The 57671-nt window shown below is 37.1% G+C and carries 61 protein-coding genes and 1 tRNA gene; 25 read left to right on the top strand and 37 right to left on the bottom strand.

Going from position 1 to position 57671, the window contains the following annotated elements:
- Positions 1–491: 491 nt before the first annotated feature.
- Positions 492–746 carry an aspartyl-phosphate phosphatase Spo0E family protein gene (locus tag KI375_RS22960; protein WP_212975725.1) on the bottom strand — a complete coding sequence of 85 codons (255 nt, stop codon included), beginning with the start codon at positions 744–746 and terminating at the stop codon, positions 492–494.
- A gap of 343 nt (positions 747–1089) precedes the next feature.
- Between KI375_RS22960 and KI375_RS22955 the strand changes: the two genes are divergently transcribed.
- Complete coding sequence (locus KI375_RS22955) at positions 1090–2166, top strand: acyltransferase family protein (protein ID WP_244852986.1); 1077 nt, start codon at positions 1090–1092, stop codon at positions 2164–2166.
- Positions 2167–2182: 16 nt separating this feature from the next.
- Here the strand turns inward: KI375_RS22955 and KI375_RS22950 are convergent, their stop codons facing one another.
- Positions 2183–3169, bottom strand: coding sequence for a diaminopimelate dehydrogenase (locus tag KI375_RS22950; RefSeq protein WP_212975724.1), 987 nt, complete (start codon positions 3167–3169; stop codon positions 2183–2185).
- An 82-nt stretch (positions 3170–3251) separates the two neighbouring features.
- Entirely contained in the window at positions 3252–4607 is a 1356-nt protein-coding gene (locus KI375_RS22945; protein WP_212975723.1) for a TrkH family potassium uptake protein, read from the bottom strand.
- A 179-nt stretch (positions 4608–4786) separates the two neighbouring features.
- Between KI375_RS22945 and KI375_RS22940 the strand changes: the two genes are divergently transcribed.
- The gene (locus tag KI375_RS22940; RefSeq protein ID WP_207452033.1) at positions 4787–4981 is read left to right on the top strand and encodes an alpha/beta-type small acid-soluble spore protein; all 195 of its coding nucleotides are present in this window, start codon (positions 4787–4789) and stop codon (positions 4979–4981) included.
- A gap of 324 nt (positions 4982–5305) precedes the next feature.
- Here the strand turns inward: KI375_RS22940 and KI375_RS22935 are convergent, their stop codons facing one another.
- The 9 genes from KI375_RS22935 to KI375_RS22895 form a co-directional block, all read right to left on the bottom strand.
- Positions 5306–8380, bottom strand: coding sequence for an efflux RND transporter permease subunit (locus KI375_RS22935; protein ID WP_212975722.1), 3075 nt, complete (start codon positions 8378–8380; stop codon positions 5306–5308).
- Positions 8381–8577: 197 nt separating this feature from the next.
- The gene (locus tag KI375_RS22930; RefSeq protein ID WP_212975721.1) at positions 8578–10161 is read right to left on the bottom strand and encodes a peptide chain release factor 3; all 1584 of its coding nucleotides are present in this window, start codon (positions 10159–10161) and stop codon (positions 8578–8580) included.
- Between the two features lie 412 nt (positions 10162–10573).
- On the bottom strand, positions 10574–11629 hold the full coding sequence (locus KI375_RS22925) for a M42 family metallopeptidase (RefSeq protein ID WP_212975720.1): 1056 nt from the start codon (positions 11627–11629) through the stop codon (positions 10574–10576).
- A 149-nt stretch (positions 11630–11778) separates the two neighbouring features.
- Positions 11779–12414, bottom strand: a complete 636-nt coding sequence (locus KI375_RS22920) for a hypothetical protein (RefSeq protein ID WP_212975719.1) — start codon at positions 12412–12414, stop codon at positions 11779–11781.
- 23 nt (positions 12415–12437) lie between these two features.
- A complete protein-coding gene (locus KI375_RS22915; RefSeq protein WP_244852984.1) occupies positions 12438–13364 on the bottom strand; it encodes an AEC family transporter in 927 nt (308 codons plus the stop codon).
- Positions 13365–13450: 86 nt separating this feature from the next.
- Positions 13451–14218: a (S)-benzoin forming benzil reductase gene (locus tag KI375_RS22910; protein ID WP_212975718.1), complete on the bottom strand. Its 768-nt coding sequence runs from the start codon at positions 14216–14218 to the stop codon at positions 13451–13453.
- 117 nt (positions 14219–14335) lie between these two features.
- Positions 14336–14491 (bottom strand): hypothetical protein, encoded by a 156-nt coding sequence (locus tag KI375_RS22905; protein WP_212975717.1) that lies wholly within the window; start codon positions 14489–14491, stop codon positions 14336–14338.
- 268 nt (positions 14492–14759) lie between these two features.
- Positions 14760–15368 carry an NAD(P)H:quinone oxidoreductase gene (gene wrbA, locus KI375_RS22900; RefSeq protein ID WP_212975716.1) on the bottom strand — a complete coding sequence of 203 codons (609 nt, stop codon included), beginning with the start codon at positions 15366–15368 and terminating at the stop codon, positions 14760–14762.
- A 482-nt stretch (positions 15369–15850) separates the two neighbouring features.
- Positions 15851–17263, bottom strand: a complete 1413-nt coding sequence (locus KI375_RS22895) for an FAD-dependent oxidoreductase (protein WP_212975715.1) — start codon at positions 17261–17263, stop codon at positions 15851–15853.
- A gap of 181 nt (positions 17264–17444) precedes the next feature.
- On the opposite strand from KI375_RS22895, the gene KI375_RS22890 reads away from it, so the two are divergent.
- Positions 17445–18263, top strand: coding sequence for a helix-turn-helix transcriptional regulator (locus KI375_RS22890; protein ID WP_212975714.1), 819 nt, complete (start codon positions 17445–17447; stop codon positions 18261–18263).
- A gap of 288 nt (positions 18264–18551) precedes the next feature.
- Here the strand turns inward: KI375_RS22890 and KI375_RS22885 are convergent, their stop codons facing one another.
- From KI375_RS22885 to KI375_RS22850, 9 genes are all read right to left on the bottom strand, one after another.
- Positions 18552–20144 (bottom strand): extracellular solute-binding protein, encoded by a 1593-nt coding sequence (locus tag KI375_RS22885; protein WP_212975713.1) that lies wholly within the window; start codon positions 20142–20144, stop codon positions 18552–18554.
- 78 nt (positions 20145–20222) lie between these two features.
- Positions 20223–21122, bottom strand: a complete 900-nt coding sequence (locus KI375_RS22880) for a carbohydrate ABC transporter permease (protein WP_212975712.1) — start codon at positions 21120–21122, stop codon at positions 20223–20225.
- 16 nt (positions 21123–21138) lie between these two features.
- Positions 21139–22104 (bottom strand): ABC transporter permease, encoded by a 966-nt coding sequence (locus KI375_RS22875; RefSeq protein ID WP_212975711.1) that lies wholly within the window; start codon positions 22102–22104, stop codon positions 21139–21141.
- A gap of 99 nt (positions 22105–22203) precedes the next feature.
- Entirely contained in the window at positions 22204–23034 is an 831-nt protein-coding gene (locus KI375_RS22870) for an MBL fold metallo-hydrolase (RefSeq protein WP_212975710.1), read from the bottom strand.
- Between the two features lie 62 nt (positions 23035–23096).
- Complete coding sequence (locus KI375_RS22865; RefSeq protein ID WP_212975709.1) at positions 23097–23690, bottom strand: histidine phosphatase family protein; 594 nt, start codon at positions 23688–23690, stop codon at positions 23097–23099.
- Between the two features lie 251 nt (positions 23691–23941).
- Entirely contained in the window at positions 23942–24691 is a 750-nt protein-coding gene (locus KI375_RS22860; protein ID WP_212975708.1) for a Cof-type HAD-IIB family hydrolase, read from the bottom strand.
- Between the two features lie 268 nt (positions 24692–24959).
- Positions 24960–25082 carry a hypothetical protein gene (locus tag KI375_RS27720; RefSeq protein ID WP_280528679.1) on the bottom strand — a complete coding sequence of 41 codons (123 nt, stop codon included), beginning with the start codon at positions 25080–25082 and terminating at the stop codon, positions 24960–24962.
- Between the two features lie 190 nt (positions 25083–25272).
- A complete protein-coding gene (locus KI375_RS22855; protein WP_212975707.1) occupies positions 25273–25527 on the bottom strand; it encodes a hypothetical protein in 255 nt (84 codons plus the stop codon).
- Between the two features lie 355 nt (positions 25528–25882).
- Positions 25883–25955: transfer RNA gene (locus tag KI375_RS22850), tRNA-Val, on the bottom strand.
- A 323-nt stretch (positions 25956–26278) separates the two neighbouring features.
- Between KI375_RS22850 and KI375_RS22845 the strand changes: the two genes are divergently transcribed.
- The gene (locus KI375_RS22845) at positions 26279–26857 is read left to right on the top strand and encodes a DUF6944 family repetitive protein (protein WP_212975706.1); all 579 of its coding nucleotides are present in this window, start codon (positions 26279–26281) and stop codon (positions 26855–26857) included.
- Positions 26858–26989: 132 nt separating this feature from the next.
- Here KI375_RS22845 and KI375_RS28140 read toward each other — a convergent pair whose 3' ends face one another.
- The gene (locus KI375_RS28140; protein WP_483861604.1) at positions 26990–27166 is read right to left on the bottom strand and encodes a DUF8096 family protein; all 177 of its coding nucleotides are present in this window, start codon (positions 27164–27166) and stop codon (positions 26990–26992) included.
- 192 nt (positions 27167–27358) lie between these two features.
- Between KI375_RS28140 and KI375_RS22840 the strand changes: the two genes are divergently transcribed.
- From KI375_RS22840 to KI375_RS22770, 15 genes are all read left to right on the top strand, one after another.
- Positions 27359–27595 carry a hypothetical protein gene (locus tag KI375_RS22840; protein ID WP_212975705.1) on the top strand — a complete coding sequence of 79 codons (237 nt, stop codon included), beginning with the start codon at positions 27359–27361 and terminating at the stop codon, positions 27593–27595.
- Between the two features lie 410 nt (positions 27596–28005).
- Positions 28006–29010 carry a phosphotransferase enzyme family protein gene (locus tag KI375_RS22835; RefSeq protein ID WP_212975704.1) on the top strand — a complete coding sequence of 335 codons (1005 nt, stop codon included), beginning with the start codon at positions 28006–28008 and terminating at the stop codon, positions 29008–29010.
- Between the two features lie 115 nt (positions 29011–29125).
- Positions 29126–29578, top strand: a complete 453-nt coding sequence (locus tag KI375_RS22830; RefSeq protein ID WP_212975703.1) for a GNAT family N-acetyltransferase — start codon at positions 29126–29128, stop codon at positions 29576–29578.
- A gap of 140 nt (positions 29579–29718) precedes the next feature.
- The gene (locus KI375_RS22825; RefSeq protein WP_212975702.1) at positions 29719–30183 is read left to right on the top strand and encodes an NUDIX domain-containing protein; all 465 of its coding nucleotides are present in this window, start codon (positions 29719–29721) and stop codon (positions 30181–30183) included.
- A 335-nt stretch (positions 30184–30518) separates the two neighbouring features.
- Positions 30519–31190, top strand: a complete 672-nt coding sequence (locus KI375_RS22820; protein ID WP_212975701.1) for an HAD family hydrolase — start codon at positions 30519–30521, stop codon at positions 31188–31190.
- 259 nt (positions 31191–31449) lie between these two features.
- On the top strand, positions 31450–32667 hold the full coding sequence (locus tag KI375_RS22815) for a Bcr/CflA family multidrug efflux MFS transporter (protein WP_374706895.1): 1218 nt from the start codon (positions 31450–31452) through the stop codon (positions 32665–32667).
- A 163-nt stretch (positions 32668–32830) separates the two neighbouring features.
- Positions 32831–33292 (top strand): alpha-helical endospore appendage domain-containing protein, encoded by a 462-nt coding sequence (locus tag KI375_RS22810; protein ID WP_212975700.1) that lies wholly within the window; start codon positions 32831–32833, stop codon positions 33290–33292.
- Positions 33264–33725 (top strand): hypothetical protein, encoded by a 462-nt coding sequence (locus KI375_RS22805; RefSeq protein ID WP_212975699.1) that lies wholly within the window; start codon positions 33264–33266, stop codon positions 33723–33725. Before KI375_RS22810 ends, KI375_RS22805 begins: the two co-directional genes overlap by 29 nt.
- A gap of 302 nt (positions 33726–34027) precedes the next feature.
- Positions 34028–34756, top strand: a complete 729-nt coding sequence (locus KI375_RS22800) for an amino acid ABC transporter ATP-binding protein (RefSeq protein WP_212975698.1) — start codon at positions 34028–34030, stop codon at positions 34754–34756.
- Positions 34757–34831: 75 nt separating this feature from the next.
- Complete coding sequence (locus tag KI375_RS22795) at positions 34832–35623, top strand: transporter substrate-binding domain-containing protein (protein ID WP_212975749.1); 792 nt, start codon at positions 34832–34834, stop codon at positions 35621–35623.
- 268 nt (positions 35624–35891) lie between these two features.
- On the top strand, positions 35892–36545 hold the full coding sequence (locus KI375_RS22790) for an amino acid ABC transporter permease (RefSeq protein WP_212975748.1): 654 nt from the start codon (positions 35892–35894) through the stop codon (positions 36543–36545).
- Between the two features lie 11 nt (positions 36546–36556).
- Complete coding sequence (locus KI375_RS22785) at positions 36557–37207, top strand: amino acid ABC transporter permease (RefSeq protein WP_212975697.1); 651 nt, start codon at positions 36557–36559, stop codon at positions 37205–37207.
- Between the two features lie 111 nt (positions 37208–37318).
- Positions 37319–38074 (top strand): alpha/beta hydrolase, encoded by a 756-nt coding sequence (locus KI375_RS22780; RefSeq protein WP_212975696.1) that lies wholly within the window; start codon positions 37319–37321, stop codon positions 38072–38074.
- 70 nt (positions 38075–38144) lie between these two features.
- Positions 38145–38654: a YjcG family protein gene (locus KI375_RS22775; protein ID WP_212975695.1), complete on the top strand. Its 510-nt coding sequence runs from the start codon at positions 38145–38147 to the stop codon at positions 38652–38654.
- Between the two features lie 10 nt (positions 38655–38664).
- Positions 38665–39102 carry a GNAT family N-acetyltransferase gene (locus tag KI375_RS22770; RefSeq protein WP_212975694.1) on the top strand — a complete coding sequence of 146 codons (438 nt, stop codon included), beginning with the start codon at positions 38665–38667 and terminating at the stop codon, positions 39100–39102.
- 39 nt (positions 39103–39141) lie between these two features.
- Here KI375_RS22770 and KI375_RS22765 read toward each other — a convergent pair whose 3' ends face one another.
- The 8 genes from KI375_RS22765 to KI375_RS22730 form a co-directional block, all read right to left on the bottom strand.
- On the bottom strand, positions 39142–39417 hold the full coding sequence (locus KI375_RS22765; RefSeq protein WP_212975693.1) for a hypothetical protein: 276 nt from the start codon (positions 39415–39417) through the stop codon (positions 39142–39144).
- Positions 39418–39531: 114 nt separating this feature from the next.
- Entirely contained in the window at positions 39532–39789 is a 258-nt protein-coding gene (gene spoVIF, locus KI375_RS22760; protein WP_212975692.1) for a sporulation-specific transcription regulator SpoVIF, read from the bottom strand.
- Positions 39790–39922: 133 nt separating this feature from the next.
- The gene (locus KI375_RS22755) at positions 39923–40069 is read right to left on the bottom strand and encodes a YjcZ family sporulation protein (protein WP_212975691.1); all 147 of its coding nucleotides are present in this window, start codon (positions 40067–40069) and stop codon (positions 39923–39925) included.
- Positions 40070–40475: 406 nt separating this feature from the next.
- Positions 40476–40832: a stage V sporulation protein AE gene (gene spoVAE, locus KI375_RS22750; RefSeq protein WP_207452065.1), complete on the bottom strand. Its 357-nt coding sequence runs from the start codon at positions 40830–40832 to the stop codon at positions 40476–40478.
- A 1205-nt stretch (positions 40833–42037) separates the two neighbouring features.
- Positions 42038–43054, bottom strand: coding sequence for a stage V sporulation protein AD (gene spoVAD / locus KI375_RS22745; RefSeq protein WP_212975690.1), 1017 nt, complete (start codon positions 43052–43054; stop codon positions 42038–42040).
- Positions 43054–43530 carry a stage V sporulation protein AC gene (spoVAC, locus tag KI375_RS22740; RefSeq protein WP_212975689.1) on the bottom strand — a complete coding sequence of 159 codons (477 nt, stop codon included), beginning with the start codon at positions 43528–43530 and terminating at the stop codon, positions 43054–43056. Before spoVAC ends, spoVAD begins: the two co-directional genes overlap by 1 nt.
- A gap of 1 nt (position 43531) precedes the next feature.
- Entirely contained in the window at positions 43532–44008 is a 477-nt protein-coding gene (locus KI375_RS22735) for a YhcN/YlaJ family sporulation lipoprotein (RefSeq protein ID WP_212975688.1), read from the bottom strand.
- 327 nt (positions 44009–44335) lie between these two features.
- Positions 44336–44695 carry a DUF1360 domain-containing protein gene (locus KI375_RS22730; RefSeq protein WP_212975687.1) on the bottom strand — a complete coding sequence of 120 codons (360 nt, stop codon included), beginning with the start codon at positions 44693–44695 and terminating at the stop codon, positions 44336–44338.
- A 115-nt stretch (positions 44696–44810) separates the two neighbouring features.
- On the opposite strand from KI375_RS22730, the gene KI375_RS22725 reads away from it, so the two are divergent.
- Complete coding sequence (locus KI375_RS22725; RefSeq protein ID WP_212975686.1) at positions 44811–45332, top strand: CotY/CotZ family spore coat protein; 522 nt, start codon at positions 44811–44813, stop codon at positions 45330–45332.
- Between the two features lie 248 nt (positions 45333–45580).
- On the opposite strand, the gene KI375_RS22720 is transcribed toward KI375_RS22725, so the two are convergent.
- From KI375_RS22720 to mgtE, 4 genes are all read right to left on the bottom strand, one after another.
- On the bottom strand, positions 45581–46105 hold the full coding sequence (locus KI375_RS22720) for a CotO family spore coat protein (protein ID WP_212975685.1): 525 nt from the start codon (positions 46103–46105) through the stop codon (positions 45581–45583).
- 110 nt (positions 46106–46215) lie between these two features.
- Positions 46216–46998 carry an enoyl-ACP reductase FabI gene (gene fabI / locus KI375_RS22715; RefSeq protein WP_207452070.1) on the bottom strand — a complete coding sequence of 261 codons (783 nt, stop codon included), beginning with the start codon at positions 46996–46998 and terminating at the stop codon, positions 46216–46218.
- Positions 46999–47243: 245 nt separating this feature from the next.
- On the bottom strand, positions 47244–49085 hold the full coding sequence (locus tag KI375_RS22710; RefSeq protein WP_207452071.1) for a monovalent cation:proton antiporter family protein: 1842 nt from the start codon (positions 49083–49085) through the stop codon (positions 47244–47246).
- A 405-nt stretch (positions 49086–49490) separates the two neighbouring features.
- Positions 49491–50858, bottom strand: coding sequence for a magnesium transporter (gene mgtE / locus KI375_RS22705; RefSeq protein WP_212975684.1), 1368 nt, complete (start codon positions 50856–50858; stop codon positions 49491–49493).
- 220 nt (positions 50859–51078) lie between these two features.
- Here mgtE and prpE point away from each other — a divergent pair, with 220 nt between their 5' ends.
- The gene (prpE, locus tag KI375_RS22700) at positions 51079–51816 is read left to right on the top strand and encodes a bis(5'-nucleosyl)-tetraphosphatase PrpE (RefSeq protein ID WP_212975683.1); all 738 of its coding nucleotides are present in this window, start codon (positions 51079–51081) and stop codon (positions 51814–51816) included.
- Between the two features lie 206 nt (positions 51817–52022).
- On the opposite strand, the gene KI375_RS22695 is transcribed toward prpE, so the two are convergent.
- From KI375_RS22695 to yjbM, 3 genes are read right to left on the bottom strand one after another with little or no spacing between them, the layout of a single operon-like run.
- Complete coding sequence (locus KI375_RS22695; RefSeq protein ID WP_212975682.1) at positions 52023–52922, bottom strand: RluA family pseudouridine synthase; 900 nt, start codon at positions 52920–52922, stop codon at positions 52023–52025.
- Between the two features lie 5 nt (positions 52923–52927).
- Positions 52928–53728, bottom strand: coding sequence for an NAD kinase (locus tag KI375_RS22690; RefSeq protein WP_207450916.1), 801 nt, complete (start codon positions 53726–53728; stop codon positions 52928–52930).
- An 18-nt stretch (positions 53729–53746) separates the two neighbouring features.
- The gene (yjbM, locus tag KI375_RS22685) at positions 53747–54397 is read right to left on the bottom strand and encodes a GTP diphosphokinase (protein WP_212975681.1); all 651 of its coding nucleotides are present in this window, start codon (positions 54395–54397) and stop codon (positions 53747–53749) included.
- Between the two features lie 308 nt (positions 54398–54705).
- Here yjbM and KI375_RS22680 point away from each other — a divergent pair, with 308 nt between their 5' ends.
- From KI375_RS22680 to KI375_RS22665, 4 genes are all read left to right on the top strand, one after another.
- Positions 54706–55305, top strand: a complete 600-nt coding sequence (locus tag KI375_RS22680; protein ID WP_212975680.1) for a CYTH domain-containing protein — start codon at positions 54706–54708, stop codon at positions 55303–55305.
- A gap of 5 nt (positions 55306–55310) precedes the next feature.
- Complete coding sequence (locus KI375_RS27715; protein ID WP_212975679.1) at positions 55311–55964, top strand: lytic transglycosylase domain-containing protein; 654 nt, start codon at positions 55311–55313, stop codon at positions 55962–55964.
- 325 nt (positions 55965–56289) lie between these two features.
- Positions 56290–56697, top strand: a complete 408-nt coding sequence (locus KI375_RS22670; RefSeq protein ID WP_207450911.1) for a globin domain-containing protein — start codon at positions 56290–56292, stop codon at positions 56695–56697.
- The gene (locus KI375_RS22665; RefSeq protein ID WP_306419859.1) at positions 56694–57533 is read left to right on the top strand and encodes a ClpXP adapter SpxH family protein; all 840 of its coding nucleotides are present in this window, start codon (positions 56694–56696) and stop codon (positions 57531–57533) included. Before KI375_RS22670 ends, KI375_RS22665 begins: the two co-directional genes overlap by 4 nt.
- The last annotated feature ends 138 nt before the right edge of the window (positions 57534–57671 follow it).

Genomic DNA, 57671 nt, shown 5'->3' with positions numbered 1-57671 from the left:
GAAAGGGTGCATTTTCCCTTTATAGGTTCAGGGTTATTTGACCTCGAGCCGATGGCGCCTGGAGCTGGACAACAACTGCAAGGTAAGCTACTTATCCATAAGCGACAATTTTATAGTTTCCTTAACAACAAAAGGGTCGGCCGAGGCTTGAGCAATCAAGATTCGCACTGTTACGTTTTTTGTATTTTCGTCACTTTCTCCAAATTTTTCCTTCTTAATCTTAATAGTAAAACTCCGCGATCCATCAAAATGGATCGCGGAGTTTTACATTCCCCTAAATCAATTGTATATGTGCTGTTTGTATAGACATCTTTATTTTAAAGAGGAGCAACCCTTTATCCCGCATTTCTGACAAGAACCTCAATAAAGTGAAACTTCAATCAGTGGGGGTCTTACGGCCAGTTAATGCGGGATAAATGCAGATCCATTTTATCTTCGATCCTATTGATCGTTCTATGATCGCTTCCAAATCTCTTATATGTAAGAACTGTCTATTTTGCTGTTTGAAGTTTTTGCTGTTTAACAAATTGATTATTTACGCTTTTTCTTGGAATTCTACTTTGATTGGAGTTTCTTGTCACTTGGTACGCTTGATAGTATTGATTCATCATTGAATCTAGTTCTTGGCTGCAAATTATTGTTTTTTCTGCGTTCAAGCCATATAACTCACCAAATAAATACATTTCTTTACGCTTTTCTTGAATTTGCGCTAATAACATTTTTTGATCTTTTGCGCTATAATACATACCCCGTTCTCCTCCAATTAATTTCCTCAAAACTCAACTATGACATTATCTCAACATTATTATTAAAAGTAAATAGATTCGCAAAAGTAGACATTTTTTTTAACCTTTATCATCAATTGTTCACATTTTCCTATAAAAACGCCTAGTTTTCACTGTCAAATAAACATAATTACGCAATTTTTTTATGTTAAATAAAAAAATAGTCAATTTTTGTCGCCTTATTTGTTCTAATAGAATGTATAGCATCCCTTTCCACTCATCATTACAAAAATTTCTTTTCTTTAACAGCTGTCATCTAAAATTTATTGAACCGTAATGTTATTCTAATAAAATGAAGGGTACAATGGTAATAACAATAGAAAAAGCGGTGAATGATATGGCAAATAGAGATTCTTATTTTGATAATGCAAGGTTTATTTTGATTTTTTTAGTGGTATTTGGCCATTTGATTCAATCTTATGTTGATGCGAATACATTCGTTGCGACACTTTATAAATTCATCTATGCCTTCCATATGCCAGCCTTTATCTTAATTTCAGGTTATTTTGCAAAAGGAATTTATCAAAAAGGCTATATTAAGAAAATAACAAAGAAACTAATTATCCCTTATCTGATTTTCCAGGGTATTTACTCTATTTTTTATTATTTTCAATTAGGGAAATCCTCATTGGAGCTTGATTTACTAAATCCTCATTGGTCACTATGGTTCCTACTAAGCTTGTTCTTCTGGCATTTGATGTTATTAGCATTCAATAAGTGGAAACCCCTATATGCAATAGCATGTGCGCTTATTATTGGCTTGGCTGTGGGCTATATTGATTGGGTTTCAAATTATTTAAGCTTGTCTAGAACATTTGTGTTTTTTCCTTTCTTTCTTATCGGCTTTTATTTAAAGAAAGAACATTTTCAAAAGATCGCTTCTTCTCAGGCAAAATTATGGGCTGCCATTCCGATTCTGGCTTATGTTATTCTACTGATCATCTTTCCTAATTTAAATGAAACATGGTTACTTGGCTCCAAACCTTATAGTCAACTACAGAACATAACCATTCTCGGCATCTTTACGAGAACAGGAGTCTATGCCTTAAATTTAATTATGGCAGGTTGCTTTTTCGCATTCGTACCTCGTAAAAGACTCTTTTTTACAAAATGGGGACGCAATACACTCTATGTTTACTTGCTGCACGGATTCATCATCCGCACATTTAGAGGAAGTAGTGTAGAAAATTATTTAGATCCCATGCAAAGCATGCTCATCTTAGTAATTGTTTCCTTTGGGGTAACCCTTCTCCTTTCAAGCAGATTAGTAACAACGATTGTCCAACCTTTTATTGAATTAAAATGGTCAAGATGGACACAATTTCTTAAAAATCTAAAGGAACCCAAAAATGATGCATATAAAAACACAACAACTGAGTAGTTGTTGTGTTTTTATATTACAATAGTTCTTTTCGTAAAGCCGCTGGAGATTTTGGGGATAAAAGCCCGATTGGAACATCAAATACTGTCTTAGCTCCGCTATCTCCCGTTTGATGCATTTTATAAGCTGCACGTGCATAAGCGACCAACACGCTGGCTGTGTATTCAGGGTTACTATCCAATTTCAAAGAGAATTCCATTATTTGTGAATGATCTTCTCCAGTATTTCCACTTCTAATTACGAAACCACCATGAGGCATCTTTGTGTGATTCGCCTGAAATTCTTCTTCAGTAATAAAATGAACCGTTGTATGATAATCGGCAAAATAATGAGGCATTGTTTTAATGACTTCCTCAATCTCCGCTGTATTGGCACCAGCTTTTGGTACTACATAACATTCGCGTAAATGTTTCTCATTCGTTGCCAAATCTGGATGTTCACCATTTCGAACACGATTCACCGCTTCCTCAATCGGTAGTGTGTATTGAACCGCTAATTTCACACCTTCTACACGACGAACAGCATCAGAATGCCCCTGACTTAATCCTTTTCCCCAGAATGTATATGTATCTCCAACTGGTAAAATGGCTTCTCCTAACAATCTATTCATCGAGAACATGCCAGGATCCCAACCAACGGAAATAATGCTCACTTTTTCTGATTTTTTCGCTACCTCGTCCATCTTTGCAAAGTACTCAGGGATTTTCGCATGTGTATCAAAACTGTCAATTGTATTAAATAAGGTAGATAGCTCAGGACCTTGTTCTGGTAAATCCGTTGCAGAGCCACCACATAGAATCATGACATCAATTTTATCTTGATACTGTTCTACATTTGTAATTGATTCGACTTTTACATTTGTACCAAGCGGCTTAACACTCGAGGGATCGCGTCTCGAAAAGACAGCAATAAGCTCTAAATCATCATTTACTTGAATAGATGCTTCGACACCTCTTCCTAAATTACCATAACCGACAATACCAATTTTAATTTTGTTATCCATAAAATTCCCTCCCGTGATTAAAATGCTACTAGTGCGTGTTCAAAGCTGTGTCATTTTCACCGGACTTTTTGAACATCTTCTACTAGCCAATAATAACTCTTTCTTTCGGATAATGAAAATCTGGCTCCTTTTCATTATTGGACATTGTTAGCAAAAACGACAGAATCCCAATCCTCCCGATAAACATCAGTAAGATCAATAATGATTTACCTATAATGGACAAATCTGCTGTAATACCCATAGAAGCTCCACAGGTACCAAATGCGGAAGCCACCTCAAAAATAATGGAAATTAAACTTTCATCCTCTGTCAGAGATAAAATAAAAATAGAGACTCCTGCTAAAATAACAGCTAGCATTAATACAACTAAAGATTTTATCACATCTTCGTGATGAATTTCTCGATTAAAGACTTTTATATTTGATCTTCCCCTTGCAAAGTGAAACAAAAATAATAAATTTAATGCAAATGTCGTGGTTCGTATTCCTCCCCCAACAGAGCTAGGTGAAGCACCAATAAACATAAGCGTTGACATAAATAAGGTTGTTGAAGGGGTTAGTTGATTTATATCCAGTGTTACCAGTCCTGCACTCCTCATCGAAGTGGATTGGAACAAAGAGTAAAAAAGAGCCTCATGCCAAGACTTCCCGACAAAAAAATGACTAAACTCAATTAACAAGATAATAATTGTACCTCCACCTAATAACAAGAAATAGGTAGTCGTTGTAATTTTAGTGAATAAGGTAAAACGAAAACGAATATTTTCTTCCTTATGTGTAAGGAAATTCTTCACTTCAATCCATACTGGAAAACCAATAGCTCCTAATACAATTAAAATCATCGTCACAAACTGAACAAAATAATCATCGGCGAAAGCAACTAGAGAATTGCCTGTTATATCAAAACCAGCATTGGTTGTTGCACTTATCGAAGCAAATAATCCTTGTAAATAGGCTTCCTGCCAAGAAGAATACTCTCTTAAAAAATATGTCCCTAATATCAACGCACCAATCAACTCAATAATTAAAATGATATAGACTATTTGTTTTAATAAAGCAACTAGCCCAGAAAGGTTTAATTGATTTTGGTCTGTTCTAATCAATTTTCTTTGTTTTAAGCCAACTTTCTTGCCAATGAATAACCAAAAAAAGGTACTGATCGACATAATGCCAATCCCACCAATTTGTAAAACGAGCATTAGAAGAAAAATGCCTTGGGTCGTAAACGTATCGACAATACTAACGGTTGTCAAACCTGTAACACTGACTGCACTTGCCGCTGTAAAAACAGCATCCATAAACGACCAATCCGCTCCAGGCTTCCGCGCAAAGGGCAAACTTAATGCAATCGCAGATAAAGCTACGGTAATAAAATAATAGGTAACCAGCATGCGAAATGGCGTAATTTTCGTTATCTTATTTTTCTTCAAGTGTTTCATTCAGTGTGTTCCTCCAGACCAAGCATTTCTCTATCATAAAACAAAAATTTATTCATGAAAAGATGGATTATCAAGTATCTTCCTTATAATACATATATAACAAATTCTATTGCAAATTTCCATGAATCCTTTGAAATATTTCGAACCATACTAAAGATAAACGCAAAGGAGGAGTTACAATGGCTAACCAAAGTAATAAATTATTAGTTCCTGGGGTTGAACAATACATGGATCAAATTAAATACGAAATTGCTCAAGAATTCGGTGTATCCCTTGGTTCAGATACTGTTTCAAGAGCAAACGGCTCAGTTGGTGGAGAAGTCACCAAGCGCCTAGTAAAACAAGCTCAAGCACAATTAAATGGCAAAAAATAAAGTGAAACTTCAATCAGTGGAGGTTTTCCCCATTGATTGGTAGTTGTATCAATCGGGTTTTATTGCCCGTTGATACAGGATAAAATAGAGAGGCTGGACATAACTAAAATGTTAAGCTCCAAAACGAACAATATATTACTTAGCGAAGGAAATATATGTAGACTCCTGCGCGGCAAGCCCCTGGAAGGCGAACCTAAGAAGGCTTGCCACTCGCCCGCAGAAAGCGAAGTATATTTCCAGAGCGAGTATATACACTAGTTCGTTTTTTCTTTGGTGAAAATATTCTTGTTCCAGCCTTTTTCTATTTTCCCACAAAAGTTATAGCTACTTTCTCCCGGCTTTTTTATTCATCTTTCTTGTTTCAGGATCAAATAAGCTATAGACAACAGGAATTACAAATAAAGTTAATAACGTACTGCTTAAAAGACCACCAATTACCGTAACTCCCATAGGCTGATTAATTTCTGTTCCTTCACCGATACCGATCGCAAGAGGAACAAGTCCAAGAATTGTTGTCAAAGCCGTCATGAAGATTGGTCTTGCCCTGTCCTTAACAGATTCCACAAGTGCCTCTATGCTTGGCATCCCTTGTTCTTTCTTTTGGTTAATGTAATCAACAAGCACGATCGCATTATTTACAACAATTCCAGCAAGTATAATAATCCCGATAAAAGCTGGTATACTCAAAGGCAGTCGAGTTACAAGCATAGAAATCGCAATTCCTATAACCATTAGTGGAACAGTAAACATAATCACAAAAGGATATTTAAATGATTCAAATTGGGCGGCCATCACAAAATAAATTAAGATGATCGCTAAAATTAAGGCCATTACCATATCTGCTTTCGAGTCTTGCAAAAGCTCTTGTTCTCCACTGTAACTTATCTGCGTTTCATCTGAGATGTTTAAAGCTGAAATCGACTTGTTTACTTCTTTTGTCACAGTCCCCAAATCTGTATTGGCACCATATTTCAATGTGAATTGCACGGCATCCTGTTGATTAATTCTTTGAATCTCAACAGGACCTTCGCCTTTTTCTATCTTTGCTAAGTCTTCAAGTTTTACATAAGAGCCATCTGACTTTCTAATTTGTAGATTTTTCAACTCGTCAAAATCCTTGCTGTCACTTTCATCAAGAGATACAAACACTTCATATACATCATCATGCTCTGAAATCATTTGTGTTGCTTGAACACCTCTGGTCATATCATGAACGATCGTTGCGATTTGAACTGGAGTGAGACCGAGCTCGAAGGCTTTATCTGGATCGATCTGAATTTGGACTTCTTCCATACTCTCCGCTGTACTTAACTCCAGTTCTCTGACATTGTCTAATTTCTCCAATGCCTTATGAATTTTTTTGGTGTTTTGATCGAGCCTGTCTTTGTTTGTATCATGGACATTAAATGTTAATGTCTGCGGTGCTAACCCCGAAGCTGCTTCTACATTAAAGGAAAGAGTGACAGTAGAATTGATTTGTTGTACTTCCTTTTCTATTTTTGGTTTTACACGATCGACAAATTCAAATAGTGATTGCGCTCGTTCTCCAAGTGGTTTTAGCTTTACATACATTTCTGCAGTATTCGCTTTTCCCTCCCTTTGAAAAGATGATTCCTGTGTCGCACCAATTAGGCTCACATATACTTCTACATCTTCTTCGCTCTTCAACTCATTCTCCACTTTACTCACGATTTCTTCCGTTTTCTTTAAAGCGGCACCGTTTTCCAGTTCAATATTGATACTGAAGAATCCTTCATCTGTAGGAGGTAAAAATTGCGTACCTAAAGTACTGATCCCGGCAATTCCGCCTACGAAGAGCAGGAAAGCGCTCAGTAATACGACAAAGCGATGTCTTAACGTCCAACGTATTGAACGATCTAACACATTCAATGATTTAGAGCGTCTTCTTTTTGCTTCATAATCTCCTTTCGGTGTTTTAAGCCACCTACTTGCTAACATTGGAATAACAGTTAAAGCAACAAATAGAGAGGCAAATAAACTGAAAGAGATTGTAAAAGCAAACTCTTTAAATAAATTCCCAAGAATTCCACTTATAAAAACAACCGGTAGAAACACTGCCACAGTGGTTAACGTCGATGCCGTTATCGCACCAGCTACTTCTTTTGCACCATCGCGTGCTGCTTGTTTGGAATCTTTCCCCATTGATAAATGACGATAAATATTTTCGATTACCACAATGGCATTATCTACCAACATTCCTACGCCTAGAGCAAGCCCGCCCAAAGTCATAATATTAAAGGCAAAATTAGCAAAATACATTAATACGAAGGTGACAATCACAGAATAAGGAATGGCCAGCCCAACAATAATGGGGCTTTTTATATTTCGTAAAAACAAGAATAAAACGACTATCGCCAACAGTCCGCCAATAATAAGAGAAGAAGCAATGTTCCCAATCGCCATTTTGATATAATCACCTTGATCAAATAATACATCTGATTGGACATGCTTAAATGGTTCTCTCTTTAATTGTTCGTTTAATTCTTGTAGAAATGCTTTCGATACATTGGCTGTATTCGCATCACTTTCTTGTAACACACTTAATAGCACAGATGATTGTTGATTAGCTCTCGTGATACTTGTGGATCTTTTTGGCTGCTTTTTTACTTCAGCCACATCTCTAATCAGAATCTTCTCCCCCGTGCGTGGCTCTTGTGTAACGGAGATATCTGCAATATCTTCTTCCGAATGCAGCATACTCAAAACTCTAGTAGATAATTCTTGTTCTTCAGTATGTATTGTATCACCTGGCATCGAGATTTGGTTTGCTTGGATAGCTTGGACAATGTCAGATTGAGCTAATCGATATTTTTTTAGTTTATCCTGATCCAATATGACTCGAATTTCATCCACCATTGTTCCAGATAGATTAACATTTGCGACACCTTCAACCTTCTTTAGCTCCTGAACTAAATCATTGGTTAATTCTTCTGTATTTTCATTTTCATTAGTTTGTAATGATAATTGGATAACAGGAAATTGCGCTGGGTCAAATTTCATGAATTTTGGTCTATCTGCATCCGTCGGAACTGGAGTCATATCAATCCTTTGCAGCACATCATTTTGGATAGCATCAATAGAAGTTGACCAAGAAAATTCAAGTAAAACTAGACTTGATCCTTCTTCTGAAACCGATCTGACATTTTTAATCCCAGGTAAGGTTGATAAATTCGCTTCAAGGGGTTTTGTTACCTTTTCGACCACTTCATCTGGACTTGCGCCTTGATAAGAGGTTACGACCACCGCAACTGGAGGATTAATATCAGGTATGAGTGTTAATGGAATTTTCAATAGAGAAACAATTCCAAGGATGATAACAAGCAGCATGGTGACAATGGTAAAAACGGGCCTTCTGATTGAAAATTGACTTAGATTCACTACGAAACCCCTTCCATTCTTTATCGATGCTTACATTATAGCAAGATTCTCTTTCATAAATAATAATAGCTTCCCTCCAACCTTGTTTTTTCCAAGAAAGGGACATAAGTGTGCTGCTTATTCGTTATCGATTATCTTTCCGAAAAACCCCCTATTCACAGCTTACAAGGCTACGAACAGGGGGGCTTCCTTACTGTTTATTCATGGTCGTCCATCGGATTACTTAATGTTATATCCGGATTTTTATCTTGGAACCACCGAAGTGCAAATTCATTTTCAAACAGGAATAGTGGATTGTCAGAACGATCTTTCACTAACATACTCCTACTGCTTGATAAGGATTCATCAATTTTATCGTTTTCAATCCATCTAGCAATTTTCGATCCCATCGATTCCATAATAACATCTGAATTATATTCATTCTTCATACGATGTTCAAATACTTCGAACTGTAATTGTCCGACTGCTCCAAGTATATAATCCTCACTCCGATATGTTCGATATAATTGGATAGCTCCCTCTTGCACCAGTTGCTGAATGCCTTTATGGTAACTCTTTTGTTTCATGACATTTTTTGGTGTCACACGTACAAAAAGCTCCGGTGTAAATTGGGGTAATTTCTCATATTGGATCTTTTGCTTTCCTGCAAATAAAGTATCACCAATTTGATAATTACCTGTATCATATAACCCAATAATATCTCCACTTACAGCCGTATTCACTGTACTACGATCATCTGCTAAAAATTGCGTTGACTGCGATAACTTAAGTGGTTTTTCAGTCCTCGCCAAGGATACATTCATTCCTCGTTCAAACGCCCCTGAACAAATTCTCAAAAAAGCAATTCTGTCTCGATGGGCAGGGTTCATATTGGCTTGGATTTTGAAAATAAATCCAGAAAATTGTTCTGCAGCCGGGTCAACAGGTCCCTCTATACTCTGACGCGGTTGAGGAGCAGGTGCGAAATCTAGATAGCTTTCAAGGAAAGTTTGAACACCAAAATTCGTTAAGGCACTCCCGAAAAATACAGGGGTTAACTTCCCTGATTGAATTTTTTCATTTGAAAATTCATTCCCTGCTTCGTCTAAAAGAAGGACTTCTTCTAAAACTTGCTGGTATAAAGAAGTCTCTTTAATCGGATGATCACCATTAATATCACCCGTTTCATCTAACGACAAAAATCGGTCTTGATCTTCAACACGAAATTGTTCAACTCGTTTATGGTAACGGTCGTAAATTCCGTAAAATTCTTTCCCCATCCCGATTGGCCAATTCATAGGATAAGATTCAATTCCTAATACCTCTTCTAGTTCAGCCAATAATTCTAAGGGTGTCCGTCCTTGCCGATCAAGCTTATTTATAAAAGTGAAAATAGGGATTCCACGCATTCTACAAACTTTAAATAGCTTTAAGGTTTGTTCCTCAATCCCTTTCGCGGAATCAATAATCATAACAGCACTGTCCACAGCCATTAATGTACGATACGTATCTTCACTAAAATCTTGGTGTCCAGGTGTATCAAGAATATTAATCCGTACATTGTCATAGTCAAATTGCATGACGGAAGAGGTAACAGAAATCCCCCGCTGTTTCTCAATCGCCATCCAATCTGATGTCGCGTATTTTCCTGTTTTCTTTCCCTTTACAGTTCCAGCATCACGGATGGCGCCACCAAAATATAAAAGTTTCTCGGTCATCGTCGTTTTCCCAGCATCCGGGTGAGAAATAATAGCAAAGGTTCTTCTTGATTCTATTTCGTCCTTCAAAGAATGTTTATTCATTATGATTTTCCTTCCAAAATTCAGTCTTGTATTATCATATTCCCTCAAGTGAAGAATTTCAAGAAGAAATGCGCAAATCGCCAGTTTAAAGGATGAACGGCTAGCCAGCGTTGATTTCCGTTAATCCGAACTCTTTCCCAGAGGCATATAGTGAACTTCCTCAGTCCTATAGGATGTAGATCACAAAGGCGGCGACGTACAAGGATGTATTAGTGCAGGCAAAGCAACAGGACATTGCGCTTTGAGTCTCCCGCCAGGACGGCGCGATTTAGCCTTTGATCTATAAAACGCTCCTGTGGGATTGCATCTGTTACGCTAATCCTACAGGAGTCGTCTGCCACTCCAATATCCTTGAGTTCATGGAAACTATCTTCCTTGTTCTAAATAGAATCCTTTGTTGCGTTTGTATTCTTTAAATGGTTGTCATCGAGGACAAAACATAAGCATATAGCAGTTTTTCCGTATTAATCAGAGAAGTTTCATGAGTACGTTCAAATGCGTGCGAAGCTTCGATACCAGGGCCAACTAAACCATGGACAATATCATGGCCTGAGTTAATTGCCGCCGAAGCATCTGATCCATAATAAGGATAAATATCTACTTTGTAATCAATCTTATGATCACGAGCTAGCTGAATAAGATGTTTTCTTAATCCGTAATGATAAGGCCCACTTGAATCTTTTGCACAGATCGAGACCGTGTATTCATCTGATGCCTGCCCTTCACCCAATGCACCCATATCGACCGCTAGATATTCAACTGTCTCCGGAGAAATACTTGCATTACCACCATAACCAATTTCCTCATTATTGGAAATTAAAAAATGAGTTGTATAAGGAAGTTCGATTTTATTCTCTTGAAGGAATCGAATCAATCGTAATAATATCGCTGTGCTGGCTTTATCATCCAAATGACGCGATTTAATATATCCACTATCTGTTACTTGTACTCGTGGTTCAAAGGAAACAAAGTCTCCCACTTGAATCCCAAGCTCCCTTGTTTCTTCCGCAGATTCAGTTCTCTCATCAATGCGAACTTCAATATTATCCTCGTTCCTTTTCGCCTCTCCAGCATCCTTATAGACATGAACAGAAGTTTGCTTCATTAGAATCGTACCAGAATAGGATTTCCCCGTTTCTGTCTCAATATTACAGTATTCGCCCTCTACTGAATTCCAACGAAAACCACCGATCATCGCTAATTTTAATCTTCCATTTGGCTTAATCTCCTTAACCATTGCACCCAGAGTATCAACATGTGCGGTCAACATGCGATGTTGATTAGTCTCCCGTCCAGAAAGAGTAACCAATAAGCCCCCCTTGCGATTGCGCTTCATTTCAAGCTGAAGTCCTTGTAAATATTGTTCACAGAAATCAATCACTTGTTTTGTGTTCCCAGACGGACTTGGGATAGAGACAAGCTCTTTAATAAGCAGACATGTTTCTTTACTATTTGGTTGAAAATTCATATCCATAATTCCTTTCGTATTAAAAATTTCACTGTCATAAATAATAGCACATCTTTTTCATTCTTCTATAAAAATTACACTGATATTCAAAAAAAGCTACTCTCTATAATTATTTATAAAAAGTAGCCTTTCTCTATCTTCTAACATATTTATTTTTCGTCGTCGAGAAAATATTCGATAAACCGAGCAATCATTTCCTTATTTTGAGCATTCACAGGGGTAAACAAAATTTTCTCCTCTTCATCATTCTGGATAAGGTCCTGGAAGATAGATTCTGACCCGATTTTTATTCCAGTTATGCTATTATCATCTCCAGCTAACAATTGCTCTTCTGGAAGAGTGAGCTCAGATACCTCATCCAATGATAATAATTGGCCACTCTGATTCATCTGATCAAAATAATCTTGATCCGCAAGAAAAAAGTCTATATCCCCAGCAGACAGCTGTGCGGCTAATTTTTGCATTTCCATTCCCGCTTGCATATCTTCGCTTTTTATTCTCAGTGTTTGGATAATGATATTAGAAGACTCCTGTTCTTCCTTTGTCAGAAGATCCTGTTGAATTTCATCCTTTACCTGTTGCACTTGTTCGGGATCTGCATAATCGGTCATTACTACGAAATTCAAAATATCTTCTTTTTTATTTGCAATACTATAGACGGTATAAGTAATTAGGATGATTAATACAATGAATCCTATAATGTAAAATTTATAATACTCCCATATATATTTTATTTTTTCATTGGTTGACATTTCCGACAAGATTTCTTTTAAAGGTCTTTTCATCTAGATCCCTTCTCTCTCTATGTTCAAAAAATACTTAGTGCAATATAAATAACCACCGTAAGAGTAAACGAACTTAACAATGTTGAACCTATGACGGTTTGGGCAGCAAACTCCGGTTCAGTATTATATTCTTGTGCGATGATGGAGCTATTAACCGATGTTGGCATAGCCGTTGAGATCAAGAGTGCTTGTGCAACCACTCCATCAATCCCTACCAACCATAATCCGACTAGTGCAATCGCCGGTCCGATCAGCAATCTGAAGAACATACTTACATACAAAGGTAAGTATGCAAATGAAACACGGATATGGGCAATTTGTGCTCCTAAAGTCAATAACGCAATCGCGATTAACGCATTCGATATGTAAGAAATAGGTGTCAATAAAAACTCGGGCAGCGAAATATGAAAGATATTCAGTAATATCCCTAAAGACATAGCATAAAACAAGGGCATTTTAAAATAATCTAAAATGGCTCTCCATTTCCCCATCGACATCGATTTCAATGAGACGACTCCATATGAAAATAGAAAAGTGTTTTGAAAAGCAACAACAATCACTTGAATCGACATCGCAAAAGGATCATGCTTAAAAACTAAATCATTCACAGGGATACCATAATTTGCCGAATTATAGAAAACTATACTATTCGTAAAAGTTAATTTCTTTGGTTTTTCCATCTTCGATAATTTGGCCACTAACGAACCTAAAATATACAACAGCGAGACAAAGACCAAACAAAAAAAGATCACACCAAAGAATATAGCGGGAGAAAACACACTTTCATAAAGCTTTATAAAGATAAGTGCTGGACTCAAATAATAAATGTTGATTTTCGCAAGCGTATACAAATCCAACTTAAATTTCCTCTGAAGAATAATCCCTATCATAATTAAGATAAAAACAGGCAAAATAATTTCTGTGAAAATAGTCGATAGATTGGATAACAAATAACCTTTCCTCCATTTTACATTGTATAAAAATAAATTTCGACAAAAATCTAAAATTTCCTGCTAAATTTGAAAATAATAGGATGCTATTCTGTTTCCAACTCTAGGTTGCGGATATCAGCTATTGGGTCCATTTGCAAAAACATTGGACTTTGGATTAATCTGATCAAGGACATAGCTGTTTGATCAGCTGTTTGCAGTAGATTATTTTCTTTATATCCCTTAAATTTATCCACTAGTTCAAAGTCCTCTGCCTTAACAGAGCGTATTTTCTCCTGCATACCTGTATCAATGATCCCTGGGGCGATCGAAATGATCTTTACTCCATTTTCTTTCTTTGCTTGTTCCTCTGATACAACCCTAGTAAAATGATCTAATCCCGCTTTACCAGCACAATAACAACTCCACCCATTATATGGCTGACGGCCAGCCCCAGATGAAATATTGATAATTCGTTTGATCACCGATCGATTTTCTACTCTTTTAATAAACATCGACGTGAGAATCATAGGCGCTGTTAAATTAACCGAAATGCTAGTAGCAATTGCTTCAGGTGAATGACTTTCCACTTTGCCAATCGGTTCAATCACTCCAGCATTATTAATTAATGTAATAGACTTACATTCCTCAGGTATCGCTTGGAAGATTTGCTCCATTAGGGCAGGAATCTCATCTGTCTGCGCTACATCTTGTTCTATGTAATGTAAGGGACAATTTTCTTTACGCGCCAACTCTTCTAATTCTATATTCTTTGTTCGGGAAATACAAAAAAGCAGATGATCCTTTTGGAGTAATTGCTTACTTAAAGCGAAACCAATTCCTTTTGAGGCACCTGTAATGATATAAATATCCAAGCACAACCCACTTCCCATCTATAATAATTTGTTCACAATCATGTTAAGTAAAAAAAAGAACCCGGCGTGTCGGGCTCTTAACCATCTTTTATCTGTTCTAATAGCAAAATAAACATTTTAATTGAGTTCTTTATTTATTTTGGAAAGAGGGAGCGTCACAATCTTCCCGCCTATTTGGACATGAACAGTATCTTTGAAAATAGCTTTGACAATCCCTTTCAACGAAATAGTTGAGTTTACTGTATATTTCCCAGGATCTGCGCTTGTCGTCATAATGCGAAACCTCCACAATATATTTTTAAATAATTTATAAACCTTGTAATTTACCAAAATCATCTCATTTAGGGTAGTTTGAACAATTACTTTTCTCCACTAAACAATTAAGATTTTATTTTATTATGACATGTAGATTTCATCAGTGTCAATGAATAAGATTACTTTTCGTGAAACATATTCATACATATTACGACAGAGTTTTCTTATCACTTTTTAAGCCTTTTAAAGCAAAAGAGCCGATCAAGGGATGATCGACTCCAAATTGTTATTTTCCTGCAATTACACGACTTGCAATATCAACAGTACGTTTTGCTTGATGTTTAACAGCTGCCTCTACATCTTCAATCATTTTTCCATCTTGACCTTGTGTAACACTTGTTCCATATGGATTTCCTCCAGCTGCAAATAAAACTGGGTCAGAGTAACCTGGAGGTACGATGATTGCTCCCCAATGCATCATAGATGTATAAAGTGATAGAATTGTTGCTTCTTGTCCACCATGTGGATTTTGAGCTGAAGACATTGCGCTGACAACCTTATTAACTGTTTTGCCAGATCCCCATAATCCACCTTGCATATCAATAAATTGTTTTACTTGAGCTGCAACATTTCCGAAACGTGTAGGAACACTAAAGATAATTGCATCTGCCCATTCAATAACTTCAGATGTCGCTTCAGGAACATCCTTCGTTGCTTCCACATGTGCTTTCCAAGCTGGATTAGATTCAATCGCTGCTGCCGGTGCTAATTCTGGTACTCTCACAACGCGTACCTCTGCTCCAACTTCCTTCGCACCTTCTTCAGCCCATTTTGCTAATTCATAATTTGTTCCTGTTGAACTATAATAGATAACTGCTAATTTAACGTTAGACATTATTCATTTCTCCTTTAATTTGTTTTTTGTAAGGACCAAAATCATGCTTCCTCTTCAGTAGCAAGTTACTTTTAGTAAGTTTAAAACCAAAAAATAAAACCATTGCTTTTAAAGGATGAACATCCCTCTTGGACTCTTACTGTTTTTGCTTTCTAAATTCAAAGTAAAAGAAGCTTAAATTCATCTATTGACTACGTTATCGTCAATATCTCTACTTCGATTATCTCGAATTCAAAGTAATTATAACGCCATCCCATTTTATTGTCAACTACTTATTTAAAACAATAAAAATTCGCTTTAAACCTTTATTGGCTTAAACTATTTAGTGGAACATCGAAAAATGATGCCGCATCCTGTGGGACACCACTAGAATCGCGGCACTGGTTCTAACGTTAGACTAGCCCAATTTTATGCTTTCCCATCTTTTAGAAAAGGATGTTCCTGATCGCAACAGAAACATCCTTTCGCGCATAAACCTATTCTTAAGAGAGCGTCACACTTTCCTCTAATGAGAGGATTGCCCCATTTTCACGCAACTTTTTCCTAATGATCTGAACATCCACTTCTTCTGGTAAAATATTTTGCTGTGCTGCTAATGCTGCCCCGATTCCGGTACCTTCCCCAACAGCCATACATGTTGCCATAACACGAGATGAGCCAAATACAACCGGGTCGACGCTAATACAGCGTCCACTGAGCATAAGGCGTTTGACATCTCTTGAAATCGTTGCTCCATATGTGATTCCATAAGGGTCTTTCAGCGATTTAATAATCGTTGAATCGCCTGCCCCACTATGAATATCGATAATATATGATCCCAGAGCGATTGTATCTTCAGGTATTTCTCCTTTTAACGCAGCATCTTCTTTAATCATTTGTTTCCCAATAATTCTACGTGACTCACGAACACCCATAAATGGAGCGATCGAAGATAAATAAATATCTTCAAAACCTGGGACATTTTCCTGTAACATTTCAATTAAAGGAAGAATATTTAAATGAGCATCTATTTCACCTTTACTTAAATCCTCCACCTTTGAACCATCGAAATTCAGAATACGCAGACTATTAATAGCGATGTATCCTTCTTTCGGCAAATTAATATAAATGATGGTATCACGATCAATCGGGCATTTTCCTTCTTCCCTCAGTTTAGAAATTGTATTTCTTAAACCAACAAAAACATGGTTGTTGCTGGCACGTAGAAAATCGGCTGTGTATCCAGGACGTATTTTCATTGATTCACCGTGTTTTAGTTCTTCAGGATGGTCTTCCAAATAATCCATAAACTTCTCTAGTTTAAAACCACCAATAGTAAACATTAAGGTCCCTGGTTGGATCTCTTGCTTTATTTCTCCTTTTGAATATTGCCCCTTTTCATACTCTGCACCTGACAAATAAGCAACATCTCCATCACCTGTAGCATCAATAAATACATCGGCAACTATCTCTATTTCGTCCCCTTTTCCCTTTACAATCACAGACTTCAATTCCCCATTTTCTACATTGGTGTCAATCACTTCGCAATGCAGTAATGGATGAACACCATATTGCTTTACCTTTTCAAAAATAACAATCCTCATTAAATTTGGATCAATGACAGTTGTTGAATTGTGTAATGGGCATTCCCTATGGCCGAATGAGCCTCCTAGCTCAATTAAGCGATCGACAATTTCTTGAGCTAATCCTTTAGTGGAGACACGTTTTTGAGCATCTAAAAATCCTAATAGCGGCAGACCTATTGTCATATTGCCACCTAAAAAACCTTGGCGATCTACTATAATCGTTTCTGCCCCTTCACGAGCAGCAGCAAGTGCAGCTCCTAATCCTCCTGATCCACCACCGAGAACAAGAACTTGAGTTTTTAACACTTTTCTTTCCGTACGATTTTCCATAATATCTAGTCCCTACTTTCTAATAAATATTTTTGATAATGCTTCCAGGTTAAATCAAGCAAGCTCAACTTGATATATCTTCTTCACTAATTTCATTGTATAAATAGAAATTGATTAATAACATAGAGTAATGTATCATTTACCATATACTTAATTTCATATATAAGGGGTTGGGTTTACCATGAACGGTGATTTGTGGAATCGTTCCCTAAGGCTGATTACGCATGCTTACTGGGAAAACAAAAAACAATTTAGTTTAGAGGTGGACACCTATCCTACATGGATTTTGTTTGCTGTTGAATCAGGAAGTTTTAACTATCAAATCGAAAATGAAAGCGGAACCATTTTAGAAGATGAATTTGTTTTCTGTCCTCCTGGTTGTGCCTTTCACCGTGAAGCTTTATCCCCTCTCGCCTTACATTTTGTTGGATTTGATTTTGATAAGCCATTAATTTCCGAAAATGATGCACTGCCCTGGTTCAAAGCACAGCCGAGTGATAAACACCGAGTTGCTTCTAATTTTTCGTATTTACGAATGCTTTATCTTGCGAGGGATCCACGTAGCATATTACGAAAACAACTGATGATTAATGATGTATGGCAGCTTGCCTGTAGTAGTTGGGACACTGTAGCCAATAAAGATGAGCTTGATGATTTGACTGATCTAAGTAATACGGATGATGAGTTAATGAAATGGTCAGTGAAATGGTTAATGGAAAGAGCTCATACCACTTTTAGTATCCGTGAATTATCCGATGCTGTTGGATTAAGTCCTGCTCAGTTTTCAAGAAGATTCAAGAAAGCCTTTCGGATGAACCCATCAGAATTAGTAAGAATTTTGCGGATCCGAAAAGCTGCAAAACTCCTACTGAATACAAATTTAACTTTAGATCAAATTGCAGAGAAATGTGGTTACGATAATGGTTTTTATTTAAGTCGGGTGTTTTCTCGCTATATGAATATTAACCCCTCCAACTATCGGCAACAAAACAAAATTTAATCATTTATAGCTGCATTCATTTGCTTATAGAACTATATTTTCAAAAAATGGGGCTGTCCCCAAAATCGAAAATCTCCAAAGAGGCTCCCTTGCCGCGGGCATCGCTTCAGCCTCCTCGCATTCGCTGTGGGGTCTTCAGCTGATGCTACTCCCGCAGGCGTGTCGCCGTTTTTGTAGATTTTCTTAGCGTTTGAAAAAAGAAGGAGGGATATTTCATTTCTCTCTTCTTTTCCGTTGCTGAAGACTTATTGGACAGCTCCGGTCAATCAAAACTTTTTATCCAAATGGCTATTTTGAATTCTCAATATACGTATCATAGGCTGTTTGATAGATATCTATAAAATCTTCTAATCCCATCTGATTTAAAGTATTTATATATTCATCCCAATCTTGATCGATCCCACCTTCTGTAATCCATTTTGCCGCCATCTGATCGGTATGATCTGTAATATCCGTATCGTATCGGCTTATTCCTTTATATTGTTCATTTGTAAATAGTACCTTTGGATAAACCCAATCTTCCATATAAGGTTTTCGCAGTTCATACCATTCTGGACTATCTGGATCTATATGACCTTCTTTTAAATTCGATGTATCCAATTGTTCTTGTTGTTCATTTGTAAAACCATATACAAAACTATTATATGGTGTTTCTTTCACCCGCCATTCTCCTGAACTATATCCTTCTGGAGCATCAATAATTTCATATTTATCATCTACTTTTTCAACTCGATTCGGCCCTTGACGAAGCATAAAGGACATTTCTGGTTCATAGGCACGATCTACCCAACGCATAGTGGCTTCTGGATTTGCATTGGATTTCGTAATCGCGAACATGGCCATATCAAGCTGGGGGTTTTTTAAGCCAGTAGCTTGATCACCCTTAGGTCCTTTTAAAGGAAAGATTGGAGAATCGTAATCCCAATTATAGTCTGGATTCGTAATTTGATCAGGACTCCAACCAAAGAAAGCTCCTACAGATGCTTCGTCTTCCGCCGCTAATTTAGAAAGCAATTGCTGGGATTCTAGAGAGAAAATTTCCTGATCAACCAATCCTTCTTCATATAAGGAACGAATATATTTTATGACCTCCTTATATTCAGGGCTCGCCCTTACAAACTCTACCTTTCCATCTTTCACAATGAATTTCTCATCTAAAGTACCAAAAGAACCAAATAAAACTCCTAGTCCGTGTAAATCAGATCCATAAATCCCCGTTAAAGGCAGGCCTAGCCCTTCTTCCTTAAATGCTAGTAATGCCTCTTTAAATTCTTCTGTTGTTTCTGGCATATCCATGTCAACTTTGTCTAACCACTTTGTATTAATCCATAATGTATTTCCATCTGAGCGCTTATATTCAGCCATATTCGCTAAAGGCAAAGCATAAATATGCCCATCTGGTGCAGTAATAGCACCTCTCACTTCAGGATATTGATCTAGAAAACTAGTTAGATTTGGTGCATATTTATCAATTGAGTCCTCAAGTGGAATAAAAACGCCTTGTGACCCCATTTGTACAACATCGGAGTTGGTTAATTTTAACATGACATCTGGTAAATCCTGACTAGCCCCTAATAATAAATTACGTTTTTCGGCCCAGTCTGAACTAGGTGAAAGCTGCCAATCTATCTTTACATTCGTCCCTTCATTTATCCCTTTAATCGTTTCAAGTTCATTCCAATTTGAACCTGTCCTTGCATCATAAGATCCGGCAATTGTTAAGGTGATTTCTTCATTCACGATTGGCAAACCTGTTTCATTGAAATTCTCATCTGGCTCACTTTTGGCTGCATTTGTTTCATTAGATGATTTTGAACAGCCTGATAATACCCAGACAATTGCACTAATGATTAAAAACGTTGATAGTATTCTCCCTCTCATTTCCTGTTTTCCCCCTTATTGATTTTATTATTGAACAGAAACCTTATAATCAGGGTTTCTGGTGCAACCAACAAGTCATTAACCTTTGATAGAGCCAATCATGACACCCTTAACAAAGTAGCGTTGTAAAAATGGATAGAGTGCTAATATTGGTAAACTCGAGATAATAATTAACGCGTATTTAATTAGTTCTTTATATCTTTGCTGTTCCACAATTAACTCCGGATCTACTGCCCCTTCCGTTGCCTGGGCTGCTTCTTGACTTGCGACTAGAATACTTCTTAAAATCAACTGGAGTGGATATAAAGCTTGATCATGTAAATAAATTAAAGCAGGAAAATAAGAATTCCATTCAGATACTGCACTAAATAACGCCATTACAGCAATAATTGGTGTCGATAAAGGCACAACAATACTGAAGAAGAACCGAAATGTTGAACAACCATCCATTTGTGCTGACTCTAATAATTCATTGGGGATCGTCGTTTGAAAAAACGTTCTAGTTACGATCAAGTGATAAGCAGAAACAGCTGAGGGAACAACAACAGCCCAAATGGTATTCATCATTTTTAAATCTTGAACAAGTAAATAGGAAGGGATTAATCCCCCACTAAAAAACATAGTAAAGACGATCGCGAACATGAAGAAGTTTCTTCCAAATAGATCTTTCCTTGATAAAGCATAGCCTGCTGTTGTGACCAACGATACGCCAATTCCAACAGATAAAACGACATAAAGTAAAGTGTTGCGATAACCAATCCATACTTCTTTATTTTCAAGTAATATTTGATACCCTTTTAATGTGAAGCCAATCGGCCAAAACATTACCTTACCGGCGTTGACAGCATCTGGTTCACTAAATGAGGAAATAAAAATTAAATATAAAGGATACATGACGATCAGAAGGATGATTGTCAAAATTCCATAATTGATAAAATCAAAGATTTTGTCACTTCGAGATTTTGCGATTCTTTGCAAAGTTGTCCCTCCTCGTTTAAAACAAAGACTGTTGCTTCATTTTTTTAGCAAACTGATTCATCATAATTAATAGAATAAAATTAATCACGTTTTCGAATAGCCCGATAGCTGCTGCATAACTAAACTGAGAACTCAAAATACCTGTCTTATAAACATAAGTCTGTATCACTTCAGATGAACTGATATTCAAAGTGTTTTGCATAAGCAAGACCTTCTGAAAACCTAGAGAGACAAATTTTCCAATATCTAAGATTAAGAGGATCATCACAACCGGCATAATTCCAGGTACATCAATATGACGTACTCTTTGAAATTTACTAGCTCCATCCACAATTGCTGCTTCATGTAATTGGGGGTCGATAGAAGTCAGGGCTGCTAGGTAAATGATTGCGCTCCACCCTGTTGTTTGCCAAATTTCGGAACCAATATAAACGGTCCTAAACCAACTTGCCTTGCCCATAAAGTAAATAGGGTCTCCGCCAAAAAGTTGAATAATATTATTAATAAATCCATTCGATGGCGAAAGGAAAATAAATAACATCCCAACAAGGACAACGACAGAAATAAAATGCGGTGCATACGTAACCGTTTGGACAATCTTCTTAAACCTTGTCCTTGTCACTTGATTCAACATTAAAGCGAAGATAATCGGGATCGGGAACGAAAATAGCAATTGATAAAAATTGATAAGTAATGTGTTTTTTAAAAGATTCCAAAATTGATAGGATTGAAAGAATCTTGTAAAATGATCAAGGCCCACCCACTGACTTCCCCAAATTCCATTAACTGGCACAAAATCCTTAAAAGCTATTTGTAATCCATACATAGGTACATATTTGAATATAAAAAAATACGCTAATGTTGGAAACAATAAGACATAAAGCTGCCAATTTCCGCCTATTTTCTTTAATGTATGGAGGAGCTTACTTTGTCTACCTGTATCCGCTTCCATATTTGTTATCGTTTTTGTATCTATTTTCATATTCCCCCACCCTTCCGCATTTTTAGATCGAATTGAAATATTTATTTGATAATCATTTAAAGTGCTTGTTCAAAAGGAGGATAAAGGCGCTGATGCCCGCTAAAATTGTAGAACTAATCCATCATAAGCACACTCAACATTCATAGGTCGAAGTACTTCATTCATCTCGTGATGTGGCGGGCAATGCTTATGTGTAAAATGGGTTGCATGAATGGCAGTTTGTTCAGTAATCGCATTAATCTTTCTCATTTTCGTAATCATGGTCTCTACCCCATCTACACTCAAATGTCGTGTTTGTCCTGCTTTAAATTCAGTATTCGTTCCAACCGCACATTCTATAATCAGCTGATCTAATTCTATATCTTGCAAATGCGGCCATACTTCCTCCTTGTACACTGCTGTGTCCGATGCGATTAATACTTTGCTTTTGCCATCATCTATTAAATAGGTTACAGCGTCCCCTATTGACGGTATATGCGTTGCTTTAAGTGCCTTAATAGAATACGGATAAAGGTCTATTCGCTCAAAAGGGAGGATAGGTTTTCTTTTCAATCCTATCTCCGCATCCCTGACATCTGAATCGCTTAATAAGGCCATAACAGAGGGTGGAGCTACGAACGTTAAAACTGGTAATTCCTGATAGGTGGGATAGCCTAATTTGCGCAAACCTATATTCTTCACATCAAAATGATCATGATGGCTATGTGTAACTAGGGCATATTTCGTGTTGATTAAATTCACCCCATGCATGGAACAAGCTGCAAAAAGATCTGCACCCATATCCACTAATAAATCATCGTTAATTAAGTACATACACCTTTTCCTCAAGTCATAGCCCCGATGTTCGCGTGCATAGGTACACGTTCTACAGTCACAAAATGGTGATGGGATTTGATCAGGCCCGGCAGTGCCTAAAAATGTTAATTTCATGTGAAAACCTCCTCAATACATTATCTAATCGATTGTCTTTTAGGTAACATTGATGAGTCGTATTATTTAGTAAATTCCTTTTCAGCAAGGTGGCGAGTGCAATTATAAAGTTTATATCCCATCCCTTTTTTCATATCTTTTATAATTGTGACAGAACAATTTTTCACTAAATCATCTGGATCTGTTTCATTTGGACATATTTCATGTAATGTTTGAATTAGAAATTTCCCATGCGTAATCACCAATACTTTTTTTCCTTTATACTGTTTTAATGTGTCTTCCACAAACTGAGCACCTCTTGCACGTAAAGCTTCAATGGTCTCCTCACCTAGATCAAGCTGGCGCCAATCCTCACCCCATATTTCAATTCTCTCTTCTTCGATGGTCCCCTCGATTTTCCCTCGCGAAATCTCTCTTAATCTCTTATCAAATAAAATAGGCAAATTTAAATAGGAAGCAATAATTTCTGCCGTTTGGCGGGCTCGTAATAAATCACTTGAAATCATAACTTCCCAATCTTCTTCGGCCAAGCGCTTCCCAACAGCATGTGCTTGTGTCATACCTGTTTCATTTAATGGATTATGTGAATGACCTTGTGCTCTTTGTTCAATATTCCAATTTGTGTTTCCGTGTCTTACAAAACCAATTTCAGTCATTTTATCTCTCCTAATTATGATCAGAAATTACACTCCCCTATCGATCTTATTATTAAGAAAAAGAGTTCATTTCCTCGGGGATTTACTATTACATTTTATATTAGAGAACCGGTTTTTAATTGTACATACAACTTTTCATCATGGTCCATATACTTATTTTCAGAAAGATTAAGGGCACACCAAATTTTTTACCACTTTTATGAACAAATAAAGAAAGCTGTGCCTAAAATAACAAGGCACAGCTTTCTTTATCAGCTTACATCTTCCTCAAAAAGATATGTTTGAATTGCTTGAGCAACTCCATCCTCTTCATTTGTTGTTGTGATTTGATCTGCCACTTCTTTTAATTCCTTCTCAGCATTACCCATCGCAATGCCTAAACCAGCAGCTTTGATTAATTCAAGGTCATTTCGATTATCCCCAATGGCCATAACTTCTGCCATCTCAATCCCTAAATGTTCACAAAGCTTCTGTATACCTGTCGCCTTTGAAACATTGACAAGTGAAATTTCCACAACACGACTCGACGACCATGTAATATTTAATGTCTCACTATTTTTTAGTTTCTCTCTTAATTGTCGAACAATCTGTTCATCATTATGACTAATACCAAATTTGAAAAAGTTTGTTGCAAAGATATCATCTGCCCAATCTTCCATCTTGACATGGTCTGTATCGTTATATCCCCAAAATGTTCCCCCAGATTCAAGAGCCATTGCATGCAACATGCGAATATCCTTTTGCTCAATATAAAACCTTTTCACAAGTTCTCCAGGTTTACTCCAGATCTCAGCTCCATTGGCAAGTACCATTGGTGACTCTAAACCTAATTCTTGACGAATTCGTTCAACTCTTTGTAATCCTCGACCTGTTGTCAAAACGACGACAACACCAGCATCAGCTGCTCGTTTTATCCACTGCTTATTTGCTCCAGATACGCCTTTATTGCGGGTTAGGACGGTTTCATCTAAATCTAAGGCTAATACTTTATACTTCACCATATAATCGACTTCTCTCCTTTTTTATTCAATCAAGTGAAGAATCTATTGGTGGTGAGTTCACAGAAGTAACAAATCTTATAGATTGTGGTTTTCATTATATCATATAGATTTGTCCAGTTTTATCTCCCTTTATTAGATGCTTTGTTCATTTACGTTCACCATAGCGACCCTTATCGTATTTTTGTATAGTGCCTTTTTCTATAACACAAAAGGCATTGAACGACCTCTCGCGTGTCATTCAATGCCTTTCAATTCTCGTTCATACTTGTTAATACCTATTTTTTCGCCATTTATTTTTTATATAAGGTTTAATATCTTGAGGTCCTTCTCTATTCTGACGCTCTGCATCTTTTTTAAAGACTTCCATCGCTTTGATATAAAGTAGACTCATTCTTTAGACCTCCTCAATGCCTAGTTATTTGTATTATTTCCATTTGGGTCTTGAGCAAAACTTCAAATTTTAAATCTTGTTTTTGTATCTCGTTTGTGCTCCTTTCTTCCGCATTAAGAGGCACAGCGACACTGTAAAAATTCATATTCGTTGAAATTTGAAGGATGGAAGAAATTCTATGTATAAAATTTTACTCGTTCATAACTCTGCCATAGCTTACGAGTAAAGCAAAAATAAGAACTAGTAAAGATATTAATATCATCACATTTATAATAATATACAATGCAACGTATTTTGAGCGAAGGGCAACGAAAATACCAAAAATTGCAATGATCCCCATAGCGGCAGCCAAAATAAATCCATTTACATTCGGACCACGAAAAATAAAAAAGACAAGGATATTAATAACCACTGCTGCTATTGATAAAAAGTCATATTTACTCATCGTTTCCTTCTCCTATTAAATGTTAATTGCAACTATTAACTATAATTTTGAAATTCGATATAAATCTAATTTATCCTTTAGGAAAGCTATTTCCTCCAAGTTCGCCTATAAAAAACCACTTATCGTTTGAGGATTTTTTGGTGTCTGACATTTATAAAAAAATTTTGATTGATAACAATTTTGAATAAAAAACATCATCAATTCCTAGACCATCTTTCTCAGCCGGAGTTCGTGATAACAATCATCATGTCTGCACTAGCACATCCTATGCCTTTAACTGATTGAAGTTTCATTTTATAATCTCCTAGACCAAAAAACGTCAAACGCTATTATATTAACGTTTGACGATCCGTAGTGATTCTGACTGGTCTCGAACCAGCGACCTCCACCCTGTCAAGGTGGCGCTCTCCCAGCTGAGCTACAGAATCAACATATTATGTAAAGACAAGATTAATTATACTAGATAAATAATTTTAAGTCAACACTTTCAAATTCCGGAGTGTAAGATGTTGAAAGTAGAAGGATTTAAGGCAAACTTGATTCTAAGGACGGTGTATCTTCATCCCCACTGAATTTTTGAGGATCAAAGGCTAAATTTGCTTGGAGGTGGAGATATTTCTGCCCGTTAATGCGGAAAACTCCTACCCTATGGATAAGTTGCAGTATGCTACGGTTGATGGAAGGAATGAACTGAATAATCGGTTTAAGAATAGAATGTATTAGAAATGAAAATGAGTTGGATTGAATATACATGAATAATCATTTGAAGGAAATAATCGGTTATTTTCTCTCAACAATTGGAACTATACAAGCGGCCATCGGCAATACTCCTCAATTACATTTAAATGAAACACAAAGCTATCAATTGCGACTGATAGGCAATGTTTTGCAAGCTTCGGGAAGTGCATTGGCCGCAGATGGCCAAGGTTCAGTATCTCTAGAAAAAATCGGAGATGAAATTCAAGCAACAGGTAATTCGACCGTTTTCGCAGGGATGTTGCTTTATGGCTGTTCTGACGAAGAGACTGAACAAAGAATAGTTATTGCGGGAACTTGGATGCAGGCTTTAGGAAGTTTCGTAGGACTGGCAGATGAGTTTTTTGATAGTACAGAAGCTGGAAGAGCGGAGAATATTGTTGGAAACCTTTTACAGGGCATTGGGAACTCCTTGCAAGCAATAAGTACTACTCAAGAACTGCACGGAAATAACTCGGAACAAGGTCAGATTGGGGCAGTGGGAAGTTGGATTCAGACTGCAGGATCTGTTATATCCTTGATTGGCCAAATCCAAGAGGAAGCGGAGGAAATACGTCTAGGTATCAATGAATAAAATAATTATAGAGAAGGTATTAAATTTAAAGCATCTTTATTATTTAGATGCTTTTTTGATACGTCCAAAATTAGGAGATGGAGAACTATTGTAGAGATATTTAATACTGAAGGACTCCATCTTGTGATAAGGTTAAATACTTTTCATCATGCCACAGGACTTACATTTGCGAATTAACTTACCATCTTGTAAGTAGCTGTGAAAAGCAGCATTATTACAGTTGTCACACCGACCACTGCTTATATCAGGGTGCTCCTTTAATATGTATATCGTATTAAGATCATATTTTTCAGCGTTTATAGTGATCATCCTTTCTTGATGCCTATATATAGTAGCACATAACACTGTCACAATAACAGCTTTTATTTGTGCTATACAGAGTCTAGAGCTCACTACTTAACTTCATAACTCTTTCCAGAGTGATGAATTAACATTGCTTGAGAATAAATATAATTCTTTTAAATCAAACTAATAGCAACTACGAAAAAGGTGTGTGATGAAATGAAAAAGGTAGCAATGCTTCTATTTTATATAGTTTTACTAGTAACATTACTACCCACTAATTCTTTAGCAACTACTCTGGAGAAACTACCTTCAACTGAATCTTCAAAGCACTGGAAAGTGGTCATTGCAAAAGCAGATGACGAAGATCCAAATCTTAACAAATCAAGAAATCCAGATTTGTATAGTGTTTACAGTATGGACATCAAAACATTGGCAGAGAAAACCCTAAATTAGTTAGGATTGAAGCATACAGGGATGATCCAAATTCAACAAAACAATATGAACTATTTACCGCTGATTACCCACAAGATGAGCTGCTGGATACTAACTTTCATCATTATAATTTTCCTTTATATACTAAGGCTTCGAAGTTGATAGTGATCATAACTTGGACAAACAAAAATGAAGAAAGCAAACATCCACGAAAATTTAGAGAACAGTTTATCTTTAAACAATAAAAAGTGATTAGAGAGGAATCCAGCTATTCCTCTCTTTTCATTCCATATTATAAGAACAATATCGGTATATACGATTTGCTGGGAAGTTTCCCCTTCTTGTAACTCAATCGGGCTGTTAGTTGAAGGAAATTAGTATTGGTACCTCGAATTAGTAATATATAAACTAAATTAGTGAGGTATCCATCTATGGATCAAAAGATTATTGAAGCATTCACTCAAGAAATTCAATCCATTGGAGCAATTAGATTTGGTATTGAAATGAGTGATTTAACCCATATTGGCAATTGGCAGAATTTTATATATGAGTACTCAAAAAATGATCAAGATTACATATTAAGGTTTACTCCTAATGCTCATCGTAGTGTAAATGCAGTAAAGGGAGAAATTGATTGGCTTCTTTATTTAGCGAAAAACGGTGTCTCTGTATCTAGTCCCATCCCATCTACACAAGGTGATTATGTAGAGGTAATTGATAAATCCGATGTGAATTTCATTGTGACATCTTTTATAAAAGCAGAAGGTTCAAAGATTGATTATCCTGAGTGTCTAAGTGATACAAATCTATACTACAACCTTGGTAAGATTATGGGGAAAATCCATTCCTTATCAAAAAGCTATAAACCAAAGGATGAATCTATTCGGAGGCACGACTGGAACCAGAATTATTATCTGCAAAACATTCGAAAGTTTGTCCCATCAGATCAATATTTAATTTATCAATCTCGTGACAAACTCATTGAAAAAATCCAATCCAGTTTTACTAAAGATGAGCATTCCTATGGACTTATTCACGGTGATATAGGAGTTGGAAATTTCCTAGTAAAGGATAAAGGAATAATCACTCTTTTTGATTTTGATGAGGCACAGTATAGTTGGTTTATTGAAGATATTGCTATACCCTTATATTATTTTGTTTATGTTTATGGAGGCGAAGCTGGAAAAGCGAGTAAGGAATCTCAAGCTCATTCATTTATGGAGCATTTCTTAAAAGGATATAAAGAGGAAAACTATTTTGATGAAAAATGGTTAAAACAGATTCCAATTTTTCTACAATTAAGAGAAATAATTGTTTATATAGGCTGTTATCGAAGTTGGGATGTATCAAACTTAGACCAATGGAGTGTCGATTTTTTGAAGGAAAGTAAAGTAAGAATTGAAACGAGTGAACCGGTTGTTAATATATGGAATTAATAGGATATTAATAAACGATTTAAGGAACAATTGTTAAGAGCTCGACATATGGACAGAATTTTGCAATCAAAAATTATCGAGATAAGTTCCTCTATCATAGTCATTGGAGGTTAATATGTCTGTTGAAATTTTGCCATTTACTGAAATATATGCTGAATCGGTTAAGCAATTGGTTATTAATGTTCATCAAGAGTTTGGTTTTGATTATGATCGAAGACTAGACGTCGACTTGGATAAGATATCTCACATCTATGGAGGCCGAGGAGGATTTTGGATTGCTATTGATAACGGGAACTTAATTGGGACCTCAGCTTTAAGAGAGGATACCCAATATACAGGAACTCTGAAGCGTATGTACCTGCTACCACCCTTTCGTGGAAAAGGAATAGGTCAAATGCTGTTACGACATGTGATTGAACATGCAAAGCAACAGGAATATGGAGAAATTCTTCTTGATACGGTTACCTACCAAAAAAGTGCAGTAAAATTATATGAAAAATACGGGTTTATAAAAACTGGCTATAAGGGTTCTCAACTTTTTTATCAGCTTACATTGGCAAACCGATAATGTGTTTTTATAGACTTATAATCTCAACTTCATAGCTTTGGATTATTCCATCTCTAGCATATTTATAATTTGTTTGAAAAATCCCCTTGATCAAGCATTTTTTTATTTTTCTGGTGTAAGATAGACAGTGGAGGGATACGATGAACATAAGAAATTCGGCAAAAGCGATTATTATTCAAGATGGACAATTGTTGGCAATCAAAAAACAGGATATCGATGGGGTTTATTATATTTTACCAGGTGGCGGCCAAGAGCATGGAGAAACGCTTCATGAAGCATTAGAAAGAGAATGTGTAGAAGAAGTCAACGCAAGTGTAAAGATTGATTATTTACTATTTATCCGTGAATATATTGGAAAAAATCATGAACATTTTACCTTTGATTCAGATGTGCATCAAATTGAATATATGTTTTTGTGTCAAATTAAGGGAAATTCTAATAATGTAGGAAATGGCAGCTCGCCTGATGATGGGCAAATCAGTGTGGAGTGGCTGCCTTTAACGGAATTATTAAACTATAGGCTCTATCCTCAATCCATGCGCCAGTATGTTCTTGATCATGTTGGAGGGAATAATCTTCCTGTTTATTTAGGGGATATCAATTAAAATACATATTGTTCACTATACAATAGACTCTCGGAATTCCAAGGTGTCAATCCGCCGAATGACCAAAAGCTTGCTGGGAATCGAGGCTCTTATCAAAAAAAGACATGTCAAAAAAGCGTCACAAGTTTATTTTTTCAAAAAAAGAATGTTTCTGTAAACATCGTCTACCAAGATAGTGCGTGGTTGATTTCCGTGAGCAAGAGATTATCTCAGTGATTGGAGTGGAAGGTGGCGACTCCTGGGTAGGAGGAGAAATAAAAAATAGTACAAGAAAACCTTGTACCATCTAACTCGGTGAATGCAGAGAGTCTATTACAAGGTTAGGAGGGTTTTTGATGGTTGAGGCAATATTTTTTGATTTATATGAAACACTGATTACGGAATGGCAAAATAATCAGAGGAAAGCAACATACTCCAGTGCAGAGTTAGGAATAGACGCAAAAATCTTTAAAAAAGCATGGTCTGCCAGAAGAGAAAAAAGAATGGATGGTACTTTCCTCGATCATCAAAGCTGCCTTAAGGATATATTGCAATCTCTTGATAAGCCAATAAATGAAAATGTAATTGAAGAGATTCATCAGCGGAGATTGGAGGCAAAATTGGTTCCTTTTAAAGAAATAGACACTGAAATACTCCAAGTGCTACAAATATTGAAGGACAAAGATATAAAAGTTGGTTTAATTAGCAATTGTACAGCAGAGGAAGTCGTCGGATGGGAAGATTCTCCATTAGCCAACTTTTTTGATGAAGTAGTTTTTTCATATAAAGTAAAGCAAGCAAAACCAAATGCTAAAATATATTTGATGGCATGTCAGTGTCTAGAGGTTTCCCCTGAACGCTCTCTTTTTATTGGTGATGGTGGCTCAAACGAATTATATGGTGCTTCAAAAGTCGGTCTAAAGGCTTATCAAGCAACATGGTTTCAACCAGATTTTATAAGTGAAAAAATTACTGGCTTTCCTAAATTAGACAATCCCATGCAAATAACAGAACTTATTGAGAGATAAATCACATAGTTGATCAATTACATTAACAATACACCCTTTTACCAGACTCAAAGGAAAGTCTAGCGCAAAACCATGCCGAGATTTTCCTTGTTTCTTTCGGATATCTGTAGATGCGTGATCACTAAACATTTCCTTTCCCGAAAGACTATCGTATAATGTCTAAAGAATAATAGAATCCGGTTATTTTTCTGAGAGTTTCTATAAATCTCTTTTTTTTATGGTCAAAACTTACTAATGTTAGAGGAAAGGTGTTACTAATTTGAAACGTTTCGATAAAAATTCAAGAATGAAGTTGGCATTATTACTTGGGTCGTTGGCAGCTTTAGGCCCCCTTACCATTGATATGTACTTGCCTTCATTTCCAACTATAACACAAGATTTTCATACAAACGCTTCTCTTGTCCAATTTAGTTTAACTGCTTGCTTACTTGGTCTTGGATTTGGCCAAGTAATTATTGGACCGATGAGTGATGTTCAAGGAAGACGAAAACCATTATTACTATTTCTCTTCCTATACTTTATCGCATCTATTTTCTGTGCTTTTGCACCAAATATCTCAACGTTTATCACTGCCCGCTTTACTCAAGGCTTCGCCGCTGCTGGCGGCATTGTTATTTCTCGTGCTATTGTGCGCGACTTATATCAAGGGCGGGAATTAACTAAGTTTTTTTCATTACTAATGCTCATTAACAATTTAGCGCCAATTCTAGCTCCAGTTGCAGGCAGTAGTATTTTATTGTTCACCAATTGGAAAGGCGTGTTTGTTACATTGGGTTTTGTCGGGATTCTTCTTGTTACGTTTGTCTCACTGAAATTAACTGAAAGCTTACCTGAGGAAAATAGAGTGCCTAGTAATATTGGGCAGACTTTTAGAAATTTCCTCTCTCTCATAATGGACCGCAAATTTTTAGGATTTGCCCTTACTCAAGGGTTTATTTCAGCGGGTATTTTTGCCTATGTATCCGGAACACCCTTTGTTTATCAAAACATTTATGGAGCCTCCCCACAATTATTTAGTGTACTCTTTGCGATGAATGGCATTGGAATTATGATTGGAACCCAAGTTGTCGGTCGTCTTGCTGATAAGGTGTCAGAAGAACGCTTTTTAAAAATTGGATTATCATTGGCAATGATTGCAAGTAGTGCGCTACTTTTAGCCGTATTTTTCAAAGGCCCGCTTGTCACAATCGTTATTCCAATTTTCTTTTTCGTCTCATCCATGGGGATCATTTCAACATCCTCGTTTTCCTTGGCAATGGAAACACAAGGACATATTGCCGGGAGTGCAGCTGCTCTTTTAGGCTTACTTCCTTTTGTACTTGGCTCCGTTTCCGCTCCTCTTGTTGGGATTGCAGGAGAATATTCGGCTCAACCAATGGGTGTGCTTATTTTTTGTGCAGCCTTATTTGCCACCCTTTCATACTACGGATTGGCGAGCAAAACCCGGCCTCGCGTAAAAAATAAATATGCTTCTTAGAAAAAGATGATCTTATTGGTCATCTTTTTTTATAAATATAAATTTCCTTCCCCTCCCCTCGTTTTTCAGATCTTCTCTGTATAATGGGCTTGCCATCCGCTCACGTATCTATTATCAACCAATAAAATAATGTTAAGATCATGCATGCAAGGGAGGTTTATGAATGAACATGCCTGAGGAGTTTAACAATACATCTCGTCAAGAAGTCATTGATCATTTATTAGAGTCGATCATCCACGAAGAAATGGCATTAGCTAATCTTCTGAATGCCGGCGCATCTAAAATCCATGCTTTTATTGGAAATGATTTTAATTTTCCTACACAGCCCTCCAATCAAGAAATTATTACGCTGAATAAATCAGCACTTCATTTATTAAGAACTGCTGTGGTGAAGGACTGGTTTTTATTAAACAAGCTAGAAGAAATATTTGCATTCGATGAAAGGCAAATCCCCCCTCGTCCCCACAACCTCTTTGATGATGAAGTGGATGAAAATTCTAGAGAGGATATAAATGAACAGCAGGAGCCTCAATCCGATGAAGAAGACAGTAAAGAACAGTCAGATGAAGCGACTCCTGAAGATTTAGGTGGCCAAGATGAACTCCAAGAACTGTCAGATGATTGATGCGAATGATTCATTATTTGATTTATGGATTGCCATTATAACTCACCATAAAAGTTTACTCACTCTCTGGAAAACGATGCATTCCAACGGACAGAATGAGAAAGTAATTATTCAATCCATCGTACATTCATACGAAAATATACAATTATTTATGAAACTTTTAATTAACCGATATGAGTTAACGGAGCTTGCACAAATTCCTCTGAGAAATGAAGAGCTAATTAGGGAAACAAGAAAAACAATGATACACATCTATCATTTTTCTCATGAATGTACGGCTTCTTTATATAATATAAGGAAGATTTCCTGTTTACACACAGCCATTTTAGAGGATTTGTTGTGGCTTAAATACATTAGTGAACAGAAAAACATGGACAACAACCCAGAAGCCAAATGGTTAACATCTCATGTATTCAATCCAAGTTCTCTTTGAAGAGCATAGAGTGGTACAAATAGAGCAGATAGAGAAATTAATTCATTTTCTCCATCTGCTCTAAACAATTTGAATCGTTTTTCCTGTTGTATTCTGTTTTTTAATTTAGTAACATTATAGAAGTTAATGGGAAGATACATAAATTAATGGGGAAATATTTTCTTAAAATATCCAAGAGGAGGAACTAGTACTTATGTTAGATAATTAAAGTCTTCGTGGATTTTTTTATTGTATCGAAAAGCGAAAACGGTTTCTTATCCATTACCGTCAATTTATCTGTGTCATTGGAAAGGGGGAAAGAGATGATTTCCTTTAAAGATGTGAATAAATACTTCGGGGATTTCCATGTTTTAAAAAATATTAATCTAACAATTGACAAAGGGGAAGTAGTTGTCATTGTTGGTCCCTCGGGGTCGGGAAAAAGTACTTTATTGAGGTGTATCAATAAGCTTGAAACAATATCTGATGGTTCTCTAACGGTTGGTGATAAAGAAATTCATGATAAAAAAACTGACATTAATAAAGTAAGACAGCATATAGGTATGGTATTCCAGCATTTTAATTTATACCCACATAAAACGGTCTTGGAAAATATTACCATTGCTCCTATTAATGTCTTACGAAAATCAAAAGAAGAAGCCAAAAAAACGGCAGAGTTTTACCTTGAAAAAGTAGGAATCCCAAATAAAGCTTCCTCCTACCCTTCTCAGCTTTCAGGCGGACAGCAACAACGTGTTGCTATTGCAAGAGCACTTGCTATGAAACCTGAAATTTTACTCTTTGATGAGCCAACTTCGGCACTCGACCCCGAAATGGTTGGTGAAGTCTTAGATGTTATGAAGGCGCTTGCTAAAGAAGGCATGACAATGGTCGTAGTGACCCATGAAATGGGATTTGCTAAGGAAGTGGGAGACCGGATTATCTTTATTGATGAAGGTCAAATTCTTGAAGAAGCCGATCCTATGGAGTTTTTCCAAAATCCTCAAGACGAACGTGCTAAATTATTTCTTAGTCGAATATTAAATCATTAGAGAGGGCGATGTATAGTGAAGAAACGAAATAAATTATCAGTTTTGGCAGTGGTGACTTTTCTTTCAATCATTTTAATGGCTGCATGTGGTACCAGTAGCACCAGTGGCAAAGGAGAAAGCGGAAATAATGGAAATGGTGATAATAATGAGGAAACAAGCGAAAACGTACTTGAAACAATCGAGAAACGTGACAAAATCATTTTCGGTGTAAAATTTGATACAAGGCTCTTTGGATTAAAGGATCCTACTTCAGGAGAAGTGGAAGGGTTTGATATCGATATTGCCAAGCAAATCGCGAAAGAAATACTTGGTGATGAAACCAAGGTTGAATTTGTTGAAGTTACATCGAAAACTAGAATCCCGCTCTTGAACAAAGGGGATATTGATGCAATTATCGCAACGATGACTGTTTCTGAAGAACGAAAAAAAGAAGTTGATTTCTCTGATGTCTATTTTGAAGCAGGACAATCGCTATTAGTTAAGAAAGGCAGCCCGATCAAAAGTGTCGATGATCTTACAAAAGACACAACAGTGCTTGCCGTAAAGGGCTCTACCTCAACAGATAACATTCGGGAGGCCGCTCCAGATGCTAAAGTACTGGAATTCGAAAATTACCAAGAAGCATTTACTGCATTAAAATCTGGGCAAGGTGATACGTTAACAACAGATAACTCCATTTTATTAGGAATGGCTTCAGAAGATGATTCTTACGAATTGGTTGGAGGCACATTTACTGATGAGCCTTATGGCATTGGTGTTAAAAAAGGGGAAACAGAACTAGTTGAAGCACTCAATGATGCCCTGAAGGCAATACAAGATAATGGAAAATTTGACGAAATTTACAATGAATGGATTGAGATCGAATAAAAATGTTTAGATAGGTTCATTAACAGGAGGCTGGGACATAATTAAGTGTTAAACTCCAAGGACGAACAATGCATGATCTTTGCGAAGGAAACATACTTAGACTCCTGCGGGAAGTTAGAGTTCGGCAATACACCGGAAGGCATGTCACTCGCCCGCGGAAAGTGAAGTGTATTTCCGGTGCAGGGATATATGTACCTTAGTAGTTCGGTTTTTCCTTTGGTGAAAATACTTATGTCCTGGTCTCTAATTAAATGTAGCGGGAGGAGATATATTGGACTTCTCAATTTTGGTAGAATACTCTGATATGTTTTGGGATGGCTTTAAAGTTACGATTGTCGCAAGTTTAACAGCACTTGTCGCAAGTTTCATAATTGGAACGATTGTCGCCGTTATGCGCATTACACCGATTGCACCATTACGTTGGATCGGAACCGCCTATGTTGAATTCTTTAGAAATATTCCTTTGGTTGTCATTGCCTTTTTCTTTTTTATTGGAACACCTGTGATTGGCATAAGGTTTAGTGGTATTACCGCGGGTACAATTGCCCTTTCCATTTATACATCATCCTTTATTGCAGAAGCCATTCGATCAGGTATATTGTCAATTCCCAAAGGACAAACAGAAGCTGCAAGATCATCGGGACTAACGTATATGCAAACAATGAGAATGATTATCTTACCTCAAGCAATTAAGATTGTCATCCCTCCAATTGGAAATCAATTTATTAATTTAGTGAAAAACTCATCTATTTTGGCCCTGATTTCTGGTGCTGATTTGATGTACCAAGCAGACCTTATTTCTGCTAAAACATTTGTTGTTTTTGATGTATATTTATTAGTCGCTTTGCTTTATTTAATTATCACCATTCCATTAAGTTTAGGCGTAAGGTATTTAGAAGGACGCCTCGCAAATACTTATTAAGGAGGGGGAAAATGGATTTTTCAGGTGCATTTTCACCAGGGAATTTAGCTTTTTTAATGGAAGGATTTTATGTAACATTAAAAGTGGCGGTTGTTTCCATTATATTTAGCTTTATTATTGGCGGGATACTTGGAACGATTCGTTTCACCAGAGTACCTGTCATTTCTCAAATTGCTGTAGTTATTGTTGAAGCCATTCGGAATTTACCACTTCTATTAATAATATTGTTTACATATTTAGCCTTGCCTGAGATCGGCATTAACCTAAGTATTACCGTTTCAGCCATTGTAGCTTTAGTTGTTTTTGAATCATCGATGATTGCTGAAATCGTCAGAGGTGGATTAAATTCAATTGAAAAAGGGCAAATGGAGGCGGCACGTTCCTCTGGTCTCACTTATTTGCAGGCATTGCGTAAAATTATCCTGCCTCAAGCATTGACAAGAATGGTACCGAATCTTGTCAGTCAATTTATTTCTCTATTAAAGGATACATCACTTGCAGTTGTCATTGCCCTGCCTGAAATGCTTCACCATGCCAAAATTATTCAAGCCCAAGATCTAAACTTTGTTATTCCAATCTTCATATTAATCGCGATAATCTACTTCGTTGTGAACTATATATTATCTTTAATCGCAAGAAGGCTTGAGCTAAAACACGCATAATTCATCTCCAGTCATACACTTGGGCACCTGTAAGTAGACATCCCTTCATTTTACAGGTGTCTTTTTGCTTGTATTCATTATTTGTTTCATTTTATGATAAAATAATGAGAAATGCAGCAAAAGAAAAATGAAAGCAAGGTGTTTACTTTGTCACTTCCTAGGGGAAAAATCTATGATGCCAATATTGAAAGCAAACAACTACAAGAAAATATCCCACTTCTGGTCTATTTACCAGCTTCTTTTTCGGAAAACGAAAAATACTCTTTGATTATTGTTCAAGATGGGAAAGATTATTTTCAATTAGGAAAGCTTACCCGTTATGCGGATGAATTGATTGATCAAGGGTCTTTAGAGAAGACTATTATTGTGGCTACCCACTATAAAAGTGTACAAGATCGTCGTCATAAATATCACCCTTCAGGAGAAGAAAATCTAAAATTCATGGAATTTATAGCAGATGAATTAATTCCATGGATCGAACAGCACTATCCAACTTATTCCTTAAGAGAAAAACGCACCCTAATGGGAGATAGTCTTGCTGGAACCGTTTCGTTACGTTCGGCTCTTTATTACCCAGAGCTATTTAAAAACATTATTCTTCATTCTCCATATGTAAACGAGAAAATTCTTGATGAGGTAGAATCTGCCCCTTCTGTATTTAACTTCAATATTTATCATGTGGTTGGCAAGGAAGAATCAGTCGTAAAAGTTTCTAATAACCGTGATTTTCTTACACCAAATCGCGAGCTTCATCAACTTTTCATCGAAAAGGGCTATGACATTTTTTATGAAGAATTTAATGGTGGACATTCTTGGAAATATTGGCAACCTGAAGTTAAAAGGGCCTTGCAAACGATGTTTTCTTAAGCAACCTGTATAAGAATCTGTTATAGTTATGATATAAGATATTTATATAAGCAAAAAAGGAGGAAAAAAAATGAAATATGGAGTTGTTATCTTTCCATCAAAAAAATTACAAGATTTAGCCAATTCTTATCGCAAGCGCTATGATTCCCACTATGCCTTAATTCCTCCGCATTTAACATTAAAGGAAGGTTTTGAAACGGAGGAAAAGCCTGAAAAACTAACCGAAATGCTAGATAAAATTGTGCAAAAATATCAGCCTCTCCAATTAAAATTTCTTAAAGTTAGTTCATTTCAGCCTATAACCAATACCATCTATCTAAAAGTTAAAAAAACAGACGAATTGGATCGCCTCCATGAAGAACTATGCAAGGAAATGCCAGGTGATCCACCTGAACATCCATTTGTTCCTCATGTCACGATCGGCCAAAAACTATCGAATGACGAGCATTCTGACGTTTTCGGTGCACTGGGGATGCTTGGTGTGGATCATGAAGAAACCGTTGATCGAATCCATTTAGTTTATCAATTGGAAAATGGTTCTTGGTCAACGTATGAGACTATTCGTTTAGGAAAGGATTAATAAAAAGATTATGCAGACTATACAAACAACGACAGAACATCAACTGAATGATGCATTTTATATTAGAAAAAAGGTATTTGTTGAGGAACAAAAAGTACCCTTGGATTTAGAGATAGATGAATTTGAAAATGAATCCACTCATTTCGTATTGTATGATGACAGTGTGCCCATTGGTGCTGGGAGATTTCGTACAGTAGAAGGTTTCGGTAAGGTTGAACGAATTTGTATCATGGCTGACTATCGTCGAGTGGGAGCAGGAAAAATGATTATGGAAACAATTGAACAGTTTGCCAGGAAAAATAAAATTCAACAACTTAAGTTGCATGCACAAATCAGTGCGATCCCTTTTTATGAAAAACTTGGCTACACTGTATGTTCAGAGGAATTTATGGATGCAGGAATTCCACATAAAACAATGATCAAACAATTGCATGAGGAAATTGTTTAGTGTTTTCTTTACATTAAAAATAAGAAAGGCATTTCAATATTATACATATTCATTGAAATGCCTTCCTTTTGTTTTATCATCAAGTCCATCAAGACGAATAGGTTTTTCAGATAAAATTGTATTACCTTTCGACTTTTTTCTAACGATCTGTTGATTGTTGTACTGTTTATGATGTAAAATCCGTTGAAATGGAGTAAGTAATAACACTTTTTCAGTCGTGGAAATAGGCATTGGATCATATTTTGTATGCGCTGTCAAAGTTCTTTTATGGTATTCCTGATACTGATAAGGCTGTACTGGTCCAATATATCCCATGAAGACACCTCCTGTATACCGTTTATACATTTTATACCCCAAAATCATATGTATGAAACATTTATATAGTTAAGTAAAATGACCGCCCCTTAAGGACGGCCATTTTACTTTAATTTACCTTTTATTATTTAACATTTTTGAAATAGCATTCATATCCAATTGGTTCCCATCTTGAATGATGGATTTGACCATTTTATCTTCCATTTCTTGAGAAACAGGCTTATTGGCAATTCGAGAAACCTTTTTAATAATTCCCCTTACCGTTCTCTCGTCTTTAAAGTTGGCATTTTGCAGTGAGTTGGCTAATTCTAAAACTTCATTCATATTGACGCCTGTTTTCTTTTCTACATTTTTAAAAAAATGATTTTCCATTTATTCCGCTCCCTTCCTTTCATACTTTATATGATATGAAGGAAAGTGAAATAAGTGTGGTTAAAATGAGCAATTGAACAGGAAAAGATAGGTTGCTTGATCGGCAACCCATCTTTCTGTATGCTAAACATCTTTAACAGAAGGCTGCACCAACAATTATAAGCAGGATAAACAAAACGACAATCAAGGCAAATCCTCCGCCGAAAAAGCCGCCACCACCTGCATAACCACCGTATCCACCACATCCACATTCTCCTGCACCGTATCCATATCCGTACATCTGCGCTCACCTCTCTTTTGTTGGTTCCCTATAACTTATGTGGCTAGTGCCTGTTTTGTATGGGCGAACCTAAAAAAAGATGAAATTAAGAAAAGCGCAAGGCGCCCGCCTATCGGCGACAAGCAAATGTTCTAAGACAAAGAAAGGCGTTCTTTGCCTTTCATTGGCTTACATCGGCTAAGTTCGCGACGTCCTGGCGACAGACTCAAACGCGACGTCCTGGCGACAGACTCAAACGCGACGTCCTGTCTCTTCGTCTGCACTAATAGTCGCAACGCCGATGGACTCGTATCCTGCGAGCCTCTCGGGGCTAGGCGCAGGAGCTAGATCAAAACACTAGCCAAAATTTTATACTTTCTTCTCTTTCAAGAAAAGCATGGTAAATGAATATACAAGATTATCGCATTTACCCTTTTGGTTTAAAAATAAGAGCACCTATAAATCCGAAGACAATAGCGGCAGAAATTCCGGAAGAAGTAACCTCAAACATGCCTGTCATCACTCCAACCAATCCATGTTTGTCAGCTTCAGCCATTGCTCCTTGCACAAGGGAATTTCCAAAGCTTGTAATCGGGATGGTTGCCCCAGCCCCTGCGAAGTTAATCAATGGTTCATAAAGTCCTATTCCTGCAAAAATAGCTCCTAATACAACTAATAAACTCAGGGTATGTCCAGGGGTTAACTTAAATAGGTCCATAATCAATTGCCCAAACATACAAATAAGTCCACCAATTACAAATGACCAAAAAAACATAGCGAGCATTGCTTTTCCCTCCTCTTACTCGTAATAGACTCTCGGCATTCACCGAGTTAAATGGTACAAGGTTTTCTTGTACTATTTTTTATTTCTCCTCCTACATTTTTTAGGGAATATTTCACTTTGTTTTGTAGAACTTCCATTCTATATTGAACGAGATCATCATCTACAAATGGCGAGTCTGCTTGTCAACGGTGATTTCCGTTCCAGGCGGACGCTTTCCGGAGGCCTGCAGGATGCAGGTCATACAGGCATTGCGCCAGGACGGCGCGTATTTAGCCTTTGGATCTATAGAATGCTCCTGCGGGATCTCACCTGGCATGCTAATCCCCCAGGAGTCGCCACCTTCCACTCCAATCACTGAGATATTCTTTTGCTCACGGAAGGCCGTCTGTCTGACAATACCATATTTTAAACGATCTTCCCTTTTGATTCTTAAGATCTTATACACAATGGAATTTTGTTCTCATATTTGTCGAAAACACTTGACTTTTTGAAAACACCACAATAACCGCTGGTGAAGGGATTTATTTCCTTACGAACTGTGATTTAGGTGTTGATGATGAAACCTGTTTTTGCTCTGCATGAAGCCTAATGGAACAACTCCAAAAACACTATTTTGGCGGTATCTTAACGTTGGTCCATAAGGTTTGGCCTGTCATCTCCAAATTATGGATCACGGATCTTTTTGAGATGACGCTTAAACAAGCGTGAAAAGATTGATTATCATCTAGAAGCTGGAAACCACCAATCTACCATAATGTGGTACGTCAGGATATTTGGAATCATGATGTGTCAGCATGTCAATGCTTGGTATGCACATCAAGAAGAGAAACTGGGATTCCTAGAAGGCCATATTTTCTCTTCAATGGCTTACTCTTTTTAATGGACCCCAAGGGATTGTTGCTTAGAAAAACAAAATCTGGTAAAGGGTGATTGGAGCGAAAGTGCGAGACTCCTGCGGGATCTGCGGGACAGGTGAGACCACACAGGCGTTTACGCCGAGGAGGCTCACCGCCCGCCCCGCGGAAAGCGAGCAACTGTAGCGGAAATCAACCACGCACTATCTTGGTAGACGATGTTTACAAAAACATTCTTTTTTAAAAAATAAACTTGTGACGCTTCTTTGGCATGTCTTTTTTTGATAAGAGCCTCGATTCCCAGTAAGCTTTTGGTCATTCGACGGATTTACATCTTGAAATTCCGAAAGTCTACTCGTACTCTAATGAGATCGCATGAGCAATACATGGGATCGTTTCTTTTTGTAAAACCGTTAATGGAGAAAGTAGTGCACCTGTTGCGACAACTAAAATCTTCTTATATTTTCCTTTTTTCATTTCATTTACTAAGTGTCCATACATAACCGCAGCAGAACAGCCAGGACCACTCGCTCCTGCAAATACCTCTTGCTCATCAGCGTATAGAATTAATCCACAATCCTGAAACTTATGTTCATCTAATGGTAAACCTTTTTGCTGAAACAATTCTAAAGCAGTATTTCTTCCAACTTCGGCCAAATCTCCTGTAATCACCAAATCATAATAAGAGGGATCTCTTTTTAAATCAAAAAAATGTCTTTGAATAGTATCCACTGCTGCTGGTGCCATGGCTCCTCCCATGTTAAAGGGATCTGTTAATCCCATATCAATCACCTTTCCGATTGTTGCTGAGGTGATGCGAGGAGCTGGTCCATTCAGTTTGTCGGCTGTTCCGATAAGTCCAACCCCTGAGGCCGTGGCTGTCCATTGGGCTGTAGGCGGCTTCTGTCCGCCATATTCAGTGGGATAGCGAAATTGTTTTTCCGCTGAAGCATTATGACTGGCCGTTCCCGTCAAAATATGATTTGCTCCTCCACTATTAATTATTAAGGAGGCAAGCGCCAGCCCTTCTGTTGAAAGAGCACAAGCACCAAAAAGTCCCAAGTAGGGAATTTGATTCGTTCTAGCTGCGAACGTTGTTGGGGTAATTTGATTGATTAGATCACCGGAGAGAAAGAATTGTACATCATCTTCTGTTAGCCCTTTTTTCCGGAGAGCAATTTCAACTGCATCTTCTAACAATACATTTTGCGCTTTTTCATAAGAATCCTTTCCCATTCGCAGGTCATCATGGAATTTATCAAAATCATTTGCCAAACGACATTCTTTTTCAAAGGGTCCTCCGACCACCCCACTAGATAAAATAGTCGGTTTTTGTGGGAAAACCCATGACTGGGCTCCTTGAAGCATTAAAATCCCCCCCATTGTGTTAGAATCGTTTTAATAAGCGTGATAATAAAAGCTGAAAACACACCGAATAAAATGACGGAGCCAGCAAGTTTAAACATATTCCCCCCCACTCCAACAACAAATCCCTCAGAGCGATGCTCAATTGCTGAAGAAATAACCGCATTTCCAAAACCTGTCACGGGCACTCCACTACCTGCACCGCTAAACTGACCAATTCGATCATAGACACCAAATCCGGTTAAGAGCATGGCAATAAAGACCATTGTAGCAACTGTCGGATTTCCAGCTGTTTTCTCTGTAAAATTAAAGAAATAAATATAAAAATACGTGATCGCTTGTCCGACCAAACAGAAGAGACCTCCCACCCAAAAAGCCCGTAGACAATTTTTTACAATGGGACGCTTGAGTTCATGTTTCTTTTGTACCTGATCATATTGTATTTGTTCAGGTGTTTTTGTTTTATTTTTACTAGCCATCTTATGTCATTTCCTTCTTTAATTTTATTATGTCTTTAAATTGTTTTTCCGCTTCATCCATACTCATATTATCTTCTTCCATTGCTTCTCTTAGGCGAATTGTTTCTAAAAATATTTTATAATCGCTCGAAACAATAAAGCTTTTATCTGGATAGTTCTTCTCTAATCGATCCTTTAAATTCTTTTCAATTTTCTTCATACTAAAACGATTGAGATGCCTAACCTTATAAGCGACAAGGATTTGCTTCTTTCCTTCAATAACTGCTACATCGTATATTTCATTTATTTTTTTTACGTCTTCTCTGACCTGATAGGCAACAGACTTATTTTTTTCTTGATTACTTATTTCGAGTGGTGCAGGTTGGGTTGTTTTCATTAATGACAGCCTTGTCTCTTCACCGTCTTTATTACCAGAACAACCACTTATCATCAAGCAAAAAACAGTCATTGCGAAGACCCATATCCTTTTCTTAAGCATCGGTACCTCCCGCGTTCATTCGACCTATAAGATATTTTTCTCCAGATTTCTAAAATTATGATCATATTTTAGATAAATTTCCTTCACTAAAAAAAATGAAACCTAGTCTCCTTCCTTTAAAAGGTAAGAGACTAGGTTTTATCTGCTTTTCAGTAATTTCTTTTAGTTGGCTTTGATGGTCCACATCCACAACCTGTTCCTTTTTTACGACCTTTCCCAACAGGATTCTTTCTTCTAGGTCTGTTATTCATCGCAATCACATCCCGAGTAATTTTCTCTGCACTATACTTTATGTACTCAGTAAAAAATGTGTTTGCCCAATCGCCCTTATTCTTCAGAAATCTTTGATTGGATAATTGTTTCAATAATAGCAGCCAAACCAGCGATCGATAAAATATATACAAATGGTTCTGCCACGACCGGATAGAACCAGCAGATCAAGAAGATAAAGATGGAGATCCATATCCCCGTACACCAATAACAACTGATAAGTTGACCAATCCAACCTCTAATCCCTTTTTCTCTAGGGATTAGATAGATCTCTAACTCGCCATTTTCATCAAGAGCTTCGTATTCCTTCATAAAAGGGCGTCTAATAAACTCCGTTATTTGATCATACACCAATAATCTCGTTAATCGAAAAACCGCTAAACTTAATAAAATGAATGTAAACCAATCGATTGACATTAATATCACCCGCCTATTTTCTATCATCAAGGCATTTGTCCGTTACCCATTTGGCTAATGTCTAATATGTTATTAATGAATATGGATCAATAGATGACAAGGAGGAATTTAATCCATGAGTTACGAAGAAATGGAATCAGTTGAAATGTCAGTAGATACAAATCACTGTGGTGGTGGCTGCAGTTCAGGTTGTGTCTGTCAAGTCGTTAGAGCGATTAAGGACATTCAAGAAATGGCAGTGGAAGAAGAAGAATGCCCAAGTTGCCCAACAAATTGTTTTATTGAGCCACTAGGCGGCTCTCCAGTTCGTTCCCATGTCGATACAAGAGTATTTACCCTTACAAATAAAAATGGTGAATTATTTAAAGCACTCTTTAAAGGTCGCGGGGGCAACTGTGTATCGGTTTATTTCAGAGTTGAAGAAATCTTTGATAACTGTTGTGCCACATTGCGCGTATTGGTTCCTTTAAATAAAGAAGGAGAGCCAGTAAAAATAACTCACCACGGGGACATTAATTATGAAGCCCTTTGTGCAGTGCGCAGATGGGGAAAAAGCAGCAGCTGTATAACCGTTGATCTACACTGCTTCTGTGCAGTACAATGTATTGCTGATGTTAATCTACAACTTTGTGATTAATATCGAAAGTGGAGGGTTCACCCCCCTCCTCCTTTAATTAACAACACTTTGGCGAATTACGCTCAAAAGTTGGGCTTTTTCCTTCATTCTGCTGATTTGAATCGCAGGTTGCATTCAGAGGCTGGAACAAAAGTATTTTCACTAAAGAAAAAACCAAATAAGTATGGTGCATATACTTCGCTAAGATAATACATTATTTGTCCTTGGAGCTTTTTTATTGCGTTCCAGCCCCTTTCTGCTGAAGGAAGTTAAAAAATAATCCTAATCGCTTGTAGTTCTTCTCTAGAAATTGTACGAACCTCACCGCTAAATGTTTTCACCCGAATATTATCCTCTTCGATACTTTCCAATATGCCGCGTATCCTGTCGCCTTCCTTGATGAATTCACATGGGAATGGAGGTTGAGTCCGAGGAACCTGTGTTAAGTATTGGAGTTTTTCAGATATCGACATTTCTCTAAAAGCTTTAACAGGCGTAAGATTCCAATTACTTTTTCCAACGTTAGACTGTTTTCGAAAATAATCTACTGCCGACATAGGCTTTTCCGTTTGATCATCATTTTTTTCTGTAAAGGACTCGTATTCCTCGGAATCTGTTTGCACTTGAAAAGGAACACTACTTTTTGGCTTTTTTGGCGGTGAGGGTTTATCTTCAGTTTTATTGGCTGTATTTGAATTGGAAGAATAAGATTGTTGCATTGAGAATTCTGGTTTTACAAAATCCGGCTGATGAATATATAGCAAAGGATTTTTCCCTTTCTGTTTCTCTTCCATTAAGGTACACCTCCGTATTTCATACTTCGTTTTATATGTATGCGAAGAAATGGGCAAGGTGAACTTAAACGAAAAAAAAACTGCCACCGGATAGTGACAGCTGAAAAAAATTACAATGCAACAATATGGAATCCAGAATCAACATGAAGATTTTCCCCAGTAATGCCTCGAGAAAGATTACTAAATAGGAATAATGCTGTATCTCCCACCTCTTCAGGAGTTGTTGTTCTTTTAAGAGGTGCTTTTTCCTCGATATCTTTTAAAACACTGTTAAAATCACTAATTCCCTTTGCAGAAAGTGTACGAATCGGTCCAGCTGAAATGGAATTTACACGAATGCCGTATTGTCCAAGATCATTCGCTAAATAGCGGACACTTGCATCTAATGAAGCTTTTGCCACTCCCATAACATTGTAATTTGGTACAACACGTTCTCCACCTAAATATGTCATTGTGACCATGCTTCCACCTTCTGGCATCATCTCTAGCTCCTGTACAGCTTTTGCTACTGCGGTCAAGGAATAAGAACTAATATTATGAGCTAAAAGAAATCCGTCTCTCGTGACATTTAAGTAGTCTCCATCAAGCTCTTCCTTATTCGCAAAAGCAATGGCGTGGGCAATTCCATGAATGGGCCCAACTACTTCTTTAATCTTACTAAAGCATTGGCGAATCTCTTCGTCATTTGTAATATCACAAGGAAGAACAAGTGATTCATTTCCCTCTAGTGAATCCGCTAATGCACGAACATTTTTCTCCAATCTCTCTCCAGCGTATGTAAATACTAATCGTGCCCCTGCATTGTGGAGTGAACGAGCGATTCCCCATGCGATGCTACGTTTATTCGCTACACCCATTACAACAAAAGTTTTTCCTTGAACAGATAGATTCAAATTTAATCCCTCCAATAATCATTTTTTGGACTTATCTCTACTAATAGGACAATTCAAAAATAATACGTGATATTAGTACCTAGTAATAACTATATCATACACAACTATTTTTAAGAAGAGGCTGGGACAAAAATGTATTACCAAAGAAAAAAACGAACTACTAGGGGGCATATATACTTCGCTAAGGTAATGCATTGTTCGTCTTGAGAGCTTAACATTTTAGTTTTTCCCCAGCCTCTTCTTATTTAGAACTGTAATTCACGCATCAGGTCATCTACGAATTCTTTCGTCCCAGTGACAACTAGTCGATCCTCTATTTTTAATCTCGTGTCGCCATGTGGAACCAATGATTCATTATCACGGAAGACTCTGACGACAATGATATCACCCGCAAACGGAAATTCACGTAGTTTCATATTATGATAGTTCGGATTGCGCATTTCAATTTCATAAAGGGCTGTTTCTTGATTCGTAAAGATATCGGCAATATTCGGTGATTCAATCAGAGCCGTAATAAAAGTTTTTGTTGATAGCAATGTAGAAAACACTTCAATTTCATGTTCTTTTAAAGAGCTCGTTAAATCTGGACTTTCAATTCGAACAATCACTCTCTCAACACCAAGTTCCTTAGCATGAACAGCAAGTGTAGCATTCAATTCTTCATCACCGGTAGATATAAACAAAATATCTGTTTCAAATACACCAGCATTTTCTAATTCATCTTCATGATAATTTGGAAGCTCCGTAATGTTAAAGACCGTATCCGAAATATGAGAATCGGGTTTCTCCATCTTCTTATGAAAAACTGTCGTCTCAAACAAGTCCTTATCCAATTCTTTCGATGCAGGAAGCGTAATTTGATTGGCTCCAATAAACGTAACTTCTTGCTTCGGTTCAACGCTATTTTCTTTCGGAAACCATTTTTTGAAGAAAATAGGTGTCACAATACAGCTAATGACAGCAACAAGAATAAATGTACCACTCATTTCAGCTGTAATGACTTCCATGCGCTCTGCTATTTTAGCTGCCGCAATCACCAATGATAATGTTGAAGTAAGTAAAAAGGAGGAAGCCAAAACTGTTTTTGTATCATACCACTTTTTTAAAATAAATACTGGAAAAACCTTTGAAATGAATAATCCAATTAATAGCAATGGAATCAATAATAATATTTCTTTATTACTGAGTAGTGACCATAAATCTAGATCAACCCCAACCATGACAAAGAAAATAGGGATTAAAAATCCATAGCCAAAAGAATCAAGTTGTCGAACCATTTCTGGTTTAGGATTTAACAGTGAGACAAGCGTTCCTGCCAAGAAGGCACCTAATATGTTTTCTGCACCTAGTGATTCGGATAAAGCAACTAATACGATAATTAATGTAAATATCGCGCGCGTTCCTATTTGTACAGTTCCGGTCGACAATCGTTCGATAAAGGAACGATTTTTAAAACGTCTGCCAACAAAGTATAGAATAATTCCTGCTACAAATAAAATGAGTAATAACCACATATTTCCTTGATTATCACCAGATAAGGAAACAAATACCGCTAATAAAATCATCGTCACAAGGTCAGCAATCACAGCAATTAAAAGGATAATTTGTCCAATTCCTGTCTTCATAATATTTGCTTCCTTTAGAGTTGGCACAACAACCCCTAAAGAAATAGTAGAAATGATTAATGTCATTAAGAACACATTATCAATAAGTCCCATCCAGACAAATAAATAAGATAAACCAACGGATACAATGAAAATTCCCAAAAAGATCACGATGGAAACAGTCAAACGATTGGGCTCCGTTTTTCCATTAGACAATTTAATTTTCTTGTTTGACATTTTGAATGCTGAAAAATCTATTTCTAATCCACTCAAGAACATCAGAAAAATAAATCCAAGTGTAGAAAGAATATCGAGCCATGAGCCCCCACGGATTAAATCAAAACCGCTTTTTCCAATAATTAAACCCATAATAATTTCTGCAATGACAATTGGCATAAATGAAATTCGAAAACGATCAAGAACAAGCGGCGTCAGAAAAGCAAAAATTAATACAATTACCAATGATAGTAGTGATTCGTCCATAAAAAATTCCCCCATCTTAAATTACGAATTAAGAGGTCATCATCTTATTTTAAATGCGTGTTCAAAAAGGAGGAAAAATGTGACCAAGCCGGCTGCCAGCAACGCCGACACTAGTACATCCTGTATGTCAAAAGTTCGAGGCGGACAGTTTCGAGCGGCAGACTTGTAGAGGATGTACTGACTTCTGCATTGCCCACAGGACGTGGGTGGTTTTAGCAGAAAAAGCATCCTTGAATCCGTATCGCATAAAGGAAAAGTGGTTTTCTTTTCCGAGGAGTACAGAAACAAGCCAACGAACCTTCATAGGATGTGGTGACTTCGATGTTCGACACAGAACGTGTCGGTACTTAGTCGAAGATCCTTTATCTCAAAGTGTCATTTTATCGAACTTTTTGAACATCCTCTTTAATGAATAAGATAACTCATAAGCATTGTCGCTAATCCAAAATAAATCAATATGGATGTGATATCATTCATGGTTGTGATAAATGGACCTGAAGCAACGGCTGGATCAATTTTCAATTTATGCATAATTAGAGGTACAAGCGAGCCCCCTATCGTTGCAACTAAAAGAGAAGCAAGAATGGAAAAACCAACTAAAAGTCCTAAAACTAGATCATGCTTCCATACAAAAATCACTAAAGAAACCAAAATGCCACAAATCGCTCCTGTTACGATCCCTGTTCCAGCTTCTCTCAAAATGATCTTTAACTTCCCAGCATCCTCCATCTCGCCTGTAGCAATCCCGCGAACGGCCACTGCCAAGGATTGTGTTCCTGCATTTCCTGCCATTCCAGCAATAAGTGGGATAAACACCGCGACAATCGGGACTTGACTCAAAGTATCTTCAAAACGACCAATTAAACTTGCGGTAAACATCCCTAAGAAGAGCAAAATAACCAGCCAGGGCAAGCGCTTTTTCGCTGCTGTAAATGGACTTTTATCCATTTTATCAAGATCAGATATACCTGCGAGCTTAGAGTAATCATCGGAGGCCTCTTCATCAATAACATCTATGATATCATCGACCGTAATGATTCCTAATAGATGGTTTTGAAAATCAACAACTGGTAGTGCTAATAAATCATAATCTCGCATTTGCCTGGCAGCTTCTTCTTGGTCAGCCCCGACCGAGATGGACACCACCCGATCAGACATAATCTCAGAAATCATCGTGTCATCATCCGATATAATTAAATCCCGTAATGACAAAACCCCGGCTAAGCGTAAATCTTCATCAATGACAAAAACATAATAAATGGTTTCCGCTGTAGGAGCTTGCTTCTTGAGAATGTACATAGCTGATCGTACCGTTTGATTCTGTGATATGGCCACATACTCGGTGGTCATAATACTTCCGGCCGTATATTCCTCATAGTGGAGCAACCCTTTAATTTCTTGGGCATCCTTTTTATCCATAAGGGTCAGGTAACTGGCTGTTTGATCTTTCCCTAATGTATTTAATACATCCACAGCATTATCGGCATACATATTTGCAAGCACTTCGGCTGCATATTTCGGCTCCATTTCAGCCAAAATGTCCTTATAATCATCGTCATCTATCTCAAGCATCTCAAAAAAATCAGCAACTTCTTTTGGAGATAAGTAATAGTACATTTTTAATCTAGTCTCTTTATCAATTTTGAAAAAGAATTGGGCCTGATCATATGGGTGAAGATTTAAAAATTCTTCTCGAAAGGATTCGAGATTGCCTTCAGCCGCTGTCTGGATCAGTAGCTCTTCATTTATATTTTCTTGTGTATCGTTTTCCAAGACGACCCACCCCTTCCAAATTGGTCCTCATTATCCTAACAAATCTTGATCCGTTTGTCGTCAATAATTGTCTTTTTTTCAATATTTATTTCTTTACCCTATTTGGCCAGTTGATAAAAACCGCAATATCATGCTAAAAAGCTTAGGTATGTTAAAATAATGGAAATGAATTTTACTCCTAATGTGAAGCTATATTTTATGATGAAATGAGTGTAAAAAGATGAAAATAGATATAATCGGCGATATCCATGGTTGTTTTCAAGAATTTAATGAACTTACCCAAAAACTTGGATATTCTTGGGAGACAAGCCTGCCTATCCATCCGCAGAAACGAAAATTAGGTTTTATTGGAGACATTACGGATCGAGGTCCCGATTCCATTAAGATGATTGAACAAGTATGGGCGCTTTGGAAATACCATGGGGCGTATTATGTGCCTGGCAATCACTGCAATAAGCTATATCGTTATTTCCTTGGGAGAAATGTCCAAATTAAACATGGCTTAGAAACGACAGTTGCAGAACTTGAAAGGCTACCTGATAAAAAATTTAACCATCTTAAAGAGATTTTTATGGACCTTTATGAACACTCTCCTCTTTATCATGTGCTGGATGATGGTCAATTAATTATGGCTCATGCTGGAATAAGAGAGGATTATATTGGCAAACAAAATAAACGTGTACAATCATTTGTTTTATATGGGGATGTCACCGGAGAGACACTGCCCGATGGTAGGCCAGTAAGACGAGATTGGGCCAAAGATTATAAAGGGAGGGCGCTGATTGTTTACGGACATACCCCCGTGAAACAAGCGCGTCAAGTCGGAAAAACATTTAATATTGATACCGGAGCTGTTTTTGGGGGGAATTTAACAGCTTTGCGGTATCCTGAAATGGAGATAGTATCAGTTCCATCCTCCTTACCTTATGTGCAAGAAAGATTTACAATCCTCCATTGAAAAACCATTTTTAATAAGAATGATCCCATATTTAAAAGTTCTCTTTCTATCCTTGAGACCTTGTTAATTGCTAAAAAGGGGCTAGGACATAATGAAGACCTGAAGCTACAAAGCGAATAATACATTATCTTAGCGGAGTATATTTCCGTAGCCAGACTATATGTTCATTTTTTCTTTGATAAAAGAATTCTTGTCCCAGCCAGTTTTTAGTCTTGCTCGCTATTTAAAAGAATTCTCATATCTTCTGGCATAGCAGCTTGAAAAGATAGATTTTTTTGGCTAATGGGATGAGTAAATGTAATCTGTTGACAATGGAGGGCCTGGCGATGAATGAGGTTCCGTTTCCCACCATATAAATCATCTCCAAGTAACGGATGACCGATATAAGCCATATGCACTCTAATTTGATGTGTCCTTCCTGTTTCAAGCGCTAGCCATAGCTGCGAAAAAGATGCGGTGGTTTGAATGACTTTATATCTTGTCACAGCAGACTGACCATCATTTCTCACCTCTCGCTCGATAATACTATCTGGTTTACGACCAATCGGTTCGTCAATTTTCCCATTAGACTGCTGCAAAACACCCTCCGCAAACGCTACGTAAAATCGTTCAATCTCTTTCCTTTTTTGCATCAAGCTTAATAAATGATGCGCATGGCGGTGCTTTGCAATCAATACTAAGCCAGATGTATCTCGATCCAATCGAGTGACAATATGTACAGCTGAAGCTAGACCGATTTGTCCATAGTAAAAGGCTACTCCATTCGCTAAACTCCCGGCCGGATGATGCCTTGATGGAATGGTATTGATTCCAGCTGGTTTATTAACAATTAAAAGATCAGCATCTTCATATATAATTGATAATGGGATTGGTTCTTTGACTAATCGCTCATTCTCTTGTTCAGGTGGAAATAGGAGTTCTAAAATATCATATTCCTGTAAAGGATAGCGAACACTTTCCTCCACTCCATTCACTCGTATATAACCACCTGTAAATTTAATAGCAGACAAAGCTCTTCTAGAAATGCCTTGCTCTTGTAAAAACATTTTAATATTTTTATTTTTGTCTTCTTGTGTGATTTTCCAGCTTAGTTCATGTTGCTTCATAATGTTTATCGTCCATCCGAAATAAATGAATCATGAACTCTTTTCCAGAAAGGAAATGGGCGAAAACGAGCAAAACGAACTTTCTCTTTTGCAACTTTAAATTGGATTGATTTCACATCCCGATGCATCACCGTTAAATGATCTAAAGTAACATGAAAATCATATGAATTAACTGGTTTTAATACAAGTGTATGATGTTCAGGTAAAATGAGTGGAGATCCGACCGTTCTAAATACTCTATTATTGATTGAAGCCATCTCAGCCAATTGAATAGAAGGTAAGGAAGGATGAATAATCGCCCCTCCTAACGCTTTATTATAGGCTGTGCTTCCGGATGGAGTAGACAGACAGAGACCATCCCCTCGAAATCGTTCAAAATGGTCCCCTCGTATTTCTACATCCATGACTAAAGTTCCTACTAATCCTTTGACTGTAGATTCATTTAAAGCAAGATAACGCATTTCTTTCCCGCCATTACGATAACGAATCACGACTTCTAATAAAGGATATTCCACTACTTGATAAGGAGTTTTTGCAATTGCAATCACTAATTTCTCAATCTCACTCGGAACCCAATCTGCATAGAAACCTAAATGTCCAGTATGTACACCAACAAAAGCTGTTTTATCTAATCGAGAACTATATCGATGAAATGCGTATAATAAAGTACCATCCCCACCAATGGAAATAACAATATCTGGATTGCTTTCGTCATATACCATTTCAAAATCCTGCAAATATGTCCTCACCTTCTGTGTCAAAGCATTAGAAGCAGGATTCCCTTTTGAAGTAATGGCAAATTTCAATCCTCTCAACCTCCTCATTTAATCATCATTTTTCTTTATCTTCTTTGTAGCTTCCTTATTTATTGAAAAATAAACCTGTGCTTCTTGAATTTCTTCCTTAATTTGCGACATTTCCTCATCAAGACGGAAAGCTGCCTCTGCAGCACGTTCTAACCTCATATTAATTTCTGCTGGAAACTCACCTTTATATTTATAATTTAGAGAATGCTCAATCGTTGCCCAAAAATTCATTGCTAGGGTTCGGATTTGGATTTCAGCTAAAATCTTTCGCTCCCCCTGAATCGTTTGTACAGGATATTCAATTACAACATGGTAGGAGCGATAGCCACTTGGCTTTTTATGAGAAATATAGTTTCTTTCCTCTATTACCTTAAAGTCATTTCGTTCTCTTAATAATTCAACGACTTGCTCTATATCATCAACAAATTGACACATCATTCTTAAACCTGCAATATCCTGCATTTCCTCCGCTAATCTATCCAACGAAATATTTTTCTGATGGGCCTTATCTAAAATACTGGCAATCGGCTTCACTCTACCTGTGACAAATTCAATTGGAGAATGATCCTGTTGCCGTTCAAATTGGGCACGCATTCCTTTTAATTTAATTTTCAACTCATCTACCGCCTGTTTATAAGGGGCTAGAAAAAGCTTCCACTGATTTACCATGCTACCACCTCTTAAAGTGCGTGTTCACATTCTCTTAAATGAAAAACAAATTCAAATTCCTAGAAATCCTCTTCTCGTCCAACCTCATCATCATATGTTTGTACGAAGGAATTAAGAAGTCATCCTTATTTTAGCACAAACAAGTTTTACTTAATAATTTTTGTCCCGGTATAACGGTCTATTTATCCTGAATGTATGGACCTTGAGAAAAAGACAGTAAAATAAAGAATATTTATCACGAATGGATATTGAAACCAAGCTGCAAATAAACAATAATAGGAATAAGAGATGTAGGAAGGAAGTTATCCATGGCAGAAGAAATTGAAAAAGAATTTAAAAACCTTGTCACAAAAGAAGAGTTTACTCTCCTTTTGCAAACTTTTCATATTAGTAACCATGATTTTTTCACTCAGAAAAATCATTATTTTGATACCCATGATTTTTCATTAAAGGAAAAAGCTGCTTCTCTGCGAATTAGAGAGCTTCCCGATTGTTATGAACTAACACTAAAAAAGAAAACGATCGAAGATGCCATTGAAACAAATCAAATCATCGACCAAAAAGAGGCCAATTTATTATTAAATGACTCGATATGCCCCGCTGGAGAGGTGCAAGAAGCATTAGTCAAATTAGGTATCCACTTGCCAGATTTGACGCATTTCGGGAGCTTAACGACCCATCGTGCAGAACTCGAGTATAAAGAAGGATTATTAGTATTCGACCATAGTTATTATCTAAATCAGGAAGATTTTGAACTTGAATATGAAGTAACAGATTGGAAATTAGGAAAAACATTTTTCGCAGATTTGCTTAATCGACTCAACATTCAACCTCAATCAACCGATACTAAAGTTGGAAGACTTTATCGCGCAAAACAAGCTATTATGAAACAATCAAATAAGGAATGATTAACATGAATACCTTAGGTGAAATCAAAACCTTGATTGAATTACAATTATTACAAGGAATGACGCGCTCAAATACAGATTCTCCTATCCCAAAATCCGGCGCAAATTTCTCTCAGGTTCTTGAGCAAACCCTTTTAAATACAGCAATGGGAAATAGAGAAAATGCAGGATCCTTAAATACATTGGGGGCTATAAGTCAACTTAGTGTAAATGATCTTCCTAGTACGGTGACAAAATCTGTTGTACCGAAAGTTAATCATCCGAAAATCGATGCAAACATCGATAAGAACCTAGATGGGATCATCCAACAAGCGGCAGATACATTCAATTTATCAACTAAACTAATCAAATCTGTTATTAAACATGAATCTAATTTCAATGCTGGCGCAGTAAGTTCTGCAGGTGCCACTGGACTTATGCAACTAATGCCCGCGACCGCAAGAGGATTAGGTGTAAGAAATATAGCAGATCCCCTAGAAAATGTGATGGCTGGAAGCAAATATTTACGACAAATGCTAGATAAATATAATGGCGATTTATCCCTCGCGCTTGCCGCTTATAATGCTGGTCCCGGGAATGTAGATAAATATAAGGGAATTCCCCCATTCAAAGAAACGCAGAATTATGTTAGAAAAATAACGGATACGTATTATAGTTAAATCGATCTCGTCTCTAATTTACCTGGTAATCAGGAAGTTGGAGATGATTTTTTTGTCAACAGGGTGAAGATCATCCTTATCATCCAATTTGTACGTCGCTGAACAGGCGCTTCCGCTTTTCTTTTGTCCAGCTGCAGGCGGTAGGGGCTCGAGGTCAAATAACCCTGAACCAGAAGGGAAAATCACCCTTCTTTGGTTCAGGAACATTTGCTTGTCGCCCCTAGACAACCGCCTTCCGCTTTTCTTAGTATAGTTCAATTTATTTGAGTTCTGTTTGGGTCATTGCTAAAATAAATATACCATTTTAGATAAAGGAGCGAATCATATGGTTGAGATGAAGATGACACCGTATGATGCTATTGGGGAAAAAAAGCTTCATAAGCTTGTAGAACAATTTTATCTACGTGTCGGCAAACATCCCGAACTTATCCCTATTTTTCCCGATGACTTAACAGAAGTTGCCAGAAAACAAGAGCAATTCCTAACACAATTTTTGGGTGGCCCTAAGCTTTATACTGAAGAACATGGGCATCCGATGTTACGTGCACGCCATTTACCTCATGAAATTACACCTCGTCGTGCCAAGGCATGGTTAGCATGCATGAGCGAAGCGATGGATGAAGTGGATATTGAGCCAGGTTTACGAGAGCTTTTTTACACTCGTTTAGCCATGACAGCCAAAAACATGGTGAATACTAATTCACCAGATGTTATGCAAGGTGAAGAACTTTGAATACACGACATATTAAATATCTTTTAAATAAAAGGCCAATGGAAATTTATTTCTTTGTTGATCCTTTTTGCTCGGAATGCTGGTCCCTTTCGCCAATCTTGAAGAAATTACAAGTAGAATATGGTGATTATTTCTCTCTTAAATATATTTTATCAGGAAAACTGTCTTCCTTAAATCAAGATAAAGATCGAATTTTTTCTTGTCATAAAAAGTGGAGACGTGAACAAGGTAAATTGAAAAGGTCCACAGACCGTTCTCTTGAACAAACACCTCATCTTGCCGCTATAAGCATTAAAGCGGCAGAATTACAAGGTAAAAAGGCCGGGGTCCGTTTTATTCAAAAGCTCCAAGAGTTATTATTTATTGAGGAGAAAGATATTTCGGATATCAATGTGATTCAACAATGCGCCCAATCAATAGGCCTTGATCTTGATGAATTCTTACAGGATGTTTATTCAGACACTGCCGCTAAAGCTTTTCAATGTGATTTGAAGATTTCATCTGAAATGGAAGTCAATGAAATGCCATCGATGGTTTTTTTCAATGAAAACATTGAAGATGAGGGAATTAAAATTACAGGATTATATTCTTACGACATTTATGTACAGATATTAACTGAGATGCTTCAGGGTTATGCAAAACCTGCGGAAAAACCTCCGTTGGAAGTTTTTCTCTCACTCAACCCGGTAAATGCAACACAGGATCTAGCCTTAATTTTTGATGTGTCTCCTCAAAAGATAGAAAGACAAATGAAGAAATTACAGATTCAACAAAAAGTACAAAAAATCCGCTCACTACACGGTTCCTATTGGCGGTACAAATATAATAACTTATAGGAACAAAAGCACAAGCGCCCGTTTAGCGACGTACAAACTTTTTAAGCTTCTGACGAGATAAAGGATACACGGCGAAGCATGAGCCGATGTTGACTTATCGTAGGAAGAAGCTGAAAGTTTGCTAGTCGCTGGGCGCTG

It is taken from the genome of Bacillus sp. J14TS2 (genome assembly GCF_018333015.1).
Taxonomy (GTDB): Bacteria; Bacillota; Bacilli; order Bacillales; family Bacillaceae_C; genus Lederbergia.
The sequence above is the reverse complement of the archived record's forward strand: the minus strand, read 5'-3'. Positions and strand labels throughout refer to the sequence as shown.

What these genes read in the sequence shown, in the direction of transcription:
- KI375_RS22960 (WP_212975725.1), bottom strand. Translation starts at nt 746, where the DNA reads ATGTATTATAGCGCAAAAGATCAAAAAATGTTATTAGCGCAAATTCAA.
- KI375_RS22955 (WP_244852986.1), top strand. Translation starts at nt 1,090, where the DNA reads ATGGTAATAACAATAGAAAAAGCGGTGAATGATATGGCAAATAGAGAT.
- KI375_RS22950 (WP_212975724.1), bottom strand. Translation starts at nt 3,169, where the DNA reads ATGGATAACAAAATTAAAATTGGTATTGTCGGTTATGGTAATTTAGGA.
- KI375_RS22945 (WP_212975723.1), bottom strand. Translation starts at nt 4,607, where the DNA reads ATGAAACACTTGAAGAAAAATAAGATAACGAAAATTACGCCATTTCGC.
- KI375_RS22940 (WP_207452033.1), top strand. Translation starts at nt 4,787, where the DNA reads ATGGCTAACCAAAGTAATAAATTATTAGTTCCTGGGGTTGAACAATAC.
- KI375_RS22930 (WP_212975721.1), bottom strand. Translation starts at nt 10,161, where the DNA reads ATGAATAAACATTCTTTGAAGGACGAAATAGAATCAAGAAGAACCTTT.
- KI375_RS22925 (WP_212975720.1), bottom strand. Translation starts at nt 11,629, where the DNA reads ATGAATTTTCAACCAAATAGTAAAGAAACATGTCTGCTTATTAAAGAG.
- KI375_RS22920 (WP_212975719.1), bottom strand. Translation starts at nt 12,414, where the DNA reads ATGAAAAGACCTTTAAAAGAAATCTTGTCGGAAATGTCAACCAATGAA.
- KI375_RS22905 (WP_212975717.1), bottom strand. Translation starts at nt 14,491, where the DNA reads ATGACGACAAGCGCAGATCCTGGGAAATATACAGTAAACTCAACTATT.
- wrbA (WP_212975716.1), bottom strand. Translation starts at nt 15,368, where the DNA reads ATGTCTAACGTTAAATTAGCAGTTATCTATTATAGTTCAACAGGAACA.
- KI375_RS22895 (WP_212975715.1), bottom strand. Translation starts at nt 17,263, where the DNA reads ATGGAAAATCGTACGGAAAGAAAAGTGTTAAAAACTCAAGTTCTTGTT.
- KI375_RS22890 (WP_212975714.1), top strand. Translation starts at nt 17,445, where the DNA reads ATGAACGGTGATTTGTGGAATCGTTCCCTAAGGCTGATTACGCATGCT.
- KI375_RS22885 (WP_212975713.1), bottom strand. Translation starts at nt 20,144, where the DNA reads ATGAGAGGGAGAATACTATCAACGTTTTTAATCATTAGTGCAATTGTC.
- KI375_RS22875 (WP_212975711.1), bottom strand. Translation starts at nt 22,104, where the DNA reads ATGAAAATAGATACAAAAACGATAACAAATATGGAAGCGGATACAGGT.
- KI375_RS22870 (WP_212975710.1), bottom strand. Translation starts at nt 23,034, where the DNA reads ATGAAATTAACATTTTTAGGCACTGCCGGGCCTGATCAAATCCCATCA.
- KI375_RS22865 (WP_212975709.1), bottom strand. Translation starts at nt 23,690, where the DNA reads ATGACTGAAATTGGTTTTGTAAGACACGGAAACACAAATTGGAATATT.
- KI375_RS22860 (WP_212975708.1), bottom strand. Translation starts at nt 24,691, where the DNA reads ATGGTGAAGTATAAAGTATTAGCCTTAGATTTAGATGAAACCGTCCTA.
- KI375_RS27720 (WP_280528679.1), bottom strand. Translation starts at nt 25,082, where the DNA reads ATGAGTCTACTTTATATCAAAGCGATGGAAGTCTTTAAAAAAGATGCA.
- KI375_RS22855 (WP_212975707.1), bottom strand. Translation starts at nt 25,527, where the DNA reads ATGAGTAAATATGACTTTTTATCAATAGCAGCAGTGGTTATTAATATC.
- KI375_RS22845 (WP_212975706.1), top strand. Translation starts at nt 26,279, where the DNA reads ATGAATAATCATTTGAAGGAAATAATCGGTTATTTTCTCTCAACAATT.
- KI375_RS28140 (WP_483861604.1), bottom strand. Translation starts at nt 27,166, where the DNA reads ATGATCACTATAAACGCTGAAAAATATGATCTTAATACGATATACATA.
- KI375_RS22840 (WP_212975705.1), top strand. Translation starts at nt 27,359, where the DNA reads ATGAAAAAGGTAGCAATGCTTCTATTTTATATAGTTTTACTAGTAACA.
- KI375_RS22835 (WP_212975704.1), top strand. Translation starts at nt 28,006, where the DNA reads ATGGATCAAAAGATTATTGAAGCATTCACTCAAGAAATTCAATCCATT.
- KI375_RS22830 (WP_212975703.1), top strand. Translation starts at nt 29,126, where the DNA reads ATGTCTGTTGAAATTTTGCCATTTACTGAAATATATGCTGAATCGGTT.
- KI375_RS22825 (WP_212975702.1), top strand. Translation starts at nt 29,719, where the DNA reads ATGAACATAAGAAATTCGGCAAAAGCGATTATTATTCAAGATGGACAA.
- KI375_RS22820 (WP_212975701.1), top strand. Translation starts at nt 30,519, where the DNA reads ATGGTTGAGGCAATATTTTTTGATTTATATGAAACACTGATTACGGAA.
- KI375_RS22810 (WP_212975700.1), top strand. Translation starts at nt 32,831, where the DNA reads ATGAACATGCCTGAGGAGTTTAACAATACATCTCGTCAAGAAGTCATT.
- KI375_RS22805 (WP_212975699.1), top strand. Translation starts at nt 33,264, where the DNA reads ATGAACTCCAAGAACTGTCAGATGATTGATGCGAATGATTCATTATTT.
- KI375_RS22800 (WP_212975698.1), top strand. Translation starts at nt 34,028, where the DNA reads ATGATTTCCTTTAAAGATGTGAATAAATACTTCGGGGATTTCCATGTT.
- KI375_RS22795 (WP_212975749.1), top strand. Translation starts at nt 34,832, where the DNA reads ATGGCTGCATGTGGTACCAGTAGCACCAGTGGCAAAGGAGAAAGCGGA.
- KI375_RS22785 (WP_212975697.1), top strand. Translation starts at nt 36,557, where the DNA reads ATGGATTTTTCAGGTGCATTTTCACCAGGGAATTTAGCTTTTTTAATG.
- KI375_RS22780 (WP_212975696.1), top strand. Translation starts at nt 37,319, where the DNA reads ATGCAGCAAAAGAAAAATGAAAGCAAGGTGTTTACTTTGTCACTTCCT.
- KI375_RS22775 (WP_212975695.1), top strand. Translation starts at nt 38,145, where the DNA reads ATGAAATATGGAGTTGTTATCTTTCCATCAAAAAAATTACAAGATTTA.
- KI375_RS22770 (WP_212975694.1), top strand. Translation starts at nt 38,665, where the DNA reads ATGCAGACTATACAAACAACGACAGAACATCAACTGAATGATGCATTT.
- KI375_RS22765 (WP_212975693.1), bottom strand. Translation starts at nt 39,417, where the DNA reads ATGGGATATATTGGACCAGTACAGCCTTATCAGTATCAGGAATACCAT.
- spoVIF (WP_212975692.1), bottom strand. Translation starts at nt 39,789, where the DNA reads ATGGAAAATCATTTTTTTAAAAATGTAGAAAAGAAAACAGGCGTCAAT.
- KI375_RS22755 (WP_212975691.1), bottom strand. Translation starts at nt 40,069, where the DNA reads ATGTACGGATATGGATACGGTGCAGGAGAATGTGGATGTGGTGGATAC.
- spoVAE (WP_207452065.1), bottom strand. Translation starts at nt 40,832, where the DNA reads ATGCTCGCTATGTTTTTTTGGTCATTTGTAATTGGTGGACTTATTTGT.
- spoVAD (WP_212975690.1), bottom strand. Translation starts at nt 43,054, where the DNA reads ATGCTTCAAGGAGCCCAGTCATGGGTTTTCCCACAAAAACCGACTATT.
- spoVAC (WP_212975689.1), bottom strand. Translation starts at nt 43,530, where the DNA reads ATGGCTAGTAAAAATAAAACAAAAACACCTGAACAAATACAATATGAT.
- KI375_RS22735 (WP_212975688.1), bottom strand. Translation starts at nt 44,008, where the DNA reads ATGCTTAAGAAAAGGATATGGGTCTTCGCAATGACTGTTTTTTGCTTG.
- KI375_RS22730 (WP_212975687.1), bottom strand. Translation starts at nt 44,695, where the DNA reads ATGTCAATCGATTGGTTTACATTCATTTTATTAAGTTTAGCGGTTTTT.
- KI375_RS22725 (WP_212975686.1), top strand. Translation starts at nt 44,811, where the DNA reads ATGAGTTACGAAGAAATGGAATCAGTTGAAATGTCAGTAGATACAAAT.
- KI375_RS22720 (WP_212975685.1), bottom strand. Translation starts at nt 46,105, where the DNA reads ATGGAAGAGAAACAGAAAGGGAAAAATCCTTTGCTATATATTCATCAG.
- KI375_RS22710 (WP_207452071.1), bottom strand. Translation starts at nt 49,085, where the DNA reads ATGGACGAATCACTACTATCATTGGTAATTGTATTAATTTTTGCTTTT.
- prpE (WP_212975683.1), top strand. Translation starts at nt 51,079, where the DNA reads ATGAAAATAGATATAATCGGCGATATCCATGGTTGTTTTCAAGAATTT.
- KI375_RS22695 (WP_212975682.1), bottom strand. Translation starts at nt 52,922, where the DNA reads ATGAAGCAACATGAACTAAGCTGGAAAATCACACAAGAAGACAAAAAT.
- yjbM (WP_212975681.1), bottom strand. Translation starts at nt 54,397, where the DNA reads ATGGTAAATCAGTGGAAGCTTTTTCTAGCCCCTTATAAACAGGCGGTA.
- KI375_RS22680 (WP_212975680.1), top strand. Translation starts at nt 54,706, where the DNA reads ATGGCAGAAGAAATTGAAAAAGAATTTAAAAACCTTGTCACAAAAGAA.
- KI375_RS27715 (WP_212975679.1), top strand. Translation starts at nt 55,311, where the DNA reads ATGAATACCTTAGGTGAAATCAAAACCTTGATTGAATTACAATTATTA.
- KI375_RS22670 (WP_207450911.1), top strand. Translation starts at nt 56,290, where the DNA reads ATGGTTGAGATGAAGATGACACCGTATGATGCTATTGGGGAAAAAAAG.